Genomic DNA, 56,597 nt, shown 5'->3' on the forward strand with positions numbered 1-56,597 from the left:
GCGTGCTGGCCGGAGGGGCTCTCGCCGACCGCACCGCGCACCACGGCCTTGTCGCAGCGGGGGCCTATGGGCTCACCGCGATCATCAGTCTGACGCTGGCGCTGACGCAGCCGCCGGCGCTCGGCCTCCTTGTCATGCTGGGCGCGGCCGGCTTTCTGACCGGCATCATCACGCCATCGCGCGACATGATGGTCCGTGCCGCGGCTCCGAAGGGCTCGGAGGGCATCGTGTTCGGCATCGTCTCGACCGGGTTCAACATTGGCGGCCTGATCGGCCCGCTGCTCTATGCCTGGTTGCTCGACAGCGGACAGACATCGGCGATCTTCGCCGTGGCGGCGCTGTTCATGGTGCTGACCGTGACGCTGGCCATCGTGCAGGACCTGCGCGCCAGAACCTGATCACGCCAGATGGCTTGAGTTCAAGCGCCCGGTGCGCGCGCTTTACGCGCGCTTTACGCCTAACACCGCCATCCGCCTCGCGCCTTTACGCGCGTGCCGCCTAAGCCTCCGCCGGTCATTACTCCCGGAGGCTCCCATGCTGACCGATATCCTGTTCCTCGCCGGCGGACTTGCCGGCTTCCTGCTCGCGGCCATCGCCGTGACTGCGGCCGAACGCGTCTGAGGCCGCCATGACACCCGATCTCATTCTTGGCCTCGGCTTCGCCATTGTCGCGTTCGGCTACCTGCTCGTCGCGTTGTTGCGGCCTGAGCGCTTCTGAAAGCACGTCCCATGTCGAATGATCTCATCCAGGCGGCTCTCTATGCCGCCCTTCTCGTCGCCATCGCCGTGCCGCTCGGCCTTTACATGGCCAAGGTGTTCTCCGGCGAGCTCAGGTTCCTCGCGCCTGTCGAACGCGCCATCCTGGCACCTGCCGGTGTGTCCGCCGATGCTGGCCAGCACTGGAGCCGCTACGCGCTATCGCTGATCGCCTTCAACGCCGCGGGCTTCCTCGTCCTGTTCTTCATCCTGCGCTTCCAGCATCTGCTGCCGCTCAACCCGCAAGGGTTCGACGGCGTGCCTGCGCATCTCGCGTTCAACACCGCGATTTCCTTCGTCACCAACACCAACTGGCAGTCCTATGGCGGCGAGACGACGCTCTCGCATCTCAGCCAGATGGCCGGGCTGACGACGCAGAACTTTGTCTCGGCCGCCACCGGCATGGCAGCTGCGGCAGCGGTCGCGCGTGGCTTTGCTGGTCGCCAGATCTCGTCGATCGGCAATTTCTGGTCCGATCTGACCCGTTCCACCCTCTACATCCTGCTGCCGCTCTCCATCGTGCTGGCCTTGGCCTTCGTCTTCACCGGCATGCCGCAGACGCTTGCCGCAGCGACCAATGCCGCGACGCTGGAAGGTGGCCAGCAGACGATCGCGCTCGGTCCCGTGGCAAGCCAGATCGCCATCAAACAGCTTGGCACCAATGGCGGCGGCTTCTTCAACGTCAATTCCGCCCATCCCTTCGAGAACCCGACGGCGATTTCCAACCTCATTTCCATGCTGGCGATCCTGGCCATCCCCGTGGCCTTCTGCTTCACCTATGGCCGGATGGTCGGTGACCGCCGCCAGGGCATCGCCTTGTTCGCCGCCATGGGCGTGGTGCTGATCATCGCCTTCGCGGCCCTCTATGCCGCCGAGCGCAGTGGCAACCCGCTGCACGCTGCCCTCGCCGATCCTGCCGCCGGCAATATGGAGGGCAAGGAGACCCGCTTCGGTATCGTCAACTCGGTTCTGTGGGCGGTGGTAACAACCGCTGCCTCCAACGGTTCGGTCAATGCCATGCATGACAGCCTGACGCCGCTCGGCGGGCTTGTCGCCATGCTCAATATCCAGCTCGGCGAGGTCATCTATGGCGGCGTCGGCGTCGGCCTCACCGGCATGTTGCTGTTCGTCATCCTGACCGTGTTCCTGGCCGGGCTTATGGTTGGCCGCACGCCGGAATATCTCGGCAAGAAGATCGAGGCCCGCGAGGTGAAACTTGCCGCCCTGACCCTGATGATCATGCCGATCGGGGCGCTTGTGTTCCCAGCCCTCGCCCTGGTCGCGGGTGCTGCCCAGAGCTCGATCCAGGATGCCGGCCCGCACGGCCTCTCCGAGCTGCTCTATGCCTATGCCTCGGCCACCGGCAACAACGGCTCCGCCTTTGCCGGCTTCAATGCCAATGTCACCTGGCACAATGCCTTCCTGGGCCTCGCCATGCTGCTCGGCCGGTTCGGCTACCTGATCCCGATCCTCGCGATTGCCGGCTCGTTCGCGACCAAGAAGGCGGCCGCGCCCTCGGCCGGCACCTTCCCGACCCACGGTCCGGTCTTCGTCATCCTGCTGGTCGTCACGATCCTCGTCGTCGGCGCCCTCACCTTCCTGCCCGTCCTGGCCCTTGGTCCGATCGCCGAGCATGTCTCGATGATCGCTGGCCGGACCTTCTGAAAGTCTGTCCCATGAACAAGCCATTGACCGATCTTCCGATCACCTCCAGTTCGATCACGGGCGATATCCGCCTGTTCGAGCCGGCCATCCTGAAGGCGGCGGCCATCCAGGCCTTCCGCAAGCTTGATCCCCGCAGTCTCGTCCGCAATCCCGTCATCTGCGTCACCGGCCTTGTCGCGGTGCTGGCCAGCATCCTGGCGCTGCGCGACCTCGCAGGCGGCTCGGCCGGTGCCGGTATCGGCATCCAGATCGCCATCTGGCTCTGGTTCACCGTCCTGTTCGCCAATTTCGCCGAGGCCGTTGCCGAAGGCCGCGGCAAGGCGCGCGCCGATGCGTTCCGCGCCACGCGCTCCAATGCCCAGGCCAAGGTCCTGGTCGATCCCGCCCGCCGCGACCTCTGGCACTTCAAGGACATCGACGATGTCGACACCGATGACGTGATCCTTGTCGAAGCAGGCGACACGGTCCCGACCGATGGTGAGATCATCGATGGCGTCGCCTCGGTGGATGAAAGCGCCATCACGGGCGAGAGCGCTCCGGTGATCCGCGAATCCGGCGGTGACCGGTCCTCTGTCACCGGGGGTACGCGCCTGGTTTCGGACTGGCTGGTTGTGCGCGTCACCGCCCGCCAAGGCGAAACCTTCCTCGACCGCATGATCGCCATGGTGGAGGGTGCCAAGCGGCAGAAGACGCCGAACGAGATCGCCCTCGACATCCTGCTGGCCGGCCTGACCCTGGTCTTCCTGTTCGTCGTGGTGACCTTGCCGGTCTTCGCCTCGTGGTCTCAGACCGAGATCCCGGTCATCTATCTCGCAGCGCTGTTCGTGACGCTGATCCCCACCACGATTGGCGGTCTCCTCTCAGCTATCGGCATTGCCGGCATGGACCGGCTGGTGAAGGCCAATGTCATCGCCAAGTCCGGCCGCGCTGTGGAGGCCGCCGGCGACATCGATGTACTCCTGCTCGACAAGACCGGCACCATCACCTTCGGCAACCGCATGGCCGATGCCTTCGAACCTGTGCCGGGCACATCGGAACAGGCGCTGGCCGAGGCAGCGTTTCTCGCCTCGCTGGCCGACGACACCCCGGAGGGCAAGTCGATCGTCGATCTTGCTGCTCGCAAGTTCGGTCTGACCGCTGGTGACAAGGCCGCTGGTGCCACCTTCGTGCCCTTCACTGCGCAAACCCGCATGTCCGGCGTCGACCTCGCCGGTGGAAGCATCATCCGCAAGGGTGCCTCCGACGCGATCCAGCGCCATGTCGGCGGCGTGGCCGACAGCCACCTGGAGACAATCGTCCGCAAGATCGCCATGTCCGGCGGCACGCCGCTGGTGGTGGCCCGCGACGGCCACGCGCTCGGCGTCGTCCACCTGAAGGACATCGTCAAGCCTGGCATCCGCGAGCGTTTCGCCGAACTCAGGCGCATGGGCATCCGGACTGTGATGATCACCGGCGACAACCCGCTCACCGCCGCCGCCATCGCGGCCGAGGCAGGCGTCGACGATTTCCTCGCCGAGGCCACGCCTGAGCGCAAACTCGAACTGATACGCAAGGAACAGGCCGAGGGCAAGCTTGTCGCCATGTGCGGCGACGGCTCGAACGATGCTCCGGCCCTCGCCCAAGCCGACGTCGGCGTCGCCATGAATTCCGGCACGCCCGCCGCCAAGGAGGCCGGCAACCTGATCGATCTCGACAGCGATCCGACCAAGCTCATCGAGATCGTTCTGGTCGGCAAGCAATTGCTGATCTCGCGCGGCGCGCTCACCACCTTCTCGATCGCCAATGACGTCGCGAAATATTTCGCCATCCTGCCGGCGCTGTTCATCTCGGCCTATCCGGGACTTGCGGTGCTCGACGTCATGGGGCTCGGCACGCCGCAATCGGCGATCCTGTCGGCCATCATCTTCAATGCGCTGGTTATCGGCGCGCTGATCCCGATCGCGCTGAAGGGCGTGCGCTACGTGCCCTCCTCCGCCTCCGCGCTGCTGTCGCGCAACCTCGCGATCTACGGCGTCGGCGGCCTCATCGCCCCGTTCATCGGCATCAAGCTGATCGACATCATCGTCGATCTCCTGCGGCTTGCCTGAACAAAGGACCTATCCCATGCTCTCGCTCATCCGTCCGGCCCTCGTGCTGACCTTCATCTTCACCGCCCTCACCGGTCTCGCCTATCCCTTCGCCATGACCGGCCTCGCCCAGGCCCTCATGCCCTACCAGGCCAATGGCTCGCTGACCGTTCAGAACGGCAAGGTCGTCGGCTCTGACCTGATCGGCCAGGCTTTCACGACCGAGCGTTATTTCCACGGCCGCCCGTCGGCGACCTCCACCGCCGACCCGAACGATGCGGCAAAGACGGTCGATGCGCCCTACAATGCGGCGTCATCGTCGGGTTCCAATCTGGGTGCGACCTCGAAGGCGCTGGCGGAAGCCATCCGTGACCGTGCCGCCGTCTATGGCCAAGGTCCGGCTCCGGCGGATCTGGTCACCGCTTCGGCCTCCGGACTTGACCCGCAAATCTCGCCGGCCTCGGCACTGATCCAGGTGCCTCGGGTGGCGGCGGCACGCGGGATCGCCGCCGAACGCATTGCCCAACTGGTGCAAGATCACGTGGAAAAGCGTAATCTTGGATTCCTGGGCGAGCCGCGCGTCAACGTGCTCGCGCTCAATCTCGCGCTCGACACCCTGCGTCCCTGATCATCCCATGCCGACGAGCGATCCCGACCGTCCCGATCCCCAGGCCCTGCTCGACGCCATCGGACGTCCGGGACGCGGCAAACTGAAGATCTTCCTCGGCGCCTCCCCAGGCGTCGGCAAGACCTACGCCATGCTGGAGGAGGCCCGCGTACGTCAGCGCGCGGGCTTCGACGTCGTCGTGGCCCTGGTGGAAACCCACGGACGCAGCGACACGGCGAGCCTGCTGGTCGATCTGGAGGTCTTGCCCCGCAACCACGTCGATCATCGCGGGCAGCGCCTCGAGGAAATGGATATCGACGCGCTGCTGGCACGGCGCCCGCAGCTCGCCCTGATCGATGAACTCGCCCACACCAATGCGCCCGGCTCCCGCCATCCCAAGCGCTGGCAGGATGTTCTGGAGGTCCTGGAAGCTGGCATCGACGTCACGACCACGCTCAACATCCAGCATATCGAGAGCCTGAACGATGTCGTCGCCCGCATCACGGGCGTGCGCGTGCAGGAGACCATCCCTGACGAGGTGTTGCAGCGCGCCGATGAGATCGAGCTGATCGACCTGCCGCCGGAAGAGCTGATGAACCGGCTGCGGGAGGGCAAGGTCTATGTTCCCGCCCAGATCGGCCGGGCGCTCGACAATTTCTTTTCGAAGGGCAACCTCACCGCGCTCCGGGAACTGGCGCTGCGCACGGCGGCCAGCCGCGTTGACGACGAAATGCTCACCTACATGCAGGCCAATGCGGTCAAGGGGCCCTGGCCGACGCAGGAGCGGCTGCTGGTCTGCATCAACGAGGCGCCGGTCGCCAAGGCGCTGGTGCGGGCCGGCAAACGCATGGCCGAACGCGCGCGCATTCCCTGGATCGTCGCGACTGTCGTAACCCCGCGTCACGAGGCGCTGGGCCAGGAGGCACGCGGCGCCACAGCCGACGCGATGCGACTGGCTGAAGCCTTGGGCGCCGAGACAATCACGCTGCACGGCGAATCCGATGTCGCCGCAGAGATCCTCGGCCTTGCACGGAGCCGCAATGTCTCCCGCCTGGTGATCGGGAGGCCGCGCCGGCGCTGGCCTTTCGGCTATCTGCGCGAGCCGGTCGCAGACCGCATCCTGGATCAGGCCGTCGATTTCGAGGTTACGGTCATCGCTCGCCATGCGCGCATCGAGCGGCAGAAGATCCTTTCAACGCTCACGATTCCTCAATGGCGCCAATGGCTGGGTGTGATCGGCGAGACCGTGGCCGCAATGACCGCGGCCACCGCAGTTGCTTGGCCGCTCTGGCATCTGGTGCCGGTTGCGTCTATCGCGGTGGTCTATCTGCTCGCCGTATCGATCATCGCGTTCCGCCGCGGGCTCACCGCCGCGCTGATGGCAACCGGTCTTGGTTTCCTCACCTACAATTTCTTCTTCACGACCCCGCACTATTCCTTCGCAGTCGAGCAATATGAATCGGTCGTGGCCCTGCTGGTGTTCCTGGTCAGCGCCGTGTTTACCGGCACGCTGGCCAGCAGGCTGAAGGCCCAGGTGGATTCCGTCCGTGCCTCTCAACGGCGCACAGAAACACTGTTCACCTTTGCCCGCAAGATCGCATCGGCAACGCGGTCCGACGATGTGCTGTGGGCCGCGGCCGCTCATATCGCCGCTGCGCTCAATTGCCGGTCGCTGATCCTGATGCCGGATGCGCATGGGGCGCTCGAACAGGTCCAGGGCCACCCATCCCTCGATGATCTCGACCCCCGCGCCGAGGGGGCCGCACGCTGGGCCTTCGAACGCGGCGAGCCGGCCGGTTCAGGGACAGCGACCCTTCCAACCTCGGAATGGCTCTTCGTCCCTCTGGCAACCGCACGCACGACACTCGGTGTCATCGGTGTCCGGTTCCGCGAAGCCGGCGCGACCCTCGACCCGGATACCCGGCGCCTCCTGGAGGCCGTCGAGGATCAGGTCGCGGTCGCGCTCGAACGCTTCACCCTGGCCGACGATCTTGAGAATGCGCGCGTCAATGAAGCCAGTGAAAAATTGCGATCCGCCCTGCTCAACTCCGTCAGCCACGACCTGCGCACGCCGCTGGTCACCGTGATCGGCGCCATGACCAGCCTTGCCGAGATCGACAGCCATCTGAAACCGGAAGACCGTCGCGAACTGATCGGCGCGGCGCTAGACGAGTCCCGCCGGCTCGACCGCTATGTGCAGAACCTGCTGGACATGACGCGGCTGGGACATGGCGCATTGGCGCCGCGCCTTGCGGCGATCGATCTCAGGGAGATTATCGGCCGCGTGCGGGCCGACCTCGCGCGCGTGACCGCCGGCCGGGAGGTCATCGTCACCATTCCCCGCGACCTTCCGCGCGTCTTGGTCGATCCGGTCCTGATCGGGCAGGCCCTGGCGAACGTGCTCGAGAACGCCGCGAAATATGCCCCGCCCGGGACACGGATAGCCCTTTCAGCGGAGGTCTCTGGAGGTTTCGTGGCGCTCACGGTCTCCGACGAAGGCCCGGGCATTGCCAAAGGCGACCGCGAAAAGGTCTTCGACCTCTTCTACCGAGCGTCCAAGGGCGATGGCGCGCCGCCTGGCACCGGCCTTGGGCTGGCGATTGTTCGTGGCCTGGTCGAAGCCCATGGTGGCACTGTCAGCGCCCATGCGGGGCCGGCCGATCACGGCACCAGCATCGTCCTGACCCTGCCGATTGCCACCGATCTCGCCGTACCGGACGATGCCCAATGACTGAAGCGACGTCTCCCCGCGTGCTGGTGATCGAGGACGAGGCGCCGATCCGCCGCTTTCTGTCGATCGCTCTCGGCAGCGCCGGCTTTGCTGTGGAAGAGGCCTCGCGCGGACGGGAAGGCATCGAACGTGCGGCGACGTCTGCTCCCGACGTTATCGTTCTTGACCTCGGCCTTCCCGACCTGGACGGCAAGGTGGTCGTCGCGGCGATCCGCGAATGGTCGCAGGTGCCGATCCTGATCCTGTCGGTGCGCGATGCCGAGACTGAGAAGATTGCCGCGCTCGATGCCGGCGCCGACGACTATGTCACCAAGCCTTTCGCAACCGGCGAACTGACGGCCCGCCTGAGAGCGCTCATGCGTAACCGGCGCTCGGCAGAGGCACCCGTGCCTGTCATTGTGTCCGGCGACTTAACGATCGATCTTGCCCGCCGCCTGGTGTCGCTGGCCGGACGCGAGGTCAAGATGACCCGCAAGGAATATGATGTTCTGGCCCTGCTCGCCCGCTTCCAGGGCAGGCTCGTCACGCACAAGCAGTTGCTCACGACGATCTGGGGCCCGGCCCATGTCGAGGACGCTCACTATCTGCGCATCGCGGTCGGGCACATTCGGGACAAGCTAGGCGATGACGCTGCCGACCCCAGCTTCATCCTGACCGAGCCGGGCGTCGGCTATCGGCTTGTGTGAGCACTTTCCGCCCAGCGCTACAAGGCTTCGCTCGGGACGAGCCGGTCGTTCAGGGCCTCCGACTGGTTCATCGCTTACGCCGTCGATCTGGCTTGGTCGTATGCCCGCACTTTCCTGTGACAGGCCGGGAACCATGAGCTTGCTATCGCGTTAGTTGGCGGCGCATGTCGGGGGTGAATTTGGGCGACGACGCGAAATCCCTGGCTGATGCTGCACTGATGCAGATCCTCGAAGGCATCGGCGACAGCTTTTATGCGGTCGACGGCGCCTGGACGATCACTCAGATGAACGAGGCCGCGAGCCTGTTCTTCGGAGTAGGGCCTGACGAGGTCATCGGCACCGAGCTGTGGCGCACGTTTCCGGCGATCGAAGCCTCGCTGTTCGGCGATGTCTATAGAACAGCCATGACCAGCCGCACTTTACAGGCCTTTCGCGGGGAATCGCCGACATTTCCCGGAAAATGGCTGGAAGTCCGGGCATTCCCGCTACTGGATGGCATCGGGATCGCGTTTCGCGAGGTCACCCTCGGCTATCAAGCCGAGGTCCGGTTGAGAGACCAGGACCAACAGCTCGGCAAGGCACTGCGCACAGTGCGCGACAGTGAGGCCCGCTACAAGGCGGCCCTGACAGTCGGGCGCATGGGCAGCTGGGAATCCCATTTCCAGACCTGTGAGCGGCACTGGACCGATGAGGGCCTCGCCCTCTTCGGTCTCGTTCTTCCCAGCCGGATCGGCATCGTGGGAGGCGATGCCGACGAGTATCTGGCCGCGGTCCATCCCGACGACCGACATCTCATCGCGAAATACCGCCGCCTGGCGAACGAGATCGACTCGTTTCCCGCGGAATATCGTGTGGTCCGGCCGGACGGCAGGACGATCTGGGTCGCCGGACGCGGACAGGTCACGGAGCGGGCCGACGACGGCACAGCGGTTCGGCTGATCAATGTCGTTTCCGACATCACCGAGCGCAAATCATCCGAGGAGCACATCAAGATCCTGCTGCGCGAGATCTCCCACCGGTCGAAGAACCTCCTGGCTGTGGTGCAATCCATCGCACGCCAGACAGGCAAGGGTGACATTCCGACACAGGAATTCCAGCGCCGCTTCAGCCTCCGTTTGCAGGGGCTCGCCGCCTCGCATGACTTGCTCGTTTCGCAGGATTGGCGAGGCGTCCCCCTCGACGAATTGATCCGGCACCAGATGGTTGCGTTCATCGGGCTTGAGACACCTCGCCTCCATCTTCAGGGGCCGGCGGTCTTCGTGGTTCCAGCGGCCGCTCAGTCGCTCGGCCTCGCGCTCCACGAGCTCGGCACCAACGCCTCGAAACATGGCTCGCTTTCCGGGGACGAGGGGAGCGTGCATGTCAGCTGGTCGGTCGATACGATCGCAGGCGCCGGCGCGATCTTTCAGATGACATGGACGGAGATGGGCGGCCCGGACGTCCAGCAGCCGACCGCAGCAGGCTTCGGTACGTTCCTGCTCGACCAGATGGTCAGGCGCTCCCTGAATGCCGAGGTTCGGCTCGACTTCGGAACCGCGGGCTTCACCTGGACGATGTCCGCCCCGCTCGACCTCATGACCACGCCATCAGCGACCGAATAGCCAGCGGAACATCGGGCAATCTCGGCGGTTAAACAGGGCACGCAGAACCCGTCTTTGCGCTCAGCCGAACCGGAGAGAACCATGACCGCCGTACAGAATGAATCGGACAAGTTGATCGACGCCGCAGCCGATACGGCCAAGGCGGCACGCGCCCAGTTGAAGAACGCCGGCATCGATACCGATGTGATGGCCTCGCGCGCCGGCGAGCTCGGCACCATGCTGAAGGCCGAGATCGCAGCCAAGCCGTTCCAGGCCGTCGGGATCGCGCTCGTCGTCGGCTTCATCTACGGCCTGACGCGCTGACGGGTCATTCCGGGGAGATGGGCCCGCACCAACCACCTGATTCCCACACCTCCCGGAACCGGCCACGACGCAGGCCGTTTCCGTCTGGCAGAGATGATCAGGGAGTATCGCATGCCAACGCCTCAGGAACTCGAGGACGCGTTCTGGACGCACCTTCGCTCGGACATGACCGTGATGGTCGGCCTGGCCAGCGAAAAGGGAGAAACACGCCCCCTCACCGCCCAGGTGGATGGCGACGCCAATGCCGGCCCCATCTGGTTCTTCACCTCGCGCGAGACCGGGCTTTTCCAGAAGCTTCATGGTCAGCAGCCCGCAATATTGACGTTCGTTTCAAAGGGACATGACGTTTTCGCAAGCGTCAGCGGGTCGATCATGCTGGACAATGATCGTGCTGTGATCGATCGGCTGTGGAACACGTTCGTGGCGGCCTGGTATGAAGGTGGCAAGGCGGATCCCAAGCTCGCCCTGCTTCGTTTCGATCCGCAGGAAGGGCAAATCTGGGAGAACGGCTCCAGTTTGCTGGCGGGCATCAAGATGATGCTCGGTATCGATCCCAAGGCGGATTATCGCGACAAGGTGGCGACCGTTCGGATGGACTGACGATCAGGCATGGTCCGGGGGCATCTCACCTTCCGGGCCATGCCATCGTGGTCGTCCCAAAGACTTCAGGCGGGCAAGGGCGGCGCTGGCGGCGCCTGGTGATCGCCCTCGCGATCGCCCGGCAAAATGACATCCGGCTGATCGCTCGGCCGCGCATCCGGCAGGATCACATCGTTGTCGATGGGAAGAATGCGCTTTGGCGGCCGAATGTCTTTCGGATCTTCGGGCGGCATTGTCGGGATATCCGTTGGCATCAGGCCATCTCCTCGTCATGCGTTGCCGGCGGTTCGTCGTCCGCCTCAGGCCTGAAACGTCATGGCGCAGAGCATGTTCCCGGAATGGGCTGAATGGGCGCGGGTCGCGCGCCGATCGTTGCGCCATCAATGGGCGCAAATTGAATCTCCGCATCGGTGAGGCTTTTCGCATCCTGACGCGTAGCCCGACAGGAGGCGATGCGATGACAGCCGAACAAATGACCGTTTTACTGGTGGATGACGAGGAACTCTTGCGCGATCTCGTTCAGGAGACGCTTGAGGAAGCGGATTTCAAAGTCGTAAGCGCAGCAAGCGGAGAGGCCGGGCTTAAGGCGCTGGCCGAAAGTGACCAGTCCGTTCAGGCGCTGCTGACCGACATCGACCTGGGCCGCGAGCGGCTGAGTGGCTGGGATGTCGCGCGCGCCGCGCGCCGCGCCAGGCCGGGCCTGCCCGTGATCTACATGACCGGGGCATCCGGAAACGACTGGGCGACAATGGGCGTTGCCGGCAGCATCCTGCTCTCCAAACCCTTCGTCCTGCGCCATTTGCTGGCAACCTTGGCTTTGCTTCTGCACACCCCGTCGCCCGGCACCGCCTGACCACCGTTTTCCCGCGAGAGGTCATGAGCTGTGGCCGAGGGAACGTCTGCCCGGACTGCGCGTTCAGTCTTCGAACCAGATCACGACACGATGGAGCAGATCATGCTGCGGACGCTTTCGACCTTCTTTCAGCACCAGGCCGACGCTGCCCGGGACTATTTCAGCGACGCCATGCACCGCGGCAACGAAGCCGCCTCTGATGTCGGCCGGACTGCCATGAGCTATGCCCGCGATTTCCGCAGCGCGCCCGCCGATACGATCGACGCTGTCGAGCGGCGGCTTCGCGCCTATGGCATCACACCGGACATGTTGGCCTCGTTGTCGGCGAGCCAGTTGAAGCGGATCCAGCGTCTGGCTGTCACTCACGCCCCGCGCCATGCCGGATCCATTGCGGGCCCCCTGCTTGCCCTCGGCCTGGTCGCCGCCATTGTCTATGTGCTCACCCGCGCCGAGGATGTCGCGGCGCCGGCTGTCGTGCGGTCAAAGGCGGGCTGAGGGCGCCCTATCGCAGGGTCGGGTCCAGCCGGTCCCGCAGCCAATCTCCGAGGATCGAGACCGCAAGGGTCGTCAGCACGATCGTCAATGACGGTGCCAGCATGATCCAGGGCGCGCGGGTGATGTACTCGCGCCCATAACCGACCATGTTGCCAAGACTGGTCATCGGCGGTTGCACGCCGAGGCCGAGGAACGACAGGCCGCTCTCAAGCAGGATCACTTCGGGAAAGACCAGGGTCATCGACACGATCAGGGTGGACGCGATGTTGGGCAGGATGTGCTTCAGATAGACCCTGGTCGGCGCCGCGCCGAGCTGGGTCACAGCCGAGGCATAGCCCTGGGCGCTGGCCGAGATGGCGAGGCCGCGGGCGATGCGCGCATAGCGCTCCCAGCCGAACATGCCCATCAGCCCGATCAGCAGCGGCAGCGACGAACCGAAGAAGGCGAGCACGGCCAGCGCCATGATCAGGAACGGCATGCTGGCCTGGAAGTCGGCCAGCATCAGCACGACCTGCTCGACTGCGCCACGGAAATAGGCTGCGAGGAACCCGAGGCTGGTGCCGATGGTCGCCGACAGGATGCTGGCGCCGAAGGCGATCATCAACGAGATGCGGATCGAGACGATCAATCGGGACAGAACGTCACGGCCGAGTTCGTCGGTGCCGAGCCAGTGGAGTGCATGGCCCGGCGGGGCCAGGCGATTGCGCAGGTTCGGCGCCGTGTAGGTATAGGGCGTGATGAAATCCGCCAGCAGCGCGACGACGATCGTAGCGACCAGCCAGATCAACGCGAGCCAGACCAGTGGCGGAATGCCTGCGAAACGCGCGAGGAGCGAGCGGCTGGCGGGGTTTGCGAGGGTCTGGTCGGTCATGCGCCGCTCCTTGCCCCGGAATGCCGCAGGCGCGGGTCGAGGAAGCCGTAGAGGAAATCGACGATCAGGTTCGAAACGACCATGGTCGCCGCCACCAGAAGCAGGATGCACTGGACGACCGCGAGGTCGCGGTTGGCAACCGCCACCACCAGCAGGCGTCCGACGCCCGGCCACGAGAACACGCTCTCGACCACCACCGCGCCCGCGATGAGCGAACCGACCATGAAGCCGATGATGGTGACCGTCGGGATCGTGGCATTGGGCAGTGCGTGGCCGATGACGACACGCCGCCACGGCACGCCCTTGGCGCTGGCGGTGCGGACATAGGGCTGGCCCAGCACTTCGAGCATGGCGCTGCGGGTGAAGCGGGCGAGCACCGCCGCGCCGCCGATGCCGAGCGTGATCACCGGCAGGATGGCATGGCGCCAGCTGTCCTGGCCGCCTGAGGGCAACCAACCGAGCTGCACCGCGAAGATCAGGACCAGAACCAGGCCGAGGACAAAGCTCGGCACGGTAAAGCCGGCGACCGAGAGCAGCATGACCATGCGGTCGGCGAGGCTACCGCGGTTGAGGGCGGCGAAGATGCCGGCGGGGATGCCGATGCCGAGCTTGAGCAGCAGGGCGGGAATCGTCAGTGCCAGCGTCGCCGGAATGCGTTCGGCAACCAGCGCGATAGCCGAGCGGCCATCGCGCATGGACCGGCCAAGCTCGCCCTGGGCGATCGCGCCGAAATACGAGAAATACTGCTTCCAGAGCGGCTCATCGAGGCCCCAGGCGGTGCGGAAGGCGGCGATGGCCTCGGGCGGTGCTTCCGGGCCAAGGATGATCAACGCGGGATCGCCCGAGAGCCGCAGCACGACGAAGGCGAAGGTGACGACGAGCGCAATGGTGATCAGCGCCCTGAGCAGGCGGGTGGCGAAGAAATGCGCCATCAGGCGGCCTCTCGGGTCTGGTTCACAGCACCTTCGACGAGGTGGCAGGCGACGCTGCGGCCCCCCTGCAGCGTCCGGCGCTCCGGGATCTCGGCGCGGCAGCGGGCGGTAGCAAGCGGGCAGCGGGGATGAAAGGCACAACCCGGGGGCCGGCTGGACGGATCGGGCGGCTCGCCGGTCAGGATGATGCGCTGGGTTTTGGCACCGGGCGCCGGCGCCGCCGAGACCAAGGCCTGGGTATAGGGATGAAGCGGGCGGGCAAACAGATCGTCGGCATCGCCCTCCTCGACGAAGCGGCCGAGATACATCACCGCCACGCGCCGGCTGATCTGGCGCACGACCCGGAGGTCGTGGCTGATGAACAGCATGGCGAGGCGGAACTCCTCCTGGAGGTCGATCAGAAGATTGACCACCTGGGCCTGGATCGAGACGTCGAGCGCCGAGACCGGCTCGTCGCAGACGAGAAAGGCCGGTTCCGTCATCAGGGCGCGGGCGAGCACGACTCGCTGCCGCTGACCGCCCGACAGCTCATGCGGGTAGCGGCCGGCCAGATGCTGCGAGAGGCCGACCCGGTCGAGCATGGCGAGCGCCCTGCCCGGCCGCTCGGCCTTATCGCCGCGCTGATGGATATCGAGCGGCTCTCGCACCTGATCGAGGACGCTGAGCCGGCGATCAAGGGCACCGAGCGGGTCCTGATAGATCATCTGCATGCGGGTGCGGCTGCGACGCCATTCGGCACTCGCCGGCAGCGCCATCGGTTGGCCGTCGAAGCGCACGGTGCCCTCGTCGGGCCGCTCGAGGCCGAGGATCATCCGCCCGAGCGTCGACTTGCCGGAGCCGGATTCGCCCACAATGCCGAGCGTCTCGCCCGGGGCAACCGTCAGGCTGATCTGGTCCACGGCGCGCACCGGCGAGTTACGTCCGAACAGGCCCTGATGGCGCTGGTAGATGCGGGCGAGCGAGGTGGCTTCGACGAGAGGCGCGGTCATGCCGGCACCGTTTCGCGATGCGTCACTGCCGGGGCTGCCACGCCGGGGAGTATCGGGGCCTCTTCGGCGCCGAGGTCGCTAGCCCGCAGGCAAGCCACGCGGCGGACGTCATCGAGCATTTCGAGCAGCGGATCCTGCGTGCCGCAGGCTGCGATCGCCACGGCGCAACGCGGCGCGAAGGCACAGCCGGCAGGCAGCTTGCGCGGGTCCGGGACGACACCGGGAATGGAGGTCAGCCGGCGGCGCGGACCGGCCAGCGGCGGGAGCGAGCCGATGAGGCCGCGCGCATAGGGATGGCGGGCGTTGTCGAACAGCGTGGCGGCACCGGCCTCCTCGACGATCCTGCCGGCATACATGACGGCGACCCGGTCGCAGGTCTCGGCGATGACGCCGAGATCGTGGCTGATCAGCACCAGCGCCATGTTGAACTCGCGGCGCACCGTGCCGAGCAGGTCAAGGATCTGTGCCTGGATGGTGACATCAAGGGCGGTCGTCGGCTCGTCCGCGACCAGCAGGTCGGGTCGTCCGGCCAGCGCCATGGCGATCATCACGCGCTGGTTCTGCCCGCCGGAGAATTCATGCGGATAGGCATCAAGCCGCCGAACAGCGTCGGGAATGCCGACCAGCTCGACCAGGCGCCTGGCCTCGGCCCTGAGGCTCGACCCCGACAGGTCGGTATGGAGGGCGAGCGCCTCGGCGATCTGACGGCCGACCGGCAAGACCGGATTGAGCGCGCTTGCCGGATCCTGGAAGATCATCGCGATACGGCCGCCACGGACCGAGTCCAAGGTCGCGGCGGGCGCGCCGACCAGTTCCGTGCCGTCGAGCGTCGCACTGCCGGTCACCCGCGCCTTGGCCGGCAAGAGGCCGAGGGCGGCAAGCCAGGTCACCGACTTGCCCGAACCGGACTCGCCGACGAGCCCCAGGGCTTCGCCACGGTCAATGTGAAGGTCTATGCCGCGCAGCGCCGGCACGCCGTCGAACGTGACGGCAAGATCGTGAATGCGGACCAGCGGTGTGGTCGTCGTGGACGTGGGAGATGCCATGGTGGGTCAGCCCATATTGGCCGGCCGAAAGTCCATGTACTCGATCGGATAGGGCTGCCAGGGCACGTCCTTCCGCTTGCCGTAGAACATGGTCAGGTCGTGCAGCACTGTTCCGGCCGGATCGTCATTGTCGAAGATTTCGAGCATGCGGCGGAAGGCGCGCTTCCGCTCGGCGGTGTCGAGGCTGGAGGTCAGCACAGCCGCATTCTGGTTGAACTCGGCATTGCTCCATTCCCGATAGACCTGCTGCGTCGGACCATTCGGGCCGAACAGGCGCACCAGCACGCCGGCCGGGTCGTTCCAGAAGATGGTGTTCGACCAGTCGCGGATGCCACGACCCTCCGGCGGATTGATCACCGCGCCGATATTCTCGCGCACCTGAAGATCGATGTTCAGGCCGGCCTGGCGCCACATCTCGACCAGGATCTGGGCGGTCTGAAGCTGCAGCGTGTAGTAGTTGGGCAGGATGCGGTAGGGGATCGGCTGGCCGGAATAGCCGGCTTCCTTCACCAGCGCGCGCGCCTTGTCGAGATCGAAGGCGGGGGCCGGATAGTCCGGCATGTAGAGATCACCATAGGCCGGGTTCTGGTGTCCGGGCGGGATCGTCGTGCGGCCGGCATAGAGCGCATCGACGATCGCCTTGCGGTCGATGGCAAGCCCGAGCGCCCGGCGGATCCGGGCATCGGCCAGGACCGGATGGTTCTTGTCATAGGCGAGCACGCGGATGTTCTGGATTGGCCCGCCAACGATCTCGCGACCCGCCATGGCCCCAACCGTGCTGAAATGGTCGGGGGAGAGCTCGGTGATGATGTCGGCTTCTCCCGTTGCAAGCGCATTGAGGCGGCTCGACAATTCCGGGACAACCCGGAAAACCAGTTCGCGTACCGTCGGCGCACCGCCGAAATAGTCGTCATGCGCGCGCAGCGTGATCTGACGGTCGACATTGAACTGGCTGACGGCGAAGGGACCGGTGCCGACCGGCGCCTTCTCCCAGGCGTCGAAGGACCCGGCGGCGAGAAAGGCGCGCTTCGAGATGATCTGCGCGGCCCAGCCGGCCAGGCGCTGCTCGATCAGCGGGTCGGGGGCGCGGGTCACCACGCGAACCTGGCGGGGGCCGATGGCCTCAACGCGCTCGATCGACCCGAGGAAGGTCCGGCTCAGGGCATGGCCCGGCGATTTGGGATCGGACACGCGCTCCGGCCCGAAGGTGAAGGCCACGTCCTCGGCGGTCAGAAGGTCGCCGTTATGAAAGCGCACGCCCTCGCGCAGATCGAGTTCGAGAACGCGCGGCTCGGTGCGCCGCCAGGCAGTCGCCAGACCCGGCTTGAGCTTGGCATTGTCGCGATAATCGACCGCGATCAGCGTGTCGAAGATGTTGTAGGCGATCCGGAACAGGACATTGGAGACCTCTCGCACCGGCTCCAGGACGCGCGGACTGACCGGGATCGCCACCGTGACGCGGCGTCCGGTCGTCTGGGCCGAGGCCTGCACGCCTGCGAGCGAAGCAAGGGCAAGGGCCGCACCGGAGCCCTTCAGCAGCGTGCGACGGGTGGCGTCGGGGGTCAGCTTGGTCATGGTGGGGCCTTCCGAAAAATGCAGAACGGGCCAACGGGATGGGTTCCCGTTGGCCCGTGGGGATGGTGGATCAGGCGCCGTAATTGCCGGGACGGAAGTCCATGGCGAAGGCCGGCGCAGTCTTCCAGCGGATCGACTTCGCCTTGGCGGTGAAGGTCGCGTTCTGATGGAGCACCGTGTAGGCGGGGTCTTCGCGCTCGCAGATTTCCAGCATGCGGCGGAACGACTTGCGACGGAGCGCGCGGTCGGTCGAGGTCTCCAGCACTTCACAGAGCTGGTTCATTTCGACATTGGTCCATTCGCCGATCTGCTGCTGCTGACCGTTGGGGCCATGCTGGTTGACCAGCGATGAGACAGGATCGTTGAACGGGGCGGAATTCGACCAGTCGCGCACCGCGCGGGCCGGACCGCGCTCCATGATCTGGCTCCAGTTCTCGACCGTCTGCATCTGGACGTTGATGCCGACCGAACGCCACATCTCGGTGAGGATCTGCGAGGTCGGGTTCTGGTTGGTGTAGTAGTTGTTGAGCACGCGAAAGGTGATCGCGTCACCCTTATAGCCAGCCTGGCGCAGCAGATCGCGGGCGAGCTTCGGATCGTAGGCCGGCACGGTCCAATCGGCATGGAACATGTCGCCGTAGAATTCCCATTGCAGGCCGGCGGGAACCTTGGTGCGGCCGGCCCAGAGCGAGTCGACGATCGCCTGACGGTCGATGGCATGGGTGAAGGCACGGCGGACCAGCGGGTTGGCCAGCTGGGCGTTGTTCTTGTCGAACACGGTCAGGCGGTGGTTCTGGATCGTGCCGCCCTGGACCTCGAAGGCCGCATTCTTCTCGATCTCGCCGATCTGGTCGGGGGAGATGTCGCAGGCGAACTGGTACTGGCCGGAGAGGAGGCCGGCGACACGGCTGGACACCTCCGGCACTTCGACGAAGCGGATCGACTTGATCGGCGGGCGGCCGCCCCAATACTCGTCATGGGCCTCAAGCTGCAGCGAGACATCGGGCCGGAACTCGACGACCTTGTAGGGGCCCGTGGTGATCGGCTTGCGGGCCCAGTCGAGATAGCTGGCTGCCTCTTCCCAGCCACGGCGGCTCATGATGTCCGAGCCATAGCGCGACAGGCGTCCCTCAAGCGTCACATCAGGCGTCGCATTGATGAAGCGCACGGTGTAACGATCCACGGCGTCGACGCGCAGCAGATCGGGCCAGGCGCGGCGTGCCACGGCGGGAATCTCGCCCGGCAGTTCCTTGCCCGGGCGCGGTGCCGGGATGTTCTCGAAAGCCTTGAGCGTCGAGCGGTTCTTGGCCTCGGTATTGCCGAACATGCGCTCACGCGAGAAAGTGAACACCACGTCCTCGGCGGTCATCTCGTCGCCATTGTGGAACTTGACGCCCTGGCGGAGCTTCAGTTCGACGGTCTGGTCGTCGATGCGACGCCATTCGGTGGCAAGGCCCGGTCGGGGCGACAGGTTGCCCAGCCAGTCGCGGCTGATCAATGCCTCCCAGAGCGACGTGAAGAAGATGCGCTCGCCGACATTGGACTGTTCGCGCAGCACGTCGAGCACATTGGAATTGACGATCTTCTGGACCGCAATGGTGATTGCGGGCCGGTTATCAGCCTGGCCGTGGGCGAGACGCGGCACGAACGGAGCTGCGACGGCGGCGCCGCCCAGAAGGAGTACAGAACGCCTGGAGGTCGAGGTGAGCATGGTCGCCATGTCCTGGGTTTCGTGGAGCGGCGGGCAGCGGGCAGATGACGCATCCGCGGCCCTCTGGCGATGTCGACTAGACGCCGGCCATAACGTCCCGGTGACTCCCCGATGTCATCGCCATGACACCGGGGGATAACGGGTCCGTGCGACCTATCGGGCGAGACCGAGGCCGATCAGATAGTCGGCGCCCTCGCGGACGCGGTCCTTGTTGCGCACTTCCAGCATGAGGCGGGGATTGCTCTTCACCGTCTCCAGCGCGCGGAACACCTGGCGCCAGGCAATGGTGCCCTCGCCCGGATTCCAGTGGCGGTCGGCATAGCCGTCGGAATCCTGCAAGTGGACGTGGTGCAGCATGTCGCCGGCGGCCGTGACGTAATAGTCGACAGGCGGCGCGCCAGTGGAGGTGTAGGCGTAATTGGCGTGGCCGGTATCGATGGAGACCCGAACGGCCGGGCTGTCGAACGACTTTGCCAGCGCCACGCGCTCGGCCGGGTTGCGATCTTCGATATTCTCGATGACCAGCACCACGCCCATGTCCTCGGCGCGGCGCACCGCGGCCTTGAGAGTGTCGTGGGTCCGCTCGACGACCTTGTCACGGGCGCCGGGATTGTAGTCGAGATTGTTGTAGTCCCAGGTCGTGTAGGGCGAGTGGATGACCATCTGGGTGGCGCCGAGCGCCGCGCAGACATCCAGCCCCTGGTCCATGCGCTTGGCGACAAGTGCACGAACATCCGGATCGAGGCTGGCAATGGTGAAGCCCCAGAACGGCCCGTGAATGCCGAGGCGGCCGGTATGGCCGTCGAGTTCCTTCTTGATGGCCTCCGCCAGAGGCTTCCAGTCGCCGTTCAGAACCTCGGCCCAAAAGAAATCCTGGACCTCGAGGTCGCGCTGGCTGTCAAGAATCCAGGCACGGTGCTGACGCAGGCCTTCCAAAGGAAGGGCGACGCCGAGTGTGGGAAGTGACATGGGATTGATCCGGTGTGAGGCGGCACAGCCGCCGGTGACAACGGGTCCTCATGTCGCGCCGCCAAGACAGGGCGATGACATCCGCAGCCGACCACGCCGGAGTCCTGATCAAGCTGACCGGTCGCCTTACAGAATGCCCTGCGCCTGCAAGGACTGGATGGTCCGGCGCATTGTCGCCAGGAACAGCCGCGCCGGTCTTGATAACGGTGAGGTACGAGATACCAGAACCTGAGCGCTCACCGCCGTCTTCGGCACGAATTTCAGGCAGACGATGCCGTTCTCGCGGGCTTCGATCAGCCAGAACGGGTCAATCACCGCGACGCCCGCCCCTGCCCGCGCCAATGCGCAGGCGACCGACGACTGGTTCACCTCGATCGCGACACGGCGCGGCGTGCCGGCTTCACGGAAGGCCTGCTCGACAAGTGCCCCAAGTGGCTGGCTGCGGCTGAACGAGATCAGTGGATAGGCGGCGAGATCGCCTGCCTCGACCATGGTCCGGCCCGCCAGTGCGTGGCCTGGATGAACGACCGCCACCAGGTCCGCCGTGCAGAGATCGATGGCGCGCGCGTCGTGCTGGGTCAGCGGCGAGAGCGCGAGGCCAAGATCGACTTCCTCGCGCACCACGCTCTGGATGACGCTCGGAATATCCGTGGTCCGCACCGTGATCTGGATGCGCGGCCGCGATTTCTGGAACTCCGCCACCGCCGCCGGCAGGATATTGTTGGCGAGCGTTGCGGTTGCTGCGATCTGGATCGAACCGACATGGGTGTCGCCCATGTCCTCGATCAGCCGGCCGATGCGCTCCACGCCATCGAACACGCGCTCAAGATCCGCCAGCAGAACGCGCGTCTCGGCGGTCGGCTGCAGGCGCCCCTGCTTGCGCAGGAACATCGGAAAGCCCGCCTCGCGCGAGCATTCCCGGAGCATCATGCTCACCGCCGGCTGAGAGATTCCGAGGGCCTGGGCGGCAGACGTCACCGAGCCCGAACTCGCGACAGCGTGGATGATCTGCAATTGGCGGATACTAAGCGACATAAGTTGATCTTATGCAGAATTAAGCCACAGGCAATTGAGCTTATTCCAATGCAGGCCTAGCGTGCCTGTCATGGACGCCGCCCGAGCAAGAGGCAGGCGCCTGAGGAAATGCCAGGACTGACATGAAGATCACCGCTGTCGAAACCAGCGTGGTGGCTCTGCCCTTCGACATGGGCGGGCCGAAGCCGGCCTTTGCCGGCAGACCCTGGGACAATCTCGAAATCCTCCTGGTCAAGGTGGAGACCGAGGATGGGCTAGTCGGCTGGGGCGAAGCCTTCGGCCATGCCGCCATTCCCGCCACCAAGGCCGCCATCGATACGATTGTCGGGCCCCTGATGATTGGCCGCGATGCCGGCGACATCCAGGGCCTGTCGCGCACCATTCTCCACAGTCTGCACCTGCTCGGCCGCAACGGCTCCTTCGTCTATGGCTATTCCGGCATCGAGATCGCGCTGTGGGATCTCGCGGGCAAGCGCGCCAACCAGCCGCTCTACCGCCTGCTCGGCGGCCGCGACCGCGGACCGATCCCGGGCTATGCCAGCCTGCTCGCCTATAATGACGACGCTCTCGCTGCCAAGAACACGGCGGCCGCCTCCGCCCGCGGCTACCGCTTCATCAAGCTGCACGAACTCACCCGCTCGGCGGTGCTGGCCTCTCAGAAGGCTGCAGGCGACGTGCCTGTCATGATGGACGTCAATTGCGCCTGGTCGCCGCCAGTCGCCCGCGCCATGGCAGCGTCTCTGGTCGATGATGGCCTGATGTGGCTGGAAGAGCCGGTCTGGCCGCCGGAGGATGTCGAGGGTCTCGCCAGCGTGCGCGCCTATGGCATCCCGATCTCGGCTGGCGAGAATGTCGCGGGCCTGTTCGGCTTCAAGACGCTGATCGATGCCGGCGCCATTGATATCGCCCAGCCGAGCGTCACCAAGATCGGCGGCATTGCAGAGATGCTCAAGATCTTCGACCTCTGCGAGGCCCACGGCATCGAGGTCTGCCCGCACAGCCCCTATTTCGGCCCGGGCTTCATCGCCACGCTCCACATCATCCAGGCGCGCATGGAAAAGCGCATGGTCGAGGTTCTCTGGCTCGACATGGAGGCCAATCCCTTTGATCCCTGGGTCAAGGGCGACAAGGGCCTGTTCGCCGTGCCCGAAGGGCCGGGGCTGGGCGCCGACCCCGACCCTTCCGTTCTCGCGCGTTACCGCGTCGGCGACGTCACCCGCATTGATGGACGGAACCGGTCATGAAGGTCACCAGGGTCGAGACCGACAACGTCACACTGACGCTCGCCAAGCCGATCGGCAGCGCGCTCGGCGAACTCCGCGATTTCGGCATGGTCCTGGTGACCATCCACACCGATGAGGGCGTCACCGGCGAGAACCTGGTCTTCACGCTCAACAACCGGCGCACGCCAGTGCTGCGCGCCATGGTCGAGGAATTGTCCGACCTGATCGTCGGACAGGATCCCGGCCATATCGCCGGCTTCAATGCCCGCGCCTGGAAGGACATCAACTTTCTCGGCCACAAGGGCGTCACCGTCATGGGCATCTCGGCGCTCGACGGCGCGCTCTGGGACCTCGCCGGCAAAGCGGCCGGCCTGCCGCTCTACCGCATGCTTGGCGGCGCACAGTCACGGGTTCCGGCCTACCATTCCGGCGGCCTTTGGCTGTCGCTGTCGATCAGCGAGTTGCAGGAAGAGGCCGGCCGCTTCATGGCCGAGGGCTTCAAAGCCATGAAGATGCGGCTCGGCCATGCCGATCCGCGCGACGACATCGCTCGCGTCAAGGCGGTGCGCGAGGCGATCGGCCCGAAGATCAAGCTGATGGCTGATGCCAATCAGGGGCTCAACGAGCATCAGGCGATCCGGCTCGGCCGCATGCTGGAAGAGTACGACCTCACCTGGTTTGAGGAGCCCCTGCCCGCCTGGGACCTTGACGGGCTGGCCCGCGTCTCGGCCGCCCTCGACACGCCGATCGCCTCCGGCGAGACCGAATATTCCCGCTACGGCTTCCGGCGCATGCTGGAACTGCGCTCCGCCGACATTCTGATGCCCGACCTGCAGCGCGCGGGCGGCGTCAGCGAGTTCATGCGGGTGAGCCATATGGCCGAGGCCCACGATATCGCGGTGTCCAGCCATCTGTTCCCGGAGACCAGCATCCAGGTACTGGGGGCGCTCTCCAACGCGATCTTCCTCGAATACATGCCGTGGTTCTCGCCGCTCTATAACGAGCAGCTGAGCTTCGAGAACGGCTCCGCGATCGTTCCGGAGCGGCCCGGCTGGGGCTTCACCTTCAACCGCGACTACATCCGCCACCTCAAGGGCTGAAGGCCCGGAAAAACCCGCGCAGACGGGCACATTCACACGCAACAATCGGGAGGATCACATGGCCATCAATCGGCGTCACTTCACCTTCGGCTCGGCCGGAGCCGTCAGCGCATCGGCCCTCGGCCTCGCCCATCCGGCGATCGCCCAGGCCGAACCGATCCGCATCGGCTGGCTCGCGGCCCTGACCGGCCCGAGCTCGGCGCCCGGCGTCGGCTTCAACCGCGGCGTCATCTATGCCGCGGAAGCCATCAATGCGGCGGGCGGCGTCAAGGGCCGGAAGGTCGAGATCATCACCCGCGATACCCAGGGTGACCCAACCAAAGCGGTCAACGCCACCCAGGAACTGATCAGCCAGGCCAAGGTCCACGCCATCTGGGGCCCGACCAATTCCGGTGAATCGCTGGCCGTGACGCCGATCATGGCGCGCGCCAAGATGCCGAACATCCACCCCTGCGTGGTCGATACCCTGATCGACGAGCGCCGCTTCCCCAATGCCTTCCGCATCTCGCCGTCCAACACCCAGTGGGACGACGCCGTGCGCAATTATTGCCTCGCCATTCTCAAGCTGAAGAAGATCGCCGTCATCGGCGACACGACGGGCTATGGCGTCAGCGCCGTGAACGCCTCTGTCGCCGGCTTCAAGAAGGATGGCGCCGAGGTGGTCTACCAGGCCAATATCGACGCAACCCAGCCCGACATGACGCCTGACATGCTGCGCGCCCGCAATGCCGGCGCCCAGGCCATCGTCGTGTGGAGCGTCTCCACCGGCATGGAGGCGCGCATGATGAACACCCGCGCCGCCATGAACTGGGATGTGCCCTTCGTCGGCCATCCCTCGTTGTCGTCCGGCGAAATCGGCGGCCTCGTCGAAAAGCCGGCCAACTGGGAAAAGGTCTACGCGATCGGCTATCGCAGCTGCAGCTATGGCGCGGACGGCAAATTGCCGCCGAAGAACCAGGCTCTGGTCGAGCGCCTCGCCGGCAAGGTCAACCTCCAGGACACGCTGCTCTGGTGGGTCGCCTGCGGTATCGACGCCATCGATCTCGTCGCCAAGGCCGTCGAAGCGACCGGATCCTCGTCCAGCGAGGCGATCATCGGCTACTGGAACGGTTTGACGAAATACGAGGGCTATTTCGGCAACTACGCCTACAGCCCGACCCAGCACAACGGCTATCCGGTGGCAGACGTCGTCATGTCGGCGGCAAGCTCCGCCAAGAACGGCACATTTGCGCTGGCGCCCGGTTATTCCGGCTGAGTTCGACGAACATCGACGGCCGGGCTGTCCTCGGGTGGCCTGGTCCCGTTCGCTGCCTCCAATCCTGAAAGTCTGTCCATGCTGGCTTCGATCCTGGCCTCAGGTCTCGCGGTTGGGGCGATCTACGCTCTCATCGGCATCGCCTACAACACGATGTTCTCGACCTCGCGGGTCATGAGCTTCACCGCTGGCCAGCTTGGCATGCTGGGCGGTGTGTTCGGCTCGCTGTTCATCCTGCGCATGGGTTTTCCACCCATCCTCGGCTTTTTCGCCATGATCGCCTGCTGCGCGCTGATCGGCGTGATCACTGAATTCGTCGCGGTCCGGCCCGTGCTGAAGAGCCTCGACCAGCACCTCTATGTGCTGTCCACGTTGGCGCTGGCGCTGATGATCCAGCAGGTGACGGCCATCGAGTGGAGCACGGAGCCGCAGCCCTTCCCGCGCCTTTTCGGTGCTGGTGGCGGCTTCCTCGAGGAAAAGTTCTGGTTTCCCGTGGTCGCCTGCATCGTGACCATTGTCGGCCTTGAACTACTCTACCGGAAGACATTGGTCGGCCGGGCCTTTCTCGCCATCGCCGAGGACAATTTCGCCGCCCGGGCGCTGGGCCTGCCCGAGCGCAATCTGCGCATCGCCAGCTATGCGCTGGCCGGCGCAATCGGCGGCCTCGCCGGCTTTTCCGGCGGACAATTGCTGCTCGCCTTCTTTGCCAATGGCCCGCTGCTCAATTTCTACGGCTTCGTGCCGGTGGCGCTCGGCGGCCTCGGCAACAATCGCGGCGCCGTCATCGGCGGTCTCGCGCTTGGTATCTTCCAGCAGGCGGCGAACTTCCTGGTCGGCGGCATCTTCTCGTCCGTCGCCGTGTTCGGCCTTTTCATCATCGTGCTCTTGATCGCACCCCAGGGCCTGTTCGGCGGCCAAGCCGCAAGGAGGGTCTGATGACCGATCTGAGCAACATGGCCGCAATTGCGCCGACGGAGAAGCCGGGCGGCGTGTCGGCGGCGCTGCGCAGCGCCCTGCCCTTCATCGGCCTGTTCGGTCTCGCCGCGCTTCTGCCGCTCACTGGCAACGAATATTGGGGTCTCATCGCGACCCGCGCCGCGATCTACTGGATGCTGGTCGCGGGTCTCAACCTGATCGTCGGCTATGCCGGGCAGCTGGCCATCGGCTATGTCTCGCTGCTGACGCTCGGAGCCTATACGACCAGCGTGCTGGTCGGCGGCAATGTGACGCCGCCCGTGCCCGTCTTCGCAGCGCTGGCAGTCGCTGGTCTGGTCGGCGCCGTATTCGGTGTCATTGTCGGTCTGCCGGCGCTGCGGCTGCGCACGTTCTACTTCGCAATGACGACGCTTGGCTTTGCGACCATCGTGACGCAGGTGGCGTTGGCCTGGCAAAGCGTCACCGGCGGCGGCATCGGGCTGCCGGGACCGGAAATGCCTGCCCCCTTCGACAATGCCTGGGGCTTTTTCTATTTCTGTCTGGCAGTGGCTGCGGCCAGCACATGGATCACTTCGAATATCGCGCACAGCCGGTTCGGCCGCGCGCTGATCGCCGTGCGTGATGCCGATGTCGCGGCGGAGGCGAGCGGCATCTCCAAGGCACGCCTGCTCATCGCGGTGTTCATGCTGGCGGGCGCGCTGGCCGCCATGGCCGGTGGCCTGTTCGCAAGCCTCCAGACCTACATCACGCCCGACGCCTTCACCTTCGAACTGTCGCTGCTGTTCTTCATCGCCGTGCTGATCGGCGGCCGCGGTTCGATCCTCGGACCGCTGATCGGTACGATCGTGCTGACCATCCTGCCGGAGATCGCAGCTCCGCTCGCAGCATGGTCGACCTTCCTCTACGCGGTGCTGCTGCTGGTCATTGTGCTTGCCATGCCCGGTGGGATCGCAGCCCTCCTCGACTTTAAGAGCCGGAAGCCCCTGACCTTCGACCGGGCAATCAAGCCCCGCCCGGCCCTGCTGGCCTCGCTGCTCGATCGCAGCGAAGAGCGCACTCCGGTCGTCCTGACCGACATCGTGCTGAGCTTTGGCGGCGTCCGCGCCATCGACGGCGTGTCGCTCGCCATCGAAACCGGCAAGGTCCACGGCCTGATCGGTCCGAACGGCAGCGGCAAGACGACCACGCTCAATGTCATCTCGGGCTATTACGCGCCTGAGAAGGGCATCGTCACACTGGGCGGGCCATTGGAGCCTGGATCGGCGGAGACCCGTGCAGCGCGCGGCATTGCCCGCACGTTCCAGACCCCACGGATCGTCGGAGAAGCCTCCGTCATCGACAACGTGATGATCGGCGCGACCATCCAAGGGCAAGCCACTTTCGTCGAGACACTGCTCGCCCTGCCCCGGCACCGCGCTGACGAACGGCGTCTGAAGGCCGCAGCCATGACCGCGCTGGCCGCTGTGGGACTTGAAGCCTTGGCGGACATTCGTGCCGACCGCTTGCAGCACAGCGAGTTGCGCTTCGTCGAGATCGCCCGTGCGCTCATCCTCAAGCCCGCCTTCCTGATGCTCGACGAGCCGGCTGCAGGCCTCTCGGTTTCCGAGATCGAACGCCTCGCCACCCTGATCAAGGCGATCAGCAAGCAGGGAACCGGCGTCCTGCTGGTCGAACATCACGCCGACCTGATCTTCGACATCTGCGACCATGTGACCGTTCTCAATCTCGGGCGTGTTCTGGCCGCCGGAACGCCTTCGGAAATCCGCGTGCATAAGGAGGTCGTCAGTGCCTATCTCGGAGGCTGACCCGCTACTGGCCGTTCGCGCACTTGAGGCGGGTTACGGCAAGATCAACGTCCTGCACGGCATGACACTGGATGTCAGAGCTGGCGAAGTGGTCGCCCTGCTCGGCCCGAACGGCGCCGGCAAGACGACGCTGCTGCGCGCCATCTCGGGACTCCTGCCATGGGGCGCAGGCGACGTCATGTTTGCGGGCTCCAGCCTGCGCGGCATCGGTCCGCGCGAAACGGCGCGAGGCGGCCTGGTCCATGTCGTCGAGGGACATCGGGTGTTCACCCAGCAGACCGTAACCGACAACCTGCTGCTTGCGGCCTACGACATCCCGCGCGGTGAGCGCCTGGCACGGGTCGAGGAAGCACTGGCCTATTTTCCGGAGATCGCAGCCAAGCGCAATGATCGCGGCGGGGCACTGAGTGGCGGCCAGCAACAGATGCTTGCCGTTGCCCAGGGGCTCGTCCGCCGCCCGAAACTGTTGATGCTCGATGAGCCCTCCGCGGGCCTTTCGCCGGTCCTCGTCGATCGCGTGCTGGCCGTCGTCGCCCGGCTGCGTGATACCGGGACGGCGGTCCTGCTGGTCGAGCAGTTGATCGAGAAGGTTCTGGCGATAGCCGACCGCGTCTATGCCGTGGCCCAGGGAACTGTCGTTCTGGAGGCGAAAGCCAGCGAGCCGAACCTGCCACACCGGCTGGAGCGCGCCTATTTCGGTCTCGATCAGTCGTAGGTCAGCAGCGTATCCACGACCTGATCAATCAGGGCGCGGCTGCGCGCGGCGACTGCTACATGCGCATTGGCTGGCGTCGCGTGGCGCATGTTGATGGCCTGGCTGTTCATCAGCGTGCGCAAATCACAGACGGTCATGCCCCGGGTATAGGTGCCGGTCAGCTCGATCCGCGCCGAGGTGTGGACATAGTCGATGAGCGTCGGGTCGATATAGGGAATGATCGCGCAGACATCGTGCATCGGGGCGACGTTCAGACCGTAGCCGACGCGCTGCTTTTCCAGATAGAAGGCCATGAGGTCGGCGAGCACGCTGGCGACTTTCCGGCCGGATGCCCGCATGCGGTCGATGTCGCCCTGGTCGAAACCGGTCTGTCGCGTGATGTTGTAGCCGACCATGCGGATCGGGATCCCGCTTTCATAGACCGCCCAGGCGGCCTCGACATCGGCGAAAATGTTGAACTCGGCCGCCGGCGTAATGTTGCCGAGCGTGGTCGATCCGCCCATCACGGCGATCTCGCGAATCCACTGCTTCAGCCGCGGCTCGCGGCGCAGCGCCATGGCAATGTTGGTCTCCGGCCCAATCGTCGCGAGGATCAATTCGCCTTTGTGCTTCTCGGCCATGGCGATGATGAAATCGACCGCATGGGTGCCGATGACCGTGCGGGTTGGATCCGGGATGTCGGCGCCATCAAGGCCGCTCTTGCCGTGCATGGCGGCAATCCCGACCGGCACCTGTGCCAAGGGCTCTGCGCAACCGGCGGCAACCGGCACGTCGATCCGCCCCATCTCGACCACCGCCAGCGCGTTGCGGGTGGTGTTTTCCAGCGAGTTGTTGCCGTGAACCGTGGTCACTCCAACCAGGTCCATGTGGCGATGGGCATAGAGAATGGCCACCGCATCGTCATGACCGGGATCGCAATCGATCAGGATCTTCTGCTTGGTGGCCATGGTCGTCTCCCAAGTGATGCTGCCTTCAGGCTTTGGCTCAGACCATGGCGTCGGCCAGCGACCATGCCAACGTGAGATTGGACAAGGCGGCTCCGCGCCGGGCGGGTACGGGCTGGCCTTGCCTTGCCTGTTCCCGAGTGCTTATCGATAGGGCCTTCAGTTTGAGCGCCGGACCCATTCATGCCCACCATCGACCAGCCCCTGCTGATCAACTCAGCCGATGGCGCTCTCCATCGCGGACGTGAACGGTTCGACGCGTGGGCCCTTGCCTGGCGGCCAGCCGAGCCCCTTTCAGACGGGCGACCGATAGAGCCGAGGGCCGCGCTCACCCACCTGTTCGCCCGTAGGGACACCCGGCGCGTGCCGGTCGGCGTCATCGGTCCGCGCGATGCCACGGCCTCGGAATATGAACGCGCATTTGGGCTCGGCAAGGCGCTCGCCAGCATCGGGTTCACCGTCATTTGCGGCGGCCGGCAAGGTGCGATGGAAGCCGTCTCCAAAGGGGTTGCGGAGGCCGGAGGCATACCGATCGGCATCCTGCCGGACCATGACTGGCAGGAGGCCAATGATTTCGTTGCCATTCCGCTGGCAACCGGAATCGGAGAGGCCCGCAACGCCATCATCGCCACCGCGTCCTTCGCGCTGGTGGCGGTCGGTGGCGGCTATGGCACGCTATCCGAGATGGCGCTCGGGTTGAGGCTCGGCCGCCTGGTGATCGCCATGCCGGAATCGCACCATGTCGAGGGCGCGGTGCAGCTCACCGAAATTGCCGATGTCTGCGAGCATCTGACCCGTCGCTATCTCGTGCTCGATCGGGGATGATGCCGCACCAAACGATCTGCCCGTAGCCGGGCCGTTACGAAGATGCCGGGGCACAAATCGGCACGATCAGATCGAGGTCTCAAGGGAGGGCCACACCATGACCAGAACCATCACACGCCGTCATGTCGTCCAAGGCTCGGCTGCGGCCGCAGCGCTTCTGGCCGCGCCGAATGTCGCGCGCTCGCAGGCAGCGACCCTCAAGGTGGTCTGGATGGGATGGCCTGAAAACCAGGTCACGCCGCTGTTCGACGAAGTGCAGAAGCGCCACCCGAACATCAAGCTGCAGGTGGAGCGGATTCCGTTCACCCAGCTGTTCCAGACGCTCGAGGTGAAGCTCTCGGGCCGCACACCGGATCCCGACATCTATATCTGCGACAGCCCGCTGACTGCCTCCTACGCCTCGCGCGGCCATCTGATGGCGCTCGACAGCATGGTCGACAAGAGCCGTTTCACACAGTCCGGTCTGGCTGCCGCGACCTATGACGGCAAGCTCTATTCGGCGCCCTTCGGCTCGTCGATGCAGATCCTGTTCTACAACAAGGCCATGCTGAAGGCGGCCGGCGTTGAGGAACCCTCCGCTGATCCGGCCAAGCGCTGGACATGGGAACAGCTGGTCGAGGCCGCCAAGAAGATCACGAAGCCGGCCGACAACATCTGGGGCTTCGCTTTCGAGCAGTCGGAGCGGCCCTACCAGCTCCTGCCACTCGGCCAGTCGCTGGGCGGCAAGGCCTTGTCGGATGACGGCTTCAAGGCGCTCGGCAATCTCGACGGCCCGGCCTTTGTCGAGGCCTACACGTTCATGCAGAAGCTCTACAGCGAGTTCAAGGTGTCTCCGCCCGGCCAGTTCGATCCGGCGACGACGCCGGAACTGTTCGGCAACGGCAAGGTCGCCTTCTTCATTTCCGGCACCTTCAACTACGACACGTTCAAGACCCGCTTCCCGGGTATCGACTTCGGCGTTGCACCCCATCCCTATTTCGCCAAGGGCAAGCCGGTCACTCCGACGGGCGCCTGGCATTTCGGCGTCAATCCCCGCACCACGCAAAAGGCCGCGGTCGAAACGGTCGTGAAGGACCTGCTGTCCGACGACCTTCAGGCGCTGTGGTTCAAGCTTCGCCCCTACCCGCCGGTGGTCAAGGCGATCTGGCAGCGTGAGGCGGCGACCTTCAACACCGATATGTGGAAGATCGTGCAGCACGAACTGGACACAACCGCCGTGCCGCGGCCGGCAACGCCTGGCTTCCGTGAGTATGAGGACGTTCTGCGCGTCGCGCTCCGCGACATCCAGACCGGCTCGAATGTCCAGCAGGCGCTGACGGCTGCCGCGACCCGCATCGATCGCGAGATCGCCAAGTACAAGGGCTGATCTTGTCTCCCGCATGCGCTGACGAGCAAAGAGCAGGCTCCCGCCAATGAGCAATCGCTGGTGGGTGCCTTACCTGTTCCTCGCTCCGGCGCTCGCCGGCCTTTTGCTGTTCCGGTTCACGCCGATCGGCATCGCCCTGATCGGCAGCGTGTTCGGCGAGACGATCCGCGGCGATACCGTCTTCCAGGGCTTCAAGAATTATCTGGACCTGATGGGCGACCCGACCTTCTGGGCATCGCTGAAAACCACCATATTGTTCAACCTGATCGTCAATCCGCTTCAGGTGTTCTGCGCGCTCGTGCTGGCCATGCTGGTGCGGCGTCCCGGGCGTTTCATCGACATTTTCCGCGTGTCCTTCCTTCTGCCGATGACGGTGTCGATCGCCATCACCTCGGTGCTCTGGAACATCCTGCTCGACCCGACGCTCGGGCCTGTGAACGGCTTCCTGCGGTGGATCGGCCTGCCGGCCCAGCCATTCTTCCGGTCTCCGGACCAGGCTCTGCCGACGCTGATTGCCGTCGTCAGCTGGAAAGGTGTCGGCTACTGGATGGTGTTCCTGCTGGCCGGCCTGCTCGCCATCCCGAAGGAGCTTGATGAAGCCGCCGATCTCGACGGCGTCTCAGCCTGGCAACGCTTTCGCTTCATCACCCTGCCAATGATGCGTCGCCCGCTCGCCTTCGTTCTGGTCGCCGATACGGCCGCCAATTTCCTGCTGTTCGCGCCGGTCTATGTGATCACCCATGGCGGTCCGAACGAGTCGACACATCTGCTGATGTTTGAATCCTACCAGTCGGCCTTCGCCTTCCTGAACCATGGCCGCTCGCTGGCCATCTCGACCGTCATTCTGACGATCATCCTGATCACCGCCCTGTTCGAACTCCGGCTTTTCAACACCAAGAAGGGCGAGGCATGAACGACGTGGTCGCCTCCAGCTCGCGCCTCATGACGGTGTTGCGCTATGCGGCGCTGATCGTCATCGCGGTCGTGCTGCTTCTGCCGGTCTACTGGCTGATCATGTCGTCGTTCCGCCCCGCCGAGCAGATCTTCGCCAATTCCGGCCGGTTCGGGATCGAGACGCTGATACCGTTCGAACTCACCCTGCAGAACTACCGCGACATCCTGGCGGGCGGCTTTCCGCGCGCGCTCTTCAACTCGCTGTTCGTGTCGTTCATGACGGTCGCGCTCGGCATCCTGGTCAACTCGATGGCAGGCTTTGCCTTCGCGGTGTTCGACTTTCCGTTCAAGCGCACCTTGTTCGTCGCGGTCCTGCTGTCGTTCATGATGCCGTTCGAGGCGATCGTCATTCCCCTCTACGTCTTGATGCGCAAGCTCGGCTGGATCGACACCTACGCAGCGCTGATCGCCCCCGACATTGCCAGCGGCATCGTCATCTTCCTGTTTCGCCAGTTCTTCGCGCAGATCCCCAAGGAGATCTACGAAGCTGCCCGGATCGATGGCGCGAACTGGTGGCAGATCTATCGGCGCATGACCATGCCGCTGTCGTGGCCGACAGCCGCGACCGCCTCGCTGATGATGTTCATCCATCAGTGGGATGCGTTCTTCTGGCCCCTGGTCGCGGCGAGTTCGCCGGATCTGACGGTCATACAGGTGGCAATCGCTCGCAACATGACGCTCGAACAATCCAATTGGGGCGCCCTGTTTGCCTCGGCATCGACAGCGGTGCTGGTGGCCCTGGTGCCGTTCCTCATCCTGCAGCGCTATTACATCCAGACCGTGGCGCTTGGATCGGACAGATAGGGTCATCGGCTTGTTGCGACAGGGAGCGGGACGCGCCACCCATGATTGAACTTCGGGCCGGAACCGCACGCGCGACGATCTCGACGTCAGGGGCCGAAGTCCATGCCTGGCACGCCGGCGGCCATGATCTCCTCTGGTCACGCGACGCGGCCTGGTGGGACAAGTCATCGCCTGTGCTCTTTCCGATCGTTGGTTGGGCGCAACGCGGCCATATCCTTGTCGATGGCCAACATCGGCCGATCGGTGTCCATGGCTTTGCGGCAGCTGGAGCTTTCACGCTCGAAGACCAGTCGGCGTCCACCGCCCGGCTCAGCCTGCGCGACACCGCGGCAAGCCGGGCGGTCTATCCCTTCGCCTTCAGGCTCACCCTGACCTATGCCCTGACCGACGAGCGCCTTACCATCGGCTTCGAGGTCGAGAATACCGGCGATCGTCCTATGCCCTACGCTCTGGGGCTGCATCCCGCATTCCGCTGGCCGATGGCCAACCGGCCGCGGAACGACCACGCTATTGTCTTCGAGAGGCCCGAGCGCCCCGATGTTCCGGTCATCGTGACCGGCGGGCTGTTCAGTCCCAAGCGGCGCCCCATACCGATGGAAGGCCGCCGGCTTGCCCTCACTGACGCGCTTTTTGTGACAGACGCGCTCTGTTTCCTAGACGCGGCCAGCCAGTCATTCACGCTGCAGGCCAGCGCGGACGGGCCGTCCGTCACACTGAACGCGCACAACTTCCCCCATCTGGCGCTCTGGTCAAAACCCGGCGCGCCATTCGTGTCCATGGAAGTGTGGACCGGGCACGGTGATCCAGAGGGCTTTCAGGGCGAACTGGCCGACAAGCCGTCCATGCGGCAGCTGGCGCCGGGCACCGTCGACCATTGTGCGTTGGACTGGGTTTATCGCGAACGCGCGGCGCCCTGAGAGCTCGACAGGATCGCGTTCCCCCCACCATCATGCGTGCAGGCTTGCCATGCGCGCTTCGGCACCTTGCCGTTTCCCAGATCCCGCCTAAGCTCGCGTCTTCGCGTGGACGCATCTCGGTCTGCTTGACCAGACCACCAGCAATAGAGCGCAGCGCGAACCCGTTCATCTGAACGGTTTTGGCCCCTTCTTGCGAAGGGCCATCAGGGGAGGACGCATGGGACGGACGAGCCGCCTTGTCGCGGCGCTTGTGTTCGTGGCGCCGCTGGCCGTGCTGGTCGCCGCGTGGGCGGCGTTGGTGCCGATCTTTGACGTCAGGCCGCAGATTTTTCCCTCCGTGGCTGCGGTGGCAAAGGCTGGCCTCGAGGGCATTCTGGACGGCTCCATTCTGCGCCATGTCGCCGCGAGCCTGGCACGCGTTGCCCTCGGCACGGTTCTGGCGGTGCTGGTGGCCGTCCCGCTCGGCATCCTCATGGGCGTCAACCGCGGCGTCTCGGCCTTCCTGACGCCACTGATGCGCTTCTTCTCGGTGCTCGCCGGCATTGCCTGGATTCCCATCGCAACCCTGTGGTTCGGCTACGGCTTCGGCGCCATTATCTTCGTCATCTTCAACGCCGTGTTCTTCGTCGTCGCCTACAACACCCTGCTCGGTGTCTCGACCATTCCGATGACGCTGCGCAACGCCGCCTGGTCGCTGGGCGCCGGCCGCTGGGCCATGTTGACCGACGTGCTCCTGCCTGGGGCATTGCCGAACATCGTCACCGGCATCAGGACTGGATTGGGCTTTGCCTGGCGCGGCCTGATCGCCGCCGAGATGATCGCGACCAATGTCGGCCTCGGCTACATGCTGTTCGTGGCCCGCGACTTCTACCAGACCGAAGTCATCGTGTTCGGCATGATCGTCATCGGCGCCATCTGGCTGCTGATCGACCGTCTGATCCTGGTGCCCATCGAGCGCGCCACCATCGAGCGATGGGGGCTGGTCTCGTCATGAATATCCTGCTGGCGCTCTGGAGCTTCTGTGTCCGCACATCGGTGAAATGGCCGGTGCTGCAGACGCTGGCGCCCTTCGTTCCGGTGGTGGCACTGTGGTGGGGCTTCGCCGCCTGGGGGCCATTCCCGGCGGCGTTTCTTCCCTCACCGCCGGACGTGCTTGCCAAGTTCGTCTCGCTGATGGAAAAGGGCATCCTGCCCGACTATCTCGGCGACAGCGTGATGCGACTGGCGCTGGGGGCCGCGATCGGTATCGCACTTGGCGTGCCGCTCGGGCTGCTGGTCGGTCTGAGCAAGCGCGCCCACCGCGCGCTTTGGCCAATCCTCCTGTTCTTCCAGGCAATTGGCGACATCGCCTGGCTACCAATCCTGATCATCTGGTTCGGCTTTGGCCTGACCACCATGACCTTCGTCATCGTCTACACGGTGCTGTTCCCGGTCGTCCTCAACACCGTGCTCGGCGTGCGGTCGGTGCGCATCGAACTGCATCGCGCAGCCCAGAGCCTTGGCGCGCCGCCCTGGCGCATCGTCACCGAGGTCGTCCTTCCCGGCGCCTTGCCCAACATCATGACCGGCCTGCGCAACGGCCTCGGCTATGGCTGGCGCGCCCTGATCGCCGCCGAGATGATCGTCGGCACCAGCGGCATCGGGTTCCTCATGTTCGATGCCCGCCGAGCCGGCTCCGTCACCGAAATCGTGCTGGGCATGATCGTGCTCGGCATCCTCTGGTACATCGTCGACGCCTGGATCCTGGCTCCCATCGAGCAGGCGACCGGCCGGCGCTGGGGATTGGTCACACAGTGAAATCGCTCGGGCTCCGCAATCTCGCCAAGACCTATTTCGACGCCTACAAGGGCGAGCATGTCACCGCGATCCGCGACGTGTCGCTGGATGTCCCAGCGGGAGAGTTCGTCTCGATCGTCGGGCCGTCCGGTTGCGGCAAGTCGACCATTCTGAACATGATCGCGGGCTTCATTCCGCATTCCGGCGGCGAGATCCTGGTGGGCGGCGAACCTGTGACCGGCCCGGGTCCCGATCGCGGTGTGGTGTTCCAGTCCTTCGCGCTGTTCCCCTGGAAGACCGTGCTCGACAATGTCGGCTTCGGCCCCAAGATGCGCGGCGTGCCCAAGGCCGAGCGCGACGAGATTGCCCGCGAATATCTGGCGCTCGCCGGCCTCACCCATGCTGCCGACCGCTATCCCAACGAATTGTCCGGCGGCATGCAGCAGCGCGTCGGCGTGGTGCGCGCGCTCGCCAACAAGCCGGACGTGCTCCTGATGGACGAGCCCTTCGCCAGTGTCGACGCGCAGACGCGCATGACGCTGCAGGACGAGCTGTCGCGCATCTGGGAGGAGCGGCGGCCAACCGTCATCTTCATCACCCATGATGTGCCCGAGGCTGTGTTCCTCGCCAACCGGGTGGTGGTGCTCTCCAAGGGCAAGGTTCTGGCGGAAGTCGACGTGCCGATTGCCCGTCCGCGTGTCTGGGACAGGCTGGTTGGCGACGACCAGTTCAAGGATCTCTCCAACCAGGTTCTGTCGCTGGTGAGGTCGGCATGATGTTCCTGCGCTCGGCATTGTCCTCTCGGCGCGGCCTCATCCTCATCGGGCTTGGCTTGGCATGGCTTTGCTGGCAGGCGTGGCTGGCGATCGTCGCGCCGGCCAAGATCGGCACCGGATTCCCGGATCGCCAGCGCGTCAATGCGGTGGTCACACTGCCCTTCGCGCCCGAGCGCTTTCACATACTCGTTTTCCAGCGCTATGGCCGCGTCTCGGGCGCCGAGGGCAACAGCGTTGAACTGCGCAACATCGACAAAAGCCAACTCGGCGCCATCGCCCGGTTCTACTGGGTGAGGCGGATAGAGCCATTGCAACAGGGAGGATGACCATGATCACGAGAAGGACTGCCGTCGTCGGAACGCTTCTGGCCGCCCCGGCGCTGGCCCATGCGCAGCAACTGACCAAGATGAAGGCCGGCATGGTCACCGGCATCGACCAGATCGGCCTGCCGATCGCACTCGAGCGCGGCTTCTTCGAGAAGTGGGGCCTCGATGTCGACATCGCGCGCCCCTACGCGACCGGCGTCGATGCGCTGAATGCGCTGCAGGCGGGTGAGAGCAATATCGTGCAGGTGGGCGTGCCGATGATCGGCGCGGTCGTGCGCGGAATGGATCTCGTTGCACTCGGCAATTATTCCGGCAATGCCACCGCGCGCGGTTCGGACGCCACCATGGCGCTGATCGCCCGCTCGGACGCAGGCATCGCCAAGGGCGACCTCGCCAGCCTCAAGGGCAAGAAGATCGCCGCCTCCTTCGGCACGATCAACCACCTCTACATCCTGGCCCTTCTGGAGAAGGGCGGCCTGACGCCAGCCGACGTGACGCTGGTCAACACGCCGCCGCCGGACATGACGGTGGCTCTGCTCGCCAAGGGCGTCGATGCCTTCGCCGGCTGGGATCCCTGGCCGATCGTTGCCCTCAAGGACGTGCCGGGCGCGATCGAGATCGTGCGCGGCGGCAATGTCATCTCCTATGTTGGTTTCAATGTCGGCTTGAGGCCCTGGGTAGCCGCCAACGGCCCGACCATCGAGAAGTTCCTGGCGGCTGTGTCGGAAGCCGACCAGTGGATGCGCAAGAATCCCAAGCCTGCCGCCCAGGTCGCAACGCGCTGGATTCCGGGCCTCAAGGTGGAGATCGCCGAGGCTGCCATGGAGTTCAACATCCAGCAGGCCGACCGGCGTCTGTCAGCGAACAATTACCGCGCCATGTGGGCGGCGCTCGACCGACTGCACCGGCTCGGTTTCCTGCGCGCCACTTTCGACGTGAACAAGCATTTCGAGCCGAAGCACATCCTCAAGGTGATGCAGGACAATCCAGCCCTGTTCAGCGATCTGCCGGCCATTCCCGCCGATGTGGCGATCGGACCGGGCTATGTGTTCACGCCCTGAGGCTGCCTGATAAATCCAGGCGGCGGGCCGGATATCCCGCCCGCCGCTCGGGTTCGACATGGCACGAGGCGGAGCGTCGCCTCCGCCGATGTCGTCCCTATTGTGGCTTGATGCCCATGGCCGCGGCCAGTTCGGCAAACAGCTTCACCGCGCGTTCCAAGGCCGCAATGCGCCGGCTCGCCAGGGATGGAGATATCCCCAGGCTCTGCGCCGCGGCTGCGATGCTGCCGTGATCGACAACCGCCACGAAAAGGCGAAAGGCATCAAGTTCCATGGACACGCATATCCGGATGCACGCGCCAGCATGGACGTGTGCTTCTTTGCCGCGCGGCAGCTGAAACGACCCGCATAGCCCGACAGCGGTCACCCCTGACGTCCAGATATCTGGTCGACCATCAGGGTGATCATCCGTGCTTGGCGGATGAACCTGCCGCTGAACGGCTCCGCCAAGAGACCCTTTGCCTCCCTCGCCTCTCCTCCTGCGACGCGCAGGAAGACTCGCTTTTTCTGACATCCCCATATAAGAACAAAATAGGAACATTCAGTGTGAGCCGTCATGTCCACCTCTGCAGCCCTGGCCGAACTCAGATCCCAGCTCGCTGCCCTTGCCAGGCCCGCTCCGGCCATGGCGAAGGGGCATGTCGAGCTTGGTATCGCTTCACTGGATGCCTTTCTGATGGGTGGGCTCGCCCGCGCGGCACTGCATGAAATCTGTTCGCAAGGGACCACCGACCTTCCCGCTGCGACCGCTTTCGCCCTTGCCGTGGCCATGCGCGCGGCTCAGGAGCGGCCCGTTCTCTGGGTACGACAGGATGTCCTCGACGGGGAAAGCGGGCGACCACACCCCGCAGGCCTCGCAGAACTTGGCCTCGATCCGGACCGCTTTCTGCTGGTGACGGTTCCGGATGCGGAAAGCGTGCTGCGCGCGGCCGGAGAAGGCACCCGCTGTGCGCCGCTTGGAGCTGTGGTGATGCAGCCCCATGCCGGGGAAAATGTCATCACTCTCACGGCAAGCCGCCGGCTGGCCCTCGCCACCGAGGCGTCGGGCGTCATCACGCTCATGGTGCGGACCGTGCGCACGGGTGCCAGCGCGGCACAGACCCGTTGGCTGGTCTCGGGCAAGCCATCCCGTCCGCTGGAGGGCAATGCGCCGGGATATCCGGCCTTCATGGCCAGGCTGCTTCGCCACCGCGGCGGGCTCGGCGAGCGGGAATGGCATGTGGAATGGGATCGCGAACGACGATCCTTCCGGCCGATGCCCGAGCCCTCCCTTGTTCCGCGTATGAAGACCGAGCCCGATGTCCCGCCGCTATCTCACCCTATGGCTGCCCTTCCTGCCGACGGACCGGTTGCGGCGGATTCAGGCGCCGCGGCCCGCCGGGCCGGATGAAGCGCCGGTTGCCCTGATCGAGAAAGATCGTGGAGGGCTGCGACTGGTTCATTGCGACCGCCGGGCCCTCGCCCTGGGACTGACGCCCGGCATGACCCTCGCCGATGCGCGCGCGCGCATTCCAGACCTTGTCGCCCAGGCAGCCCAACCCGAAGCCGACCGCGATTTTCTGGGACGCCTCGCCGCCTATTGCGACCGCTTCACCCCACTGGTTGCGCTCGATGGCCCGCACGGGCTGGTCCTCGACATTACCGGCTGCTCCCGGCTGTTTTCAGAGATCGACCTGTTGGCGCTGATCGCGCGGCGCATGTCGGCGGGAGGCCTGACATTGCGCGCGGCCATAGCCGGCACACCGGAGGCAGCGCGGGCGGTCTGCCGGTTCGGTGCAGGCGGCATCGTTGCGCAGGGCGACGAAGAGGCAACCATCAGCCGACTGCCGGCAGCAGCCCTCGAGGTTCCGGAAGAGACACTCATGGCCCTGTCCAGGGCCGGGTTGAAGACCGTTGCCGATGTCGCCGACCGGGCACCAGCGGCCCTGACCGCTCGTTTCGGCTCGGGTCTAGCGACCCGCCTGTCGCGCATGCTCGGCCATGAGGATATCCGCATCACGCCCTTGCGGCCGCTGCCCGATTGCGTCGTCGAACGGCATTTCCCCGAGCCCCTGCTTGATGTGGCGGGCCTGGAACGGATCGTCACCCGGCTCATGACCGAGGCCGCCGGCGTGCTGGAGCGACGTGGCGAGGGCGGCCGCGTCTTCGAAGTGTCGTTCTTCCGTTCCGATGGCGCGGTGCGGCGACTGATCCTGGAAACCGGGCGGCCCTCCCGGGACATCCAGGCCCTGCTCCGGCTCTGGCGCGAGCGTATCGACACCCTCTCCGACACACTCGATCCAGGGTTCGGCTTCGATGCGGTGAAACTCGCAGTATCCGTCTGCGAGCCCTTGTCTGATGTGCAGACAAGCCTCGATGGCCGGGCCGACGAGGATGATGCCGTGGCCAATCTGGTCGACCGGCTGGTGACCCGCTTCGGACGCGACAGGGTGCTGCGCTTCATCGCGCGGGATAGCCACGACCCCCGGCGCGAGGCGAGGACGGTTCCGGCAAATGCGCCCATGCCGGCCTCCAGGGTCTCCTGGCCGCCCCCCGAAAGGGATGGCCCCCCTGCCCGGCCGCTCCATCTGTTCGAGCCGCCCCAGCCGGTCGAAACCCTGGCGGAGGTTCCAGACGGCCCTCCATTGCGGTTCCGCTGGCGGCGCATATTGCACGAGATCGCGCGGGCCGAGGGCCCGGAGCGGATCGCCCCGGAATGGTGGCGCGACGGGCCGCAGCCACCGATCCGCGACTATTACCGGGTGGAGGATGCCGAAGGACGCCGCTTCTGGCTGTTCCGTTCCGGCCTTTACGGGCGAGGCGCCGAGCCGCCGCGCTGGTTCCTGCACGGGCTGTTCGCATGAGCGCCTATGCCGAACTGGTCGCCGCCACCAATTTCTCCTTCCTGCGCGGGGCATCGCCTGGGTCGGATCTCGTCCTGACCGCGCTGCTGCTCGGCCATACCGGTCTCGGCATCGCCGACCGCAACACGGTATCCGGCGTTGTCCGTGCCTGGAGCGCCTTGCGGGATCTGCGCGAAAACGGCCTGCCCTCACCAGAAAAGATCCGCGAGGGGGGCGGCCCCGGTGAATATGTCTGGGTGGAGAACCCAGCCTTCGCCGAGTTGCCCTTCACCCGCGAGCGGCTTCAGGAGATGGCGAGGACCTTCCGTCTCACCATCGGTTCAAGGCTCTGCTTTGCCGATGGAACGCCCGATATTGTCGCCTATGCCGTCAACCGCGACGGCTGGGGGCGGCTCTGCCGTCTGCTGACCACGGGCAATCTCCGGGCTTCGAAGGGCGAGTGTGTCCTGCATCTCGCCGATCTTCTGGCCGATACGCGGGATCTGCTGCTGATCGTGGTGCCAGGGCGCGACCATCAGGGCCTGCCGGCACTTCTCGACCGCCTGTCCGAAGTGGCGGCGGGCACCGTCTGGCTTGGCGCGGCCATGCATCGCAAGGGCGATGACCTGCGCCAGCTCACGCGGCTGAAGGCGATCGCGCGTGCGGCCGGCACGCCGCTGGTCGCCATCAACGACGTGCTTTACGACGCAGCCGAACAGCGCGACCTGCAGGATCTGCTCACCTGCATCCGCGAAGGCGTGTCGATCGACAATGCGGGACGTCTGCTCGAGGCCAATGCCGAGCGTCACCTGAAGACTCCACAGGAAATGGCGCGCCTGTTTCGTACGGCGCCCGAGGCGATCGAGCAGACGCAATATCTGCTGTCCCGCATCGGTTTCGACCTCGGGCAGCTGAAATACGAATATCCCGACGAACACATTCCGCCGGGATGGACGCCACAGACCTGGCTTGAAGAGCTTGTGCGCCGGCGCACTCCGATCCGCTATCCCAACGGCCTTCCGCAAAAGGTGGAGGACCTGCTGAAGCAGGAATTGGCACTGATCGCCCAGCTCGATTATGCGCGCTATTTCCTGACTGTCCGGCAGATCGTCGAATTCGCCGACAGCCGCGGCATCCTCTGCCAGGGGCGAGGATCGGCCGCCAATTCTGCCGTCTGCTACGTGCTCGGCATCACCTGCGTCGATCCCGCCGACAACGATGTGCTGTTTGCCCGCTTCATCTCGACCGAACGCCGCGAGCCACCCGATATCGACGTGGATTTCGAGCACGAGCGGCGGGAGGAAGTGATCCAGTGGATCTACGCGACCTATGGCCGCGAGCGTGCCGGCATCGCGGCGACCGTCATCCGTTACCGGCCACGCAGCGCCATCCGCGATGTCGGGAAGGCTCTTGGCCTGACCGAGGATGTCACGGCCCGCCTCGCGGGCACGCAATGGGGCAGCTGGGGCAGCGATATCGGCGACAACCTGATCCGGCAGGCCGGTCTCGATCCGCAAAACCCGGTCATCCGGCGTGCGGTCGGGTTCGCCATCCGGCTGCTCGGCTTCCCGCGGCATCTGTCGCAGCATGTCGGCGGCTTCGTCCTGGCGCGCGTCCGGCTGGATGAGACAGTGCCGATCGGCCATGCCGCGATGGACGAGCGCACTTTCATCGAGTGGGACAAGGACGACATCGACGAGCTCGGCCTGATGAAGGTCGATGTGCTGGCGCTTGGCATGCTGACCTGCATCCGCAAGGCCTTCGACCTGCTGCGCCAGCACGAGGGCCTGGATTTCGGCCTTGCTGACATCCCGGCGGACGACAGGGACACTTACGACATGCTCTGCGCGGGCAAGTCGCTCGGCGTCTTCCAGGTGGAGAGCCGCGCGCAGATGAGCATGCTGCCGCGGCTGAAGCCCCGCACGCTCTACGACCTCGTCATCCAGGTGGCGATTGTCCGGCCGGGGCCGATCCAGGGCAACATGGTCCACCCCTATCTCAAGCGCCGGGCCAATCTTGAACCGGTGCATTATCCGTCACCTGCGCCCCCCCACGACCCCCATGAGCTGGTCGAGGTCCTGAAGAAGACCTGCGGCGTGCCCCTGTTCCAGGAACAGGCGATGAAGCTTGCCATGGTGGCGGCCGAGTTCACCGATATCGAGGCGAACGGCCTGCGCAAGGCCATGGCGACGTTCCGCAATGCCGGCACCATCGGCAATTTCGAGACGATGATGGTCGGGCGGATGATCGCGCGCGGCTACGAGCCGGATTTCGCCAGGCGCTGTTTCGAGCAGATCAAGGGCTTCGGCAGCTACGGCTTCCCGGAAAGCCATGCCGCGTCCTTCGCCAAGCTCGTCTACATCTCGTCCTGGCTGAAGTGCCATCACCCCGCGGCCTTCGCCTGCGCCCTGCTCAACGCCCAGCCGATGGGCTTCTACGCGCCCGCCCAGATCGTGCGGGAAGCCAAGGAGAACGGCGGCGTCGAACCGCGAGCGATCGACGTGAACCGCAGTTGCTGGGACAACAGCCTGGAGGAGGTTGTGTCAGCGCAATCCCGGTCGGACAGGAAGGCCTTTGCCCTGCGCCTCGGGTTTCGCCAGATCACCGGCTTCATGGAGGAATGGGGCCTGCGCATCGAGCGGCTGCGCGGCTCAGGCTATGGCGGCGCCGAAGACCTGATGCGGCGGGCGCGGCTGCCGGCGCGTGCCATGCGTCTGCTCGCCGATGCCGATGCCTTCCGCTCGATCGGCCTCGACCGCCGCGAAGCGCTGTGGGCGGTCCGCCGGCTGCCCGATGATGAGACGTTGCCGCTGTTTGCCGCGGCACAGGCGCGCGAACTCGGCGAGGAACAGCCGGCGCCGCTGCCGGTCATGCCCCATCCCGAGCACATCGTCGCCGACTACCAGACGATGCGGCTCTCGCTCAACGGCCACCCGATGGGGATTCTCCGGCCACGCTTCCAAGACGAAGGCATCCTGACCTGCAGGCAGGCCAATGACCTGGCCGATGCCACCCGGGCCAGGGTCGCCGGCATCGTGCTGGTGCGCCAGCGTCCCGGCAACGGCAAGGCCATCTTCATCACGCTGGAGGACGAGACCGGCATCACCAACGTTGTCCTGTGGGCAAGCCTGTTCGAGCGCTTCCGCCGCGAGGTCATGGGCGCGCGCCTCATGCTGGTCGAGGGCGTGATGCAGAAGAGTCCCGATGGTGTCGTGCATCTGATGGCGGAGCGCGTCATCGACCGCACAGCCGACCTGCTCGGCCTGTCCGTGACCCATCACCTCAGGCCACCACTCGCGAGGGCTGACGAAATCGCCCGGCCCCAGTTGCCGCGCGGCCGCCATCCCCGCAACCTCAGCATTCTGCCGAAATCGCGCGACTTTCACTGACGGTGCGCGAACCGGCCTTCGGACTCATTCAGACGAAGAACGTCCCGAGGGACGCCAACCCGCGAGACGATTGGCCGCCGACAAGCGCACGGGCCGCCGTCAAACCTCGACCTCGGTCAGGTCCTGCCCGATCACGATCCGCCCCGAAAAGTCGCGCGCCACTTCCTCCCCCAAGACATCGAGCATGGCGGCATCCGCGCGAGGGCGATGATGGGTGAGCACCAGCGTCTTCACGCCCGCCTTGGCCGCGACCTTTCCGACCGTATCGCCGCAGGCGAGCGTGTAGCGCGCCAGGCGGCGGAAATGCTCGCTGGTGATTTCCGGCGTCGCGAGGAAACAGCACATCACCAGCACGTCGGCGCCCTTGGCCAGCCGGTCGAGCCCTTCGCAGGGCACGGTATCACCGCTGATCGCGACGACCTTGCCCTCCGCCTCGAAACGATAGCCATGGCAGGTCCAGCGCTTCATGAAGGCCTCGGGAATGCCGAGGCCATTTCCGTGGCAGACCGTTTCAGCCGAGACCTTCCACCGGCCGGTATCGACAACAGGTCCGGCAATGACATCGGTCGCGATGACAGGTTTCCAGCCCCCCATCGCCGGCTCGCCCTTGTCGCGCCACATGATGTCCTTGTCATAGACTTGGGTCAGCAGGGTATTGACCAGTCGCTCGGTGTCTGGAGGCCCATAGATCTGCAGGGGGCCTTGGCGGCCGCCCATCCAGGTCGCCAGCATCACGTCATAGAGATCGCCGATATGATCGAAATGGTGATGCGTGATGAAGACCGGGTTCACTGCCGCCAACGGAATGCCCGCCTTGACCATCTGAACGGTCACGCCGCGGCCGGCATCGAACAGGATGTTCTCGTCGCCGAGACGGATCAGCGTCGTTGTCGCCATGCGCTGCGGGTCGGGCCGCGGCCCGCCGGTACCGAGCAGGATCACCTTCACCGGGCATCCTCCATCGTGAAGCCTGTCGCCCGGATGACCCGGCCCCACCGCTCGTAATCGGCGGCGATGATGGCCGAGAACTCCGCGGGCGTGTCGCTAACTACCTGGACATCCAGGCGCTCCAGCTGCGCGCGGACGGCGGGATCGGCGAGGGCTGCACGTATCGCTGCATTCCATCCATCGATCATGGCCGCCGGAGTGCGGCCCGGTGCGAAGAACCCGTACCAGAGTTCGGCAGTCTCCATGTCGCCAAGGCCGAGCTGAAGTTCGGCGAAGGTCGGGACGTCGGGCAACCGCGGCGACCGGGCTCGGCCGGTCACCGCCAGCAGGCGTGCCGTACCGGCCCTGTGATGCTCCATCAGGCTCGCCGTCGTATCGAAAACGGCTTGCAGCGAGCCGCCGACGAGGTCGTTGAGCGCTGGCGCCGACCCCCGGTAAGGCACATGGGTGAGATCGAGGCCGGTGGCCTGGTTGAACATGATGCCGAGGAAATGCGAGGGCGTTCCGGCGCCCAGCGAACCGAAGCCAGCCTTGCCGGGATTGGCGCGGACGAAGGCGATGAATTCGGCGGCATTCGCGGCAGGCACCTGCCGCCCGATCGCCAATGCGAACTGGAACGTCGAGAACCGCGTGATCGGCGCAAGATCCTTCAGCGGATCGAACGGCAGGGACTTGAAGATGAAGGGATAGAAGGCCGTGGCGACGATCGGCGCGGCCAGAATGGTCGCACCATCCGGCTCGGCGCGCGCAACGGCCTCGGCAGCGATGCGGCCGGCGGCACCCGGCCGGTTCTCGATGATGATCGTCGCTCCGGTCGCAGCCCGCATCTTTTCGGCGATTGTGCGGACCATGATGTCCAGCCCGCCACCAGCGGGAAAACCGACGATGATCTTCACAGGCCGATCGCTCGGTTGAGCCCCGAGCGGCGATCCGACAGCCAGAATGGCGAGACAGGCCAAAGCCATCGCCCCGACCCACCGGTGAAGGGGCCGCAAGAAGCGCTCGGTCATGTCCATCATCTCCCCAAAACGGCAGGCCGACAGCTGGTAGCCTGCGGCCGACGCAGGGTGGACAATGCCCCGGCGCGGCCGAGGCGAACAGACGCCCCGGCGCATCGCCCCTCCCCGCAGCCGTCATGCGTCAGAGCCCAGGCCTGAGATGCCAGTGCGACCGCTGGTCCTTGCAGCTCATCTTCATCGGGAGGACGGGCACTGCCAAGCGGAATGGTTCTTGCGTGACGAGCAGCGATGCTGCCGCCACCAAAACTGTTCACCTATCTGGAAGCCGTTGCCAGAGCCGGGTCCATTCGCAAGGCCGCGGCAAGGCTGAATGTCGCGTCCACAGCGCTCAATCGCATGGTGCTTGACGCGGAGGGCGACGTCGGGACACCGCTCTTCGAGCGTCTGCCACGCGGCGTCCGGTTGACCGCCGCCGGCGAGGTCCTGATTGCTGCAATCCGCCGCAGCCTCGCCGACCTTGCTGCCAGTGCCTCCCACATCGAGCAATTGCGGGGTCTGGTGCGCGGCACCGTCCGCATCGCCTGCGCGGAAACCGTGGCGCATGACATGGTGCCCACCCTGATAGGCAGGTACCAGAACGAGCACCGAGGCGTTCAGTTCGTCGTCGAAAGTGGCGCGACACCCGAACTGGTATCAGCGCTGTTGGCGGACCGTTCCGACCTGCTGATCGCCCATGATCCGCCGCCCAATCCTGCCCTGGCCGAACTCGCCAGCGCGCCTCAGACCCTCTGTGCACTGGTCAGGCCCGATCACCCGCTGGCAAGCCACGGGAAACTGAGACTGGCAGACTGCCAGCCCTATTCGGTCGCTCTCGGGCTCCAGAGCTTCGCGAGCCGACGCCTGATCGACCAGCTCGCCGCCAAGCTGAACCTGACCTTCCGGGTGGCCATCGAGGCGGGATCCGTCCAGACGCTCCTGGCCTTCGCACGCGAAACCGGCGCGATCTGCTTCCAGTTCGCCAGCGGCACAAGGCGTGACGTTGCCTCGGGCGAACTCGTGGCGCTGCCGCTGATCGATCGCGACCTCACAAGGAGCCGGCTCGTTCTGGCAACACGGCGCGGGCGGTCGCTGCCGATTGCCTCCCTCAGCATCATCGAGATCGTCCGCCAAGCGCTGCAGCAGGCCCCGGAGATGTGAGCGCAAAATGCGCGCAGTCTGCATCAAACTTGATCCTATCGGGCTGCAGTCGCCCTTGCCAGATTGACGCTCGAACGCGCGATTGTCCCATCGCGCGGTGCCACAAGAGGTCCGATGCGCGCCGATGTCCTGCGATTGCCGATGGCCCATCCAGGCGACCTGTCGGCGCTTGATGTGGCGATCGCCAGCGGCCGGGTCGAGGCTGCAAGCATCGTCGCGATCATCGGCAAGACCGAGGGCAATGGCGGGGTCAACGACTTCACGCGCGGCTATTTCACCCAGTCGCTGATGGCGCTTCTGGCAAGCCACACCGGTGAAACCGCCGCGACGCTTGCGGGCCGCATCCCGTGCGTCCTCTCGGGCGGCACGGAAGGCGTGCTCAGCCCGCATTATCTGGTCTTCTCCCGCACGGGCGATCATACGAGCGTTTCAACCGGTCCGGCGCTCGCCATCGGCACGGCATTCTCTTCGCCAATGGATCCGGCCGATATCGGCCGGCGTGCCCATGTCGAGAGCGTCGCCGCGGCGGTCCGCGCCGCCATGGCCGATGCCGGCATCGATGACCCCGCCGAGGTTCGGCTGGTTCAGGTCAAGGCACCCTGCGTGACCTCGGCGCGGGCCGAAGCGGCCAGGCATGCCGGACGCACTGTTCTGACGGCTGATCCAGGGCGCTCCATGGCCTTCGCCCGCGCGGCTGGAACCTTGGGCGTCGGCCTGGCGCTTGGCGAACTTTCTGCGCCGTCCGAGGCCGCGATGCTGAGCGACTTCACGGTCACCTGTGACAGGGCGAGCATCTCCTCCGGCGTGGAGGTCGAGGCCAACGAGGTCATCGTGCTCGGCAACAGTCCGACATGGTCAGGCCCCTTACGCATGGCCCACCGCCCGATGGCCGATGCGCTGGACATTGCCGCTGTCGTGGCTGCCCTCGACGATCTCGGTCTCGATGCCCGGCCACAGCTGACGCCAAGCGACAAGGCTCGCATTCGCGGCGTGCTGGTCAAATGCGAGCCGGACCGGCGCGGCATGATCCGTGCACAGCGCCACACCATGCTCGACGATACCGACATCAATGCCCAGAGGCACATTCGCGGCGCGGTCGGCGGACTGGTTGCCGGTGTGATCGGTGACACCCGCATCTTCGTGTCGGGCGGCGCCGAACACCAGGGCCCGGATGGCGGCGGGCTGATTGCGATCATTGCCGAAATACCGGGGAGCTTGTCGTGAAGATCGTCATCGTCGGTGCTGGCGTCGTCGGCTCCATTCTGACCCGTTCCCTGTCCGCCCTGCCCGGCATCGAGCTTGTCTGCCTCGAAAAGGTGTCCCGCGACGACCAGTCGGAGGCCGGAACCGGCCTCAACATCTGCCCCAATGCCGTGAAGGCCATGCATGGCTTCGACCGCGCGCTGCACGATGTCATCGATGCCGCGAGCCTGCCCTGGCGGTCGTGGCGCGTTTCGCTGACCAATGGCCGCGAATTGTTCAACCTGCCGATCTCCAGCGTCTCGCAATTTCACGGCTGGCGCATCCGCTGGTCGGAACTCTATCGGCTGCTGCGTGACGAGGCAGGTCCCTCGGTCCGTTTCGACTGCACCATCCTGAGCTTCGGCGCCATGCTCGGTGGATCGCAAAAGACCTTTGTCGAATGGGAAGAGCATGGCACCCGTCACCGGATCGACGATATCGACCTTCTGATCGGCGCCGACGGTCGCTATTCGGCGATCCGCAAGCACTTCTCGGGGGCGCCGCCCGTCACCCAGATCGGCGTCTCGATCTTCCGGGCGCTGGTTCCTGACACGTCAGCCGGGCTGATCGACGATTACGAGCAATGGTTCAACGGCCATCACCGCCTGCTCGCCTTCCGCGTGCCGCCGGGCCACATCTACATCGCCGGCACGTTCCCGATCGACCCAAACTCCACGACAGCGGAGGCGCTCAAGACGCCGGAGGCCATCCGCGCCGCCTATACGCCGGCCGACGGCCCGCCGGGCGCGCAGGCGCAATGGATGATCGACATCGTGTCGCGAGATCCCGCGGCCCTTCATTGGGCCCGCGTTCAATATGCCGATATCCGCTTTCACGAAGACACGGCCAACGTCCTCTATCTCGGCGACAGCGCCCACGGCATGGTGCCTACCCTCGGTCAGGGGGCGACCCAAGCTGTCGAGGACGCCTGCGTGGCCGCAGCCCTCATACGCCGGGAATGGCAAGCCGGCCGGCGCGATCCGCAAGCCTGGCTCGCACTGATCGATGACGCGCGGCGAGAGCGGGTTCGCTACGTGATGGACCTGTCGCTGGAGGCCAGCGACACGATCCTTGCCGGCGGCGACCCGGTGGCCGGCAGTTTGCATAAGGTTGAACCTGACTTCCTCGCCAAGCTCGAGAGGCTCTACGGCGACGTCCATGTGCCCCAAGTCCCAGACCTCGCCACCGCGTGACACGCCTTAATCCCCGGAGATCGATCATGAAGCGTCGCGACTTTGTCTCCCTCTTCTCGGCCAGCGCACTCGGCCTCGGACTTGGTACCCGGCAGGCCTTTGCGGCCGACAAGGTCAAGGTCGGCGTCTTCCCGTCGAGCTCGGCACTGCCCTATTACGTCGCCCTCAAGCGGGGCTATTTCCGCGAGGTCGGCATCGAGACCGAGACGGTGGTGCTGGCCACCCACCCGCTGATCGTCCAGTCGCTGGTGACCGGCGCGATCGATGCCGCGACCAATCTGGTGACACTCGAAGGCGCCAATATCAACGCGCGGCGCCCGAACACATTGAGCTACATCTCGCTCGGCGGGCAGAATTCCAAATACATTGTCGAACAATTCGTGGTGAAAGCGTCCTCGACCGCCAAGACGCTCGCCGACCTCAAGGGTGCCAAGCTGTTCTCCGCGCCGGGTCCGGCCAATATCGGCGCGGCCAAGGCCGTTCTGAAAGCCGTCGGTCTGACCGAGAACACCGACTATACGATCCAGGAACAACAGCTCGGCGTGCAGCTCGGCGCCCTCCAGTCGGGCAATTTCGACGGCGGCTACACCCTGGAACCCATTGCCAGCATCATGATCCGCAATGGCGTCGGTCGCAGGTTGGAGGCGGGTGTCATTTCCACCCACCTTCTCGGCAACCCGCAAGCCGAGGCCTATGCCGCCGGCTGTGCGCTCTCCGGGCCGCTGCTGAAGGATCGGCCTGACGTCGCCAAGCGCTTCGCCGCCGCCTGGTCGCGCGCCGCGCAGGACGCCAATACCGACGTTGCCGCCCGCGACCTGCTCGCCGCCGACATGAACGTGCCTGCAGATCTCGCCCCGACCGTTCCGCTCGCCCATTTCGTGCTGACCAAGGACCTGACGGCGGCCCAGCTCGGCGATTTCCAGAAATTCCTCGATATCGGCACATCGCTCGGTGTCGTGAGTGGCAAGGTCGACGCCAAATCGATCGTCGCGACGTTGTGACAGCCGCCGCAATGGCTGCCGCATCCCCCTCAGCCAAGCCCGACAAGGATCGCTATCGCTGGTTCCCGCCGGGCACCCACATCACCGTGCGCGGGCTGACCAAGCGGTTCGAAGGCACGACGGTCTATGAGAATTTCGATCTCGACATTCCCAAGGGCAAGATCGTCTCGGTGTTCGGGCCGAACGGCTGCGGCAAGAGCACGCTGATCAACATGATCTCGGGCATCCTGCCCGTCGATGCCGGACAGATCCTGTTCGACGGCAAGTCGCTCGCCGAGACCCGCATCGGCTACGTGTTCCAGAACTATCGCGAAGCGGTCTTCCCCTGGTCGCGGGCCATCGACAATATCCGCTATCCGCTGCGGTTTCTCGACATGACCGCGCGCGAGCGGGACGATCAGGTCGAGAAGCTGCTGGCGAGCTTCGACGTCCAGCTCGACCTCTCGCGCTACCCCTACCAGATGTCGGGCGGCCAGCAGCAGCTGGTCTCCATCATGCGCGCCTTGGTCGTCGACCCCGAGGTGCTGTTCCTCGACGAGCCGTTCTCGGCGCTCGACTACGAGATGACCCTGTTCTTGCGCGAGAAGCTGCAGAAGGTGCTGGTGGAGCGACAGGTGACCACCATGCTGGTCTCCCACGACCTCGACGAGGCCATTGCCATGGCCGACGAGGTGCTGCTGCTGACCAAGAAACCCACCCGCATTGCCGAACGGATCATGTTCGGCGCGGCCCGTCCGCGCGACGAGGACACGACGCTGGGCGCCGACTTCATCCAGGTGAAGGCCCGCAGCCTCGAAATCTTCCGCAACGAGGTGCGCAAATGACCCTCCTCTCGCGCCTTCTCGAGCGGACACGGCCCCTGATCGGGGTCGCCGTGCTGGTCGCGGTCTGGGCGCTTGCCCATCAGCTGCGTCTGGCCGATCCCGTCCTCCTGCCCTCGCCGGCTGAATCCTTCTCCGCCTTCTGGAAGGATCTGACCGTCGGCACGCTCTGGGCCGATTTCTCCAAGACGATCATCCGCACCACGGCGGCCTTTGCCATCGCTTTGGTGATCGCTGTTCCCGTTGGGGTCGTTCTCGGCTCATCCGAGAAGCTCTACCGGTCGATCGAGTTCCTGATCGATTTCTTCCGCTCGACGCCGGCCTCCGCCATGTTCCCGCTATTCCTCGTGCTGTTTGGCGTCGGCGAGCGCACCAAGATCGCGGTCGCGGCCTTCGGCGCGGCGCTCGCCATCCTGTTCAACGTCGCCTATGGCGTGATGAATGCCCGCAAGCAGCGCCAACTCGCCGCCAAGGTGATGGGCGCCAATGCGTTGCGCGTGCTGACCGATGTGACGATCTGGGAATCCCTGCCGCAGACCTTCGTCGGCATGCGCACCGGCGTCTCGATCGCGCTGGTGATCGTGATCGTCGCGGAGATGTTCATCGGCTCGACCGATGGCCTGGGGCAGCGGATCATGAACGCCCAGATGGTGTTCGACATGCCGCAGATGTATGCGGCGATCTTCGCCTCGGGCGCGCTCGGCTATGCGCTGAACCTGTTGTTCCTGATCGCCGAGCGCCGCTTCGTCCACTGGGGCGGCAAATAGCCGCCCTCAGATCTCCGGCCAGGGCAGCGGCGGAGAGATCGCCTCATAGGCGGCAGCGACAGCGAGAAGCGCGCGGTCGGAGCCCCGCCGGCCGCAAAGCTGGAAGCCGATGCGGCTTCCAGCTGCGGCGGGCGCCGACGGCAGGGTGACGGCCGGAATACCCAGCGCATTGGCAAAGACGGTGAACACGGCATGGCCTCTTGGGCCCACCGGCTGGCCGTCGATTGTCGGCGGATGGGTCGCACCGATCGGCCAGGCGAGCGCGGCAATGGCCGGGGTCAGCATGAGGTCATGGCCCTCGAACAGCTCGGCGAAGCGCTGCTTTGCCTGCCCGATCGCGATCAGTGCGCCGAGATAGTCGGTGGCGGATGCGTCCCTGACACCGGCGGCCATGTCGAGAGCCGCCTGCCCCACCCGGCCGGCATGATCGGGATATTGATCCAAGAGCCAGGCCACACCGGCACGGCTGATGACCGGCCAGACGTCATTGGCGAATTCCGCAAGATCGAACGCGTCGATCGTCTCGACCTGATGGCCAAGTTCACTGAACCTGGCGGCAGCGGCGGCAACGCTCGCCGAGATCTCCGGGTCGACCGGTGCGCCGGCAAAACTTCGGATGTGCAGGATGCGCTTCGGCCCGGCTTCCGGCGCGCTCGCCGGCCAGGATGCACCGCCAAGAATGGCCATGGCGCTGTCGATATCGGCAACCGTGCGGCCGATCGGGCCGGCCACCTCGAAGTCGTGCAGGATCTCGGGAAACCCATGGGAACGCTCGATCATGCCCGTCGACGGCTTGAAGCCGATGAGCCCGGCATGGGCGGCAGGACGGCGGATGGAGCCGCCGCCATCGGTGCAGAGCGCCAGCGGGCCGATGCCGCTGGCAACCGCCGCGACCGCGCCGCCGCTCGATCCGCCGGGTGTCGTCGCCAGGTTCCAGGGGTTGCGCGTCGGACCGAACACGGCGTTGTCGGTGAAGCCCTGCACCGTGAATTCCGGCACATTGGTCTTGCCGAGAATGATGGCGCCGGCCGCCCGCAGCCGCGCGACCGGGCTTTCGTCGCGGGTCGGCACATGATCGGCGAACAACGGGCTGCCCCAGACCGCCGGAAGGTCCTTGACCAGGATGTTGTCCTTGATCGTCCAGGGCACGCCGTCCATCGGCCCGAGAGCCCTGCCCGCCCGCCAGCGTGCGGTACTGGCGGCAGCAGCAGCGGTCGCGCCTTCGCGATCAAGCGCGATGACCGCGTTGATTGCGCCGTTGACCGCGTCGAGACGGCCAAGCACCGCGGCGAGGATCGCATCGGGCGTGGTCTCGCCGGCCGCATAGGCCGCGACGAGATCCGCCGCCGAGCGGCGCCAGAGCGGCCCGCTCATATCCGCACGATCGCCGCGATCGGGGCCTCGCCCGGGCCGCACTGATGCTCGGTTCCGCCCGAGACGAAGATCGCGGGATCAAGCGTGATCGAGGCGATCACAGCTCCGACGGCGGCGCGCGCATGGCGCTCGTAGTTGATATCGGCATCCGACAGCATGGTGTTGCGGCGGCCGCGAATGCGCCCTGTCGGGCTCGCCTCGGCTTTTGCGAAGACGCTAACGATCCGCCCCGCCTGTTCCGCGTTTGGCGTGCCTTCGAACACCAGACCCGCCGATTGAAGCGCCGCGCGCACGCCGTCCGCATCAATCGCATCCTTGAGAATGCCGTGGCCGATGCGGAAATCGCTGGCGGAGCTGGGCGAATTTCCAAACAGCAGGACCTCGCAATCGCTGAGTTCGCCGCCGGCCGAGGTCGAGGCGACGCTGGTGAACAGCGCCATGTCGCGAGCGATGACATCCGCCGTGATCTGATCCTCGCTCACCTCCCCCAACGCCAGCGCCACACCAAGCGCCATGGCGCCGCGGGCATAGGGCTTGGAGCCGTTCGGGTCGCGCGTCACCGTTACGGCACCTCGCGCGTCGGCATCGGAGATGGATGCCGGCGTCAGCAAGGGGCCCTTGACCTGAACGTAATGAACGTCGGCGCCATCCGCGATCGCCGCCTCGGCGAGCGCCCGGCGTACGGTGGCGGCCACTTCCTTCACTTGCGCGACCGTTCCGACCTCTTCCGGAGCAATCTTCCGGCTGATCGCCATACCCATGGCGAGGCGCAGCGTGCCGTCCGCGAAACCTTCGGACGAGCGGGTGAAGATGGTCGCATGCGGTGACAGCACGCCCTCGGTGCCGCCGGACCAGACGAAGGCGATGCGCTTGCCGACCTCTTCCTGCGGCAGCCCGAGATGACGGCCGATCAGCAGCTGGTAGCAGAGCGTGGCATAGCCGCGCGTGAAGTCATTGGCGCCGCCATTGCCCTCGGTCTTTCCGATCAGCGCGACGATCTCGGCCGGATTGACCGCGCCCTTGTCGATGAGGCCTGCCAGTTCCGAGACATCGCTCGGATTGGCCATGGCCACCTTCCACACTCCGATCTTCACCTGGATATCCTCCGGACTTCTTCAATGCTTCTGGAACGGTGCGCCGATGGCGGCGGGCATGCGGGCGGAACGACCGACGCCGGCAAGCAGCGCCAGCGCCAGGAGATAGGGCACCATCTGGATCACATAGGAGCTCACCGGCAAGCCCAGGCCTTGAATCCGGAGCTCAAGTGCGGCGACCGCGCCGAACAGCAGGCAACCGAGCATGGCGCCGACCGGCGTCCAGCGTCCGACAATGATCGCCGCCAGCGCGATGAAGCCGCGCCCGTTGGTCATGCCGTCAGTGAAGGTGCCGACCTCCTGCAAGGCCAGCGTTGCGCCACCGAGCCCGGCCAGCGCCCCGCCGCCGGCAATGGCGGCGATGCGCACGAGGATCGGATTGCTGCCGGCGGCATGGGCCGCTTCGGGATTTTCACCGACTGCGCGCAGGATCAGCCCGCCACGCGTCTTCATCAGGAAGATCCAGACCGGAATGACCAGCAGGAAGGCGGCGTAGATCACCAGCGGATGGCGGAACAGGACCGGCCCGAGCAGCGGAATGTCGCTCAGCCACGGCACCGGCACCACCGGCGGGATGGTCAGGCGGATGACCGGGGCTCGCCCCCCGAACAGCCCGCGCAGCAGGAAGCTGGTGAGGCCAAGGCTGAGGATATTGATCGCAAGGCCGGCCACCATCTGGTCGGCCCGGAACCGCGCAGTCGCGATGCCGACCACGAGACCGAGCAACGCGCCTGCCATCGGCGCAACGAGGAAGCCAATGAGGACATTGCCGCTCATCAGGGCGGCAACCGCCCCCCCGAAGGCCCCGGCCAGCATCATGCCCTCCACGCCGACGGCAAAGGTTCCGGCGCGTTCCGACAGAAGCCCTCCGAGCGCCGCAAACAGCAGCGGCGTGGCGATCCGGATCGTCGCGGTCAGCACATCGATGAGAGTTCCGATCTCCATGGTCAGACCTTCCGCTCGGCGCCGCCAATGCCGATGGCGCAGAGGACAAAGATCATGGTCAGCCCCTGGATGACGAAGACCAGTGAGGACGGCACGCCGACCTCGCGCTGCATGGCAAGCGCGCCGGCCTCCAGAAAGCCGAGGAACAGGCCGGCCGGGAGCACCGCCAGCGGATTGAGCGAGGCGAGAAGCGCCACCGCCACCGCATTGAAGCCGAAGCCTGCGGAAAAGCCCTCGATCAGCCGGAGATGGACGCCCAGCACCTCGATGCCACCGGCAAGCCCGGCAAGCCCACCCGCGAGCAGCATGACGCGCATCGTCGCCCGCGGAACCGAAAGGCCCACATAATCGGCAGCCGACCGGCTCTCCCCCATGATGCGCAGCCGGAACCCAAAGGTCGTTCGCCAGAACAGGACATGCAGCGCCACCACCACAACAACCGCCAGAAGGATCCCGATATGGAGATCGGTCCCGCTAATCAGCTTGGGCAGCCGAGCGACACGGGCAATCAGGGGCGATTGGGGGAAGCCCGCGCCGGGCTCGCCCATGTCGCCATGCAACACCTCGCTGA

Annotated in this window: 54 protein-coding genes (2 of these 54 running past the window's edge); 37 read left to right on the forward strand and 17 right to left on the reverse strand. The window is 65.5% G+C overall.

All coding sequences use genetic code 11. The features are described from left to right. The 10 genes from E8L99_RS18195 to E8L99_RS18240 form a co-directional block, all read left to right on the forward strand. On the forward strand, positions 1-398 hold the 3' end of the coding sequence (locus E8L99_RS18195; protein ID WP_137100880.1) for an MFS transporter. Its footprint begins 835 nt before the window's first position; the window shows 398 of its 1,233 coding nt (coding positions 836-1,233); its start codon lies beyond the left edge, outside the window; its stop codon occupies positions 396-398. 230 nt (positions 399-628) lie between these two features. Beyond that, complete coding sequence (locus tag E8L99_RS18200; protein WP_137100881.1) at positions 629-718, forward strand: potassium-transporting ATPase subunit F; 90 nt, start codon at positions 629-631, stop codon at positions 716-718. Positions 719-729: 11 nt separating this feature from the next. Beyond that, the gene (kdpA, locus tag E8L99_RS18205; protein ID WP_137100882.1) at positions 730-2,421 is read left to right on the forward strand and encodes a potassium-transporting ATPase subunit KdpA; all 1,692 of its coding nucleotides are present in this window, start codon (positions 730-732) and stop codon (positions 2,419-2,421) included. 11 nt (positions 2,422-2,432) lie between these two features. Then, a complete protein-coding gene (gene kdpB, locus E8L99_RS18210; protein ID WP_137100883.1) occupies positions 2,433-4,508 on the forward strand; it encodes a potassium-transporting ATPase subunit KdpB in 2,076 nt (691 codons plus the stop codon). Positions 4,509-4,524: 16 nt separating this feature from the next. Continuing rightward, entirely contained in the window at positions 4,525-5,115 is a 591-nt protein-coding gene (gene kdpC, locus E8L99_RS18215) for a potassium-transporting ATPase subunit KdpC (protein WP_137100884.1), read from the forward strand. A 7-nt stretch (positions 5,116-5,122) separates the two neighbouring features. Then, complete coding sequence (locus E8L99_RS18220; RefSeq protein ID WP_137100885.1) at positions 5,123-7,825, forward strand: sensor histidine kinase; 2,703 nt, start codon at positions 5,123-5,125, stop codon at positions 7,823-7,825. Further along, entirely contained in the window at positions 7,822-8,511 is a 690-nt protein-coding gene (locus E8L99_RS18225; protein ID WP_137100886.1) for a response regulator, read from the forward strand. The genes E8L99_RS18220 and E8L99_RS18225 overlap by 4 nt, the downstream gene beginning before the upstream one ends. 179 nt (positions 8,512-8,690) lie before the next feature. Further along, positions 8,691-10,112 carry a sensor histidine kinase gene (locus E8L99_RS18230; protein WP_168201722.1) on the forward strand — a complete coding sequence of 474 codons (1,422 nt, stop codon included), beginning with the start codon at positions 8,691-8,693 and terminating at the stop codon, positions 10,110-10,112. Between the two features lie 81 nt (positions 10,113-10,193). After that, complete coding sequence (locus E8L99_RS18235) at positions 10,194-10,415, forward strand: hypothetical protein (protein ID WP_137100888.1); 222 nt, start codon at positions 10,194-10,196, stop codon at positions 10,413-10,415. A gap of 111 nt (positions 10,416-10,526) precedes the next feature. After that, positions 10,527-11,015 (forward strand): pyridoxamine 5'-phosphate oxidase family protein, encoded by a 489-nt coding sequence (locus tag E8L99_RS18240; protein ID WP_137100889.1) that lies wholly within the window; start codon positions 10,527-10,529, stop codon positions 11,013-11,015. Positions 11,016-11,080: 65 nt separating this feature from the next. Here E8L99_RS18240 and E8L99_RS23825 read toward each other — a convergent pair whose 3' ends face one another. Further along, on the reverse strand, positions 11,081-11,248 hold the full coding sequence (locus E8L99_RS23825) for a hypothetical protein (protein ID WP_168201723.1): 168 nt from the start codon (positions 11,246-11,248) through the stop codon (positions 11,081-11,083). Positions 11,249-11,472: 224 nt separating this feature from the next. Between E8L99_RS23825 and E8L99_RS18245 the strand changes: the two genes are divergently transcribed. Next, complete coding sequence (locus tag E8L99_RS18245) at positions 11,473-11,868, forward strand: response regulator (RefSeq protein ID WP_252511152.1); 396 nt, start codon at positions 11,473-11,475, stop codon at positions 11,866-11,868. Between the two features lie 102 nt (positions 11,869-11,970). After that, positions 11,971-12,363: a hypothetical protein gene (locus tag E8L99_RS18250; RefSeq protein WP_137100890.1), complete on the forward strand. Its 393-nt coding sequence runs from the start codon at positions 11,971-11,973 to the stop codon at positions 12,361-12,363. Between the two features lie 7 nt (positions 12,364-12,370). On the opposite strand, the gene E8L99_RS18255 is transcribed toward E8L99_RS18250, so the two are convergent. The 8 genes from E8L99_RS18255 to E8L99_RS18290 all read right to left on the reverse strand — a co-directional run bounded on the left by E8L99_RS18255 (position 12,371) and on the right by E8L99_RS18290 (position 21,491). Then, on the reverse strand, positions 12,371-13,234 hold the full coding sequence (locus E8L99_RS18255) for an ABC transporter permease (RefSeq protein ID WP_137100891.1): 864 nt from the start codon (positions 13,232-13,234) through the stop codon (positions 12,371-12,373). Next, positions 13,231-14,166, reverse strand: coding sequence for an ABC transporter permease (locus E8L99_RS18260; protein ID WP_168201724.1), 936 nt, complete (start codon positions 14,164-14,166; stop codon positions 13,231-13,233). The genes E8L99_RS18255 and E8L99_RS18260 overlap by 4 nt, the downstream gene beginning before the upstream one ends. Next, positions 14,166-15,155, reverse strand: a complete 990-nt coding sequence (locus E8L99_RS18265; RefSeq protein ID WP_137100892.1) for an ABC transporter ATP-binding protein — start codon at positions 15,153-15,155, stop codon at positions 14,166-14,168. The genes E8L99_RS18260 and E8L99_RS18265 overlap by 1 nt, the downstream gene beginning before the upstream one ends. Continuing rightward, on the reverse strand, positions 15,152-16,201 hold the full coding sequence (locus tag E8L99_RS18270) for an ABC transporter ATP-binding protein (protein ID WP_137100893.1): 1,050 nt from the start codon (positions 16,199-16,201) through the stop codon (positions 15,152-15,154). Before E8L99_RS18270 ends, E8L99_RS18265 begins: the two co-directional genes overlap by 4 nt. A gap of 6 nt (positions 16,202-16,207) precedes the next feature. Beyond that, entirely contained in the window at positions 16,208-17,776 is a 1,569-nt protein-coding gene (locus E8L99_RS18275) for an ABC transporter substrate-binding protein (protein WP_137100894.1), read from the reverse strand. Positions 17,777-17,846: 70 nt separating this feature from the next. Continuing rightward, positions 17,847-19,487, reverse strand: coding sequence for an ABC transporter substrate-binding protein (locus tag E8L99_RS18280; protein WP_137102183.1), 1,641 nt, complete (start codon positions 19,485-19,487; stop codon positions 17,847-17,849). 153 nt (positions 19,488-19,640) lie between these two features. Next, positions 19,641-20,456: a sugar phosphate isomerase/epimerase family protein gene (locus E8L99_RS18285; protein WP_137100895.1), complete on the reverse strand. Its 816-nt coding sequence runs from the start codon at positions 20,454-20,456 to the stop codon at positions 19,641-19,643. A gap of 126 nt (positions 20,457-20,582) precedes the next feature. Further along, positions 20,583-21,491 carry a LysR substrate-binding domain-containing protein gene (locus E8L99_RS18290; protein WP_137100896.1) on the reverse strand — a complete coding sequence of 303 codons (909 nt, stop codon included), beginning with the start codon at positions 21,489-21,491 and terminating at the stop codon, positions 20,583-20,585. Positions 21,492-21,613: 122 nt separating this feature from the next. On the opposite strand from E8L99_RS18290, the gene E8L99_RS18295 reads away from it, so the two are divergent. The 6 genes from E8L99_RS18295 (at position 21,614) to E8L99_RS18320 (ending at position 28,525) form a co-directional block, all read left to right on the forward strand. After that, positions 21,614-22,735: a mandelate racemase/muconate lactonizing enzyme family protein gene (locus E8L99_RS18295; protein ID WP_137100897.1), complete on the forward strand. Its 1,122-nt coding sequence runs from the start codon at positions 21,614-21,616 to the stop codon at positions 22,733-22,735. Then, positions 22,732-23,814, forward strand: coding sequence for a mandelate racemase/muconate lactonizing enzyme family protein (locus E8L99_RS18300; protein ID WP_137100898.1), 1,083 nt, complete (start codon positions 22,732-22,734; stop codon positions 23,812-23,814). The genes E8L99_RS18295 and E8L99_RS18300 overlap by 4 nt, the downstream gene beginning before the upstream one ends. A gap of 58 nt (positions 23,815-23,872) precedes the next feature. Continuing rightward, positions 23,873-25,069, forward strand: coding sequence for an ABC transporter substrate-binding protein (locus tag E8L99_RS18305; protein ID WP_137100899.1), 1,197 nt, complete (start codon positions 23,873-23,875; stop codon positions 25,067-25,069). 78 nt (positions 25,070-25,147) lie between these two features. Further along, positions 25,148-26,005, forward strand: a complete 858-nt coding sequence (locus E8L99_RS18310; protein WP_137100900.1) for a branched-chain amino acid ABC transporter permease — start codon at positions 25,148-25,150, stop codon at positions 26,003-26,005. Then, positions 26,005-27,810 carry a branched-chain amino acid ABC transporter ATP-binding protein/permease gene (locus E8L99_RS18315; RefSeq protein ID WP_252511153.1) on the forward strand — a complete coding sequence of 602 codons (1,806 nt, stop codon included), beginning with the start codon at positions 26,005-26,007 and terminating at the stop codon, positions 27,808-27,810. Before E8L99_RS18310 ends, E8L99_RS18315 begins: the two co-directional genes overlap by 1 nt. After that, a complete protein-coding gene (locus tag E8L99_RS18320) occupies positions 27,791-28,525 on the forward strand; it encodes an ABC transporter ATP-binding protein (protein WP_137100901.1) in 735 nt (244 codons plus the stop codon). The genes E8L99_RS18315 and E8L99_RS18320 overlap by 20 nt, the downstream gene beginning before the upstream one ends. Here the strand turns inward: E8L99_RS18320 and E8L99_RS18325 are convergent. After that, positions 28,516-29,472, reverse strand: coding sequence for a nucleoside hydrolase (locus tag E8L99_RS18325; protein WP_137100902.1), 957 nt, complete (start codon positions 29,470-29,472; stop codon positions 28,516-28,518). The two genes, E8L99_RS18320 and E8L99_RS18325, sit on opposite strands and share 10 nt — an antisense overlap. A 180-nt stretch (positions 29,473-29,652) precedes the next feature. Between E8L99_RS18325 and E8L99_RS18330 the strand changes: the two genes are divergently transcribed. The 10 genes from E8L99_RS18330 (at position 29,653) to E8L99_RS18375 (ending at position 38,274) form a co-directional block, all read left to right on the forward strand. Next, positions 29,653-30,294, forward strand: coding sequence for a TIGR00725 family protein (locus E8L99_RS18330; RefSeq protein ID WP_137100903.1), 642 nt, complete (start codon positions 29,653-29,655; stop codon positions 30,292-30,294). A 97-nt stretch (positions 30,295-30,391) separates the two neighbouring features. Next, positions 30,392-31,660: an ABC transporter substrate-binding protein gene (locus E8L99_RS18335; RefSeq protein ID WP_137100904.1), complete on the forward strand. Its 1,269-nt coding sequence runs from the start codon at positions 30,392-30,394 to the stop codon at positions 31,658-31,660. A 46-nt stretch (positions 31,661-31,706) separates the two neighbouring features. Further along, positions 31,707-32,573, forward strand: coding sequence for a carbohydrate ABC transporter permease (locus E8L99_RS18340; protein WP_137100905.1), 867 nt, complete (start codon positions 31,707-31,709; stop codon positions 32,571-32,573). Continuing rightward, entirely contained in the window at positions 32,570-33,418 is an 849-nt protein-coding gene (locus tag E8L99_RS18345; protein WP_137100906.1) for a carbohydrate ABC transporter permease, read from the forward strand. Before E8L99_RS18340 ends, E8L99_RS18345 begins: the two co-directional genes overlap by 4 nt. Positions 33,419-33,459: 41 nt before the next feature. Next, on the forward strand, positions 33,460-34,335 hold the full coding sequence (locus E8L99_RS18350) for an aldose 1-epimerase family protein (protein ID WP_137100907.1): 876 nt from the start codon (positions 33,460-33,462) through the stop codon (positions 34,333-34,335). Positions 34,336-34,552: 217 nt separating this feature from the next. Next, positions 34,553-35,329, forward strand: a complete 777-nt coding sequence (locus E8L99_RS18355) for an ABC transporter permease (protein WP_137100908.1) — start codon at positions 34,553-34,555, stop codon at positions 35,327-35,329. Then, complete coding sequence (locus E8L99_RS18360) at positions 35,326-36,132, forward strand: ABC transporter permease (protein ID WP_137100909.1); 807 nt, start codon at positions 35,326-35,328, stop codon at positions 36,130-36,132. Before E8L99_RS18355 ends, E8L99_RS18360 begins: the two co-directional genes overlap by 4 nt. Continuing rightward, positions 36,129-36,887, forward strand: coding sequence for an ABC transporter ATP-binding protein (locus E8L99_RS18365; RefSeq protein WP_137100910.1), 759 nt, complete (start codon positions 36,129-36,131; stop codon positions 36,885-36,887). The genes E8L99_RS18360 and E8L99_RS18365 overlap by 4 nt, the downstream gene beginning before the upstream one ends. Next, on the forward strand, positions 36,884-37,213 hold the full coding sequence (locus E8L99_RS18370; protein WP_252511154.1) for a hypothetical protein: 330 nt from the start codon (positions 36,884-36,886) through the stop codon (positions 37,211-37,213). Before E8L99_RS18365 ends, E8L99_RS18370 begins: the two co-directional genes overlap by 4 nt. 2 nt (positions 37,214-37,215) lie before the next feature. Beyond that, positions 37,216-38,274 (forward strand): ABC transporter substrate-binding protein, encoded by a 1,059-nt coding sequence (locus E8L99_RS18375; RefSeq protein ID WP_137100911.1) that lies wholly within the window; start codon positions 37,216-37,218, stop codon positions 38,272-38,274. Between the two features lie 97 nt (positions 38,275-38,371). On the opposite strand, the gene E8L99_RS18380 is transcribed toward E8L99_RS18375, so the two are convergent. After that, on the reverse strand, positions 38,372-38,548 hold the full coding sequence (locus E8L99_RS18380) for a helix-turn-helix domain-containing protein (protein WP_137100912.1): 177 nt from the start codon (positions 38,546-38,548) through the stop codon (positions 38,372-38,374). Positions 38,549-38,830: 282 nt separating this feature from the next. Between E8L99_RS18380 and E8L99_RS18385 the strand changes: the two genes are divergently transcribed. From E8L99_RS18385 to E8L99_RS18395, 3 genes are read left to right on the forward strand one after another with little or no spacing between them, the layout of a single operon-like run. Beyond that, on the forward strand, positions 38,831-39,664 hold the full coding sequence (locus E8L99_RS18385) for an ImuA family protein (RefSeq protein ID WP_137100913.1): 834 nt from the start codon (positions 38,831-38,833) through the stop codon (positions 39,662-39,664). Beyond that, positions 39,573-41,117: a Y-family DNA polymerase gene (locus tag E8L99_RS18390; RefSeq protein WP_137100914.1), complete on the forward strand. Its 1,545-nt coding sequence runs from the start codon at positions 39,573-39,575 to the stop codon at positions 41,115-41,117. The genes E8L99_RS18385 and E8L99_RS18390 overlap by 92 nt, the downstream gene beginning before the upstream one ends. After that, positions 41,114-44,485, forward strand: coding sequence for an error-prone DNA polymerase (locus E8L99_RS18395; protein WP_137100915.1), 3,372 nt, complete (start codon positions 41,114-41,116; stop codon positions 44,483-44,485). The genes E8L99_RS18390 and E8L99_RS18395 overlap by 4 nt, the downstream gene beginning before the upstream one ends. Before the next feature lie 99 nt (positions 44,486-44,584). Here E8L99_RS18395 and E8L99_RS18400 read toward each other — a convergent pair whose 3' ends face one another. Together E8L99_RS18400 and E8L99_RS18405 are read right to left on the reverse strand one after the other, a co-directional pair. Next, the gene (locus tag E8L99_RS18400) at positions 44,585-45,433 is read right to left on the reverse strand and encodes an MBL fold metallo-hydrolase (RefSeq protein ID WP_137100916.1); all 849 of its coding nucleotides are present in this window, start codon (positions 45,431-45,433) and stop codon (positions 44,585-44,587) included. Beyond that, positions 45,430-46,443, reverse strand: coding sequence for a Bug family tripartite tricarboxylate transporter substrate binding protein (locus E8L99_RS18405; RefSeq protein WP_168201725.1), 1,014 nt, complete (start codon positions 46,441-46,443; stop codon positions 45,430-45,432). Before E8L99_RS18405 ends, E8L99_RS18400 begins: the two co-directional genes overlap by 4 nt. Positions 46,444-46,680: 237 nt before the next feature. Here E8L99_RS18405 and E8L99_RS18410 point away from each other — a divergent pair, with 237 nt between their 5' ends. From E8L99_RS18410 to E8L99_RS18435, 6 genes are all read left to right on the forward strand, one after another. After that, positions 46,681-47,589: a LysR family transcriptional regulator gene (locus tag E8L99_RS18410; protein WP_137100918.1), complete on the forward strand. Its 909-nt coding sequence runs from the start codon at positions 46,681-46,683 to the stop codon at positions 47,587-47,589. Between the two features lie 114 nt (positions 47,590-47,703). Beyond that, the gene (atzD, locus tag E8L99_RS18415) at positions 47,704-48,813 is read left to right on the forward strand and encodes a cyanuric acid amidohydrolase (protein WP_137100919.1); all 1,110 of its coding nucleotides are present in this window, start codon (positions 47,704-47,706) and stop codon (positions 48,811-48,813) included. Further along, a complete protein-coding gene (locus tag E8L99_RS18420; RefSeq protein WP_137100920.1) occupies positions 48,810-50,024 on the forward strand; it encodes an FAD-dependent oxidoreductase in 1,215 nt (404 codons plus the stop codon). The genes atzD (E8L99_RS18415) and E8L99_RS18420 overlap by 4 nt, the downstream gene beginning before the upstream one ends. A 26-nt stretch (positions 50,025-50,050) precedes the next feature. Beyond that, positions 50,051-51,025: an ABC transporter substrate-binding protein gene (locus E8L99_RS18425; protein WP_137100921.1), complete on the forward strand. Its 975-nt coding sequence runs from the start codon at positions 50,051-50,053 to the stop codon at positions 51,023-51,025. Between the two features lie 11 nt (positions 51,026-51,036). Next, entirely contained in the window at positions 51,037-51,849 is an 813-nt protein-coding gene (locus tag E8L99_RS18430; RefSeq protein WP_137100922.1) for an ABC transporter ATP-binding protein, read from the forward strand. Next, positions 51,846-52,613 carry an ABC transporter permease gene (locus E8L99_RS18435; RefSeq protein WP_137100923.1) on the forward strand — a complete coding sequence of 256 codons (768 nt, stop codon included), beginning with the start codon at positions 51,846-51,848 and terminating at the stop codon, positions 52,611-52,613. Before E8L99_RS18430 ends, E8L99_RS18435 begins: the two co-directional genes overlap by 4 nt. 6 nt (positions 52,614-52,619) lie before the next feature. Here E8L99_RS18435 and E8L99_RS18440 read toward each other — a convergent pair whose 3' ends face one another. The 4 genes in view from E8L99_RS18440 to E8L99_RS18455 are tightly spaced (at most 21 nt apart) and all read right to left on the reverse strand, a layout consistent with a single transcriptional unit that may run on beyond the window. Next, positions 52,620-53,987 carry an amidase gene (locus E8L99_RS18440; protein WP_137100924.1) on the reverse strand — a complete coding sequence of 456 codons (1,368 nt, stop codon included), beginning with the start codon at positions 53,985-53,987 and terminating at the stop codon, positions 52,620-52,622. Beyond that, entirely contained in the window at positions 53,984-55,081 is a 1,098-nt protein-coding gene (gene atzD / locus E8L99_RS18445; RefSeq protein ID WP_137100925.1) for a cyanuric acid amidohydrolase, read from the reverse strand. Before atzD (E8L99_RS18445) ends, E8L99_RS18440 begins: the two co-directional genes overlap by 4 nt. 21 nt (positions 55,082-55,102) lie before the next feature. After that, positions 55,103-56,026, reverse strand: a complete 924-nt coding sequence (locus tag E8L99_RS18450) for an ABC transporter permease (RefSeq protein WP_137100926.1) — start codon at positions 56,024-56,026, stop codon at positions 55,103-55,105. 2 nt (positions 56,027-56,028) lie between these two features. Further along, positions 56,029-56,597: the 3' portion of an ABC transporter permease gene (locus E8L99_RS18455; protein WP_137100927.1), read on the reverse strand. It continues 523 nt past the right edge of the window; 569 of the gene's 1,092 nt are visible here — the last part of the coding sequence; its start codon lies off the right edge, out of view; its stop codon occupies positions 56,029-56,031.

The organism is Phreatobacter aquaticus, assembly GCF_005160265.1.
GTDB lineage: Bacteria > Pseudomonadota > Alphaproteobacteria > Rhizobiales > Phreatobacteraceae > Phreatobacter > Phreatobacter aquaticus.

What these genes read in the sequence shown, in the direction of transcription:
- E8L99_RS18300 (WP_137100898.1), top strand. Translation starts at nt 22,732, where the DNA reads ATGAAGGTCACCAGGGTCGAGACCGACAACGTCACACTGACGCTCGCC.
- E8L99_RS18380 (WP_137100912.1), bottom strand. Translation starts at nt 38,548, where the DNA reads ATGGAACTTGATGCCTTTCGCCTTTTCGTGGCGGTTGTCGATCACGGC.
- E8L99_RS18335 (WP_137100904.1), top strand. Translation starts at nt 30,392, where the DNA reads ATGACCAGAACCATCACACGCCGTCATGTCGTCCAAGGCTCGGCTGCG.
- E8L99_RS18250 (WP_137100890.1), top strand. Translation starts at nt 11,971, where the DNA reads ATGCTGCGGACGCTTTCGACCTTCTTTCAGCACCAGGCCGACGCTGCC.
- E8L99_RS23825 (WP_168201723.1), bottom strand. Translation starts at nt 11,248, where the DNA reads ATGCCGCCCGAAGATCCGAAAGACATTCGGCCGCCAAAGCGCATTCTT.
- E8L99_RS18370 (WP_252511154.1), top strand. Translation starts at nt 36,884, where the DNA reads ATGATGTTCCTGCGCTCGGCATTGTCCTCTCGGCGCGGCCTCATCCTC.
- E8L99_RS18270 (WP_137100893.1), bottom strand. Translation starts at nt 16,201, where the DNA reads ATGGCATCTCCCACGTCCACGACGACCACACCGCTGGTCCGCATTCAC.
- E8L99_RS18295 (WP_137100897.1), top strand. Translation starts at nt 21,614, where the DNA reads ATGAAGATCACCGCTGTCGAAACCAGCGTGGTGGCTCTGCCCTTCGAC.
- E8L99_RS18430 (WP_137100922.1), top strand. Translation starts at nt 51,037, where the DNA reads ATGGCTGCCGCATCCCCCTCAGCCAAGCCCGACAAGGATCGCTATCGC.
- E8L99_RS18310 (WP_137100900.1), top strand. Translation starts at nt 25,148, where the DNA reads ATGCTGGCTTCGATCCTGGCCTCAGGTCTCGCGGTTGGGGCGATCTAC.
- E8L99_RS18255 (WP_137100891.1), bottom strand. Translation starts at nt 13,234, where the DNA reads ATGACCGACCAGACCCTCGCAAACCCCGCCAGCCGCTCGCTCCTCGCG.
- E8L99_RS18325 (WP_137100902.1), bottom strand. Translation starts at nt 29,472, where the DNA reads ATGGCCACCAAGCAGAAGATCCTGATCGATTGCGATCCCGGTCATGAC.
- E8L99_RS18290 (WP_137100896.1), bottom strand. Translation starts at nt 21,491, where the DNA reads ATGTCGCTTAGTATCCGCCAATTGCAGATCATCCACGCTGTCGCGAGT.
- E8L99_RS18220 (WP_137100885.1), top strand. Translation starts at nt 5,123, where the DNA reads ATGCCGACGAGCGATCCCGACCGTCCCGATCCCCAGGCCCTGCTCGAC.
- E8L99_RS18330 (WP_137100903.1), top strand. Translation starts at nt 29,653, where the DNA reads ATGCCCACCATCGACCAGCCCCTGCTGATCAACTCAGCCGATGGCGCT.
- E8L99_RS18285 (WP_137100895.1), bottom strand. Translation starts at nt 20,456, where the DNA reads ATGTCACTTCCCACACTCGGCGTCGCCCTTCCTTTGGAAGGCCTGCGT.
- E8L99_RS18265 (WP_137100892.1), bottom strand. Translation starts at nt 15,155, where the DNA reads ATGACCGCGCCTCTCGTCGAAGCCACCTCGCTCGCCCGCATCTACCAG.
- kdpA (WP_137100882.1), top strand. Translation starts at nt 730, where the DNA reads ATGTCGAATGATCTCATCCAGGCGGCTCTCTATGCCGCCCTTCTCGTC.
- E8L99_RS18305 (WP_137100899.1), top strand. Translation starts at nt 23,873, where the DNA reads ATGGCCATCAATCGGCGTCACTTCACCTTCGGCTCGGCCGGAGCCGTC.
- E8L99_RS18385 (WP_137100913.1), top strand. Translation starts at nt 38,831, where the DNA reads ATGTCCACCTCTGCAGCCCTGGCCGAACTCAGATCCCAGCTCGCTGCC.
- E8L99_RS18450 (WP_137100926.1), bottom strand. Translation starts at nt 56,026, where the DNA reads ATGGAGATCGGAACTCTCATCGATGTGCTGACCGCGACGATCCGGATC.
- kdpC (WP_137100884.1), top strand. Translation starts at nt 4,525, where the DNA reads ATGCTCTCGCTCATCCGTCCGGCCCTCGTGCTGACCTTCATCTTCACC.
- E8L99_RS18340 (WP_137100905.1), top strand. Translation starts at nt 31,707, where the DNA reads ATGAGCAATCGCTGGTGGGTGCCTTACCTGTTCCTCGCTCCGGCGCTC.
- E8L99_RS18395 (WP_137100915.1), top strand. Translation starts at nt 41,114, where the DNA reads ATGAGCGCCTATGCCGAACTGGTCGCCGCCACCAATTTCTCCTTCCTG.
- E8L99_RS18315 (WP_252511153.1), top strand. Translation starts at nt 26,005, where the DNA reads ATGACCGATCTGAGCAACATGGCCGCAATTGCGCCGACGGAGAAGCCG.
- E8L99_RS18390 (WP_137100914.1), top strand. Translation starts at nt 39,573, where the DNA reads ATGTCCCGCCGCTATCTCACCCTATGGCTGCCCTTCCTGCCGACGGAC.
- E8L99_RS18225 (WP_137100886.1), top strand. Translation starts at nt 7,822, where the DNA reads ATGACTGAAGCGACGTCTCCCCGCGTGCTGGTGATCGAGGACGAGGCG.
- E8L99_RS18200 (WP_137100881.1), top strand. Translation starts at nt 629, where the DNA reads ATGACACCCGATCTCATTCTTGGCCTCGGCTTCGCCATTGTCGCGTTC.
- E8L99_RS18410 (WP_137100918.1), top strand. Translation starts at nt 46,681, where the DNA reads ATGCTGCCGCCACCAAAACTGTTCACCTATCTGGAAGCCGTTGCCAGA.
- E8L99_RS18345 (WP_137100906.1), top strand. Translation starts at nt 32,570, where the DNA reads ATGAACGACGTGGTCGCCTCCAGCTCGCGCCTCATGACGGTGTTGCGC.
- E8L99_RS18275 (WP_137100894.1), bottom strand. Translation starts at nt 17,776, where the DNA reads ATGACCAAGCTGACCCCCGACGCCACCCGTCGCACGCTGCTGAAGGGC.
- E8L99_RS18240 (WP_137100889.1), top strand. Translation starts at nt 10,527, where the DNA reads ATGCCAACGCCTCAGGAACTCGAGGACGCGTTCTGGACGCACCTTCGC.
- E8L99_RS18440 (WP_137100924.1), bottom strand. Translation starts at nt 53,987, where the DNA reads ATGAGCGGGCCGCTCTGGCGCCGCTCGGCGGCGGATCTCGTCGCGGCC.
- kdpB (WP_137100883.1), top strand. Translation starts at nt 2,433, where the DNA reads ATGAACAAGCCATTGACCGATCTTCCGATCACCTCCAGTTCGATCACG.
- E8L99_RS18360 (WP_137100909.1), top strand. Translation starts at nt 35,326, where the DNA reads ATGAATATCCTGCTGGCGCTCTGGAGCTTCTGTGTCCGCACATCGGTG.
- E8L99_RS18260 (WP_168201724.1), bottom strand. Translation starts at nt 14,166, where the DNA reads ATGGCGCATTTCTTCGCCACCCGCCTGCTCAGGGCGCTGATCACCATT.
- E8L99_RS18245 (WP_252511152.1), top strand. Translation starts at nt 11,473, where the DNA reads ATGACAGCCGAACAAATGACCGTTTTACTGGTGGATGACGAGGAACTC.
- E8L99_RS18355 (WP_137100908.1), top strand. Translation starts at nt 34,553, where the DNA reads ATGGGACGGACGAGCCGCCTTGTCGCGGCGCTTGTGTTCGTGGCGCCG.
- E8L99_RS18280 (WP_137102183.1), bottom strand. Translation starts at nt 19,487, where the DNA reads ATGCTCACCTCGACCTCCAGGCGTTCTGTACTCCTTCTGGGCGGCGCC.
- E8L99_RS18350 (WP_137100907.1), top strand. Translation starts at nt 33,460, where the DNA reads ATGATTGAACTTCGGGCCGGAACCGCACGCGCGACGATCTCGACGTCA.
- E8L99_RS18405 (WP_168201725.1), bottom strand. Translation starts at nt 46,443, where the DNA reads ATGACCGAGCGCTTCTTGCGGCCCCTTCACCGGTGGGTCGGGGCGATG.
- E8L99_RS18435 (WP_137100923.1), top strand. Translation starts at nt 51,846, where the DNA reads ATGACCCTCCTCTCGCGCCTTCTCGAGCGGACACGGCCCCTGATCGGG.
- atzD (WP_137100919.1), top strand. Translation starts at nt 47,704, where the DNA reads ATGCGCGCCGATGTCCTGCGATTGCCGATGGCCCATCCAGGCGACCTG.
- E8L99_RS18425 (WP_137100921.1), top strand. Translation starts at nt 50,051, where the DNA reads ATGAAGCGTCGCGACTTTGTCTCCCTCTTCTCGGCCAGCGCACTCGGC.
- E8L99_RS18235 (WP_137100888.1), top strand. Translation starts at nt 10,194, where the DNA reads ATGACCGCCGTACAGAATGAATCGGACAAGTTGATCGACGCCGCAGCC.
- E8L99_RS18375 (WP_137100911.1), top strand. Translation starts at nt 37,216, where the DNA reads ATGATCACGAGAAGGACTGCCGTCGTCGGAACGCTTCTGGCCGCCCCG.